The organism is Paraburkholderia largidicola, from assembly GCF_013426895.1.
In the GTDB taxonomy this organism is placed as follows: Bacteria; Pseudomonadota; Gammaproteobacteria; order Burkholderiales; family Burkholderiaceae; genus Paraburkholderia; species Paraburkholderia largidicola.
Window position 1 is genome coordinate 171603 of the sequence record NZ_AP023177.1, and the last position, 57671, is coordinate 229273.

Here is a 57671-nt window from a genome sequence, read left to right on the forward strand (position 1 = left end):
CAAACGCGAGCGACGTCACGGGAGCGGCCTCCAGTAATAAAGGCAAAACCGCCATGAAACGCAAGTCGTCGAAGTCAGGCACAAAAGGTTCGCAGGGCAAGGGCGCGCAGGATGCCGCCGCCTCGGCGGCTCAATAAGAAGGCTGGGGTGCCGTCGGTCGCGGCGGCGCCGCGCACGCGTCACTGAAGCGATCCGCGATGATGGCAAATATCCTGTGGGTCGACGACGATCTGGAAAATCTGTGGGCACTCCAACTCGCGCTGGAAGCCGACGGGCACCGGGTAGTGGCGGTTGAAGATGCTGGACGTGCTTTGGACCTTTTGCGACGCGAGCCTGTCCATTTCATGATCACGGATTACGAGATGCCAATCGTGGACGGTGCGCAGCTATGCCGCATGGTGCGCGCGTGGGGCGCGCATGCGTCGCTGCCCATCGTGATGCTGTCGGCGGCGCCTGAGCCCGTGTCCGCGCCGCGAGCATGGACATACTTTCTGCGCAAGCCAGCCGGTTTCGGGACTCTGTCGGCCCTGATCGATGCGCATGTCGCGCCGCGGCTCACGGGTGTAAAGCGTGTATCGGTCGAAGCGCTCCGTTGTGCGCAGCGGGCCGCCTCGCGCTGGCCTGCCATCATCGCCGACTGCTGGCCCTAGAATACCGGCTAGTTATCGCGCTGGCCGATACAGCAGGGGCGATGACGAGCGCGCGGTGTTGCGTTCACAGCCGGCGCGAGCGCATTCGCATCCTGGCTCACGAAACATCGGTGGTGTCTGGTTCCGAGTCGCTGCTGCCATTCTCGTCCCCGGTAACCCGATATTCCACAAGCCGGTTGTATAGGGTCTTGAGACTGATGCCCAATACGTCCGCCGCACGCACCTTTACACCACCACACTGCTCGAGCGTCGCAAGTATCAACTGACGATCAGCTTCTTCAAGCGACATGCCGAACGGGATGTTGACTGTCGAACTGGTGGCGGGTGTCGCCAGTGAAATCTGAACGGGCACCACAGCGGTGCTGCCTGACTCCCGTGTGGACATGATGTGGGCGCGTTGCACGTAGTTTCTGAGTTCGCGCACGTTACCGGGCCACTCATACGAACGCAGGAGATCTTGCACGGCAGGCGGAAAACGCTTTTGTGTGCCATGCCGCTCATTGAGTTCGTCAAGGAATGACTGCGCGAGTAGTTCGATATCATCGCCGCGGTCGGCCAGTGGCGGCAGATTAATCGGGAAGACATTTAGCCGATGATACAGGTCGAGGCGCAGCTTTCCTGCCTCCACAGCCTGCTCCGGATCGCGGTTGGTAGCGGCGATCAGGCGCACGTCGGTGGCGATTTCCTTCGTCGTTCCAACGCGCATGAAGAGGCCTGTTTCGAGCACCCGCAGCAGCTTGACCTGAAGCTCGATCGGCATCTCGGTAATCTCATCGAGAAAGAGCGTGCCGCCGTTGGCGCGTTCGAAATAACCTATGTGCTGCCGGTCGGCCCCCGTGAACGCGCCGCGCTCATGTCCGAACATTTCCGACTCGATCAGCTTCGGCGACATCGCACCGCAGTTGAGTGCTATGAATTCCCGTTTGTGACGCGCGCTCATCTGGTGGATAGTTTGCGCAGCGACTTCCTTGCCGGTGCCGGACTTGCCCACGAGCATCACCGACAGCGAGGTCGGCGCCACCCGGCTGATCTGGTCGTACACCACCTGCATCGCCTGCGAACTGCCAACCATCGACCCGAATCTGCCTATGCGACGTAGTTCGCCGCGCAGCGCGCCGATTTCGGCCATGAGGTCGCCAGTGCGTGGCAGCCGGCCCAGAATCGCGGTCACGCGCTGAAGGTCGACTGGCTTGACCAGATAGTCAGTGGCACCTGCTTTTAACGCATCAACAGCAGATTCGACCGTCGCATGCCCCGTGATCACGACAAACACTACGCCGGAACGTGGATCGAGATTGCCGAAAAGCTCAAATCCCGAACCGTCCGGAAGCTGGAGATCAACAAACACGATATCGGGCGTTTGCCGCACGATCTGGTCGCAGGCTTCGTACAGGTTACCCGCCACGGATACAGTCAGTCCTTCTTCCGCGACGATTGTCGCGAGCGCTTCGCGGGTAGCGGCGTCGTCGTCAACGATCAGTGCATGTGCCATGGGAGCGAGGCGAATCCAATTGTAAATCCGAGTGTAGTCGTGGCGAGATTACAGGCATTGACGGCATGGGAACTGACCAGTCGCGCACCGCAGGTCGCCTTGATCCATTGTGCCGCACGGCGCCCTAAAGGAAAAAGACCAGTGGTTTCATCATTCGCCAAGCATGGCAAGCGTATCGCCGAATCCGCCCCGGGCTTTCGACGCGCGCCGTGCACTTGTAACGACTCGTGGCGCGGCGCTCCAGGCGATTGTTGTCCCGGTCGCAATCAACATGTCCACAAGCGCGACATCCTCGCTACACGCGATCGGCGGAATTCCGCCCGCCCGCCGATATGCCCGGGCCGACACACCCAGATTCGCACCGTGCACGTGACGGTGCCCGTCGGCGTCCACATACGACCGGTAAAACGCCGCGCGCGTGGCGGCGTCTTGCTCTCGCCAGTTATCGACTACTATCACGCCGCAGACCGCTTCAGCCCTTAACGCCAGTTGCGCGACCAGCCAGTCCGGCGCCACGCGACTGTCAGCGTCGGTAAAGGCAAGCCAGCGTGCGCCGTTCTCGAGCATGGCCGATGCTCCGAGTGCGCGCGCCACACCAACATTGCGCGCGTCGACGGAAAGCGTTCCAACGCCGGATCGCGCCGCAATCCGCGCGGATCGATCGGTGCATGCGTCTAGCACGACCATGACTGCGACCTCCTCGCCGTTGAGTCCCGGGTGCCGGGCAGCCCGTCTGATCGCCCGAAGGCAGGCAGGGAGAAATCGTTCTTCGTTATGTGCGGGGATCACAATGCCGAGCATACCGTGCCTCTAAGCAAACAGAATGTATTCACATGGCCCGGTCAGCCAGATTCAATAAAACATACGACTCGGCGACCGGACCTTCCCTTCGATTCCGCCATTTACTTCGTCGCGATTTCCTGACCGGTGCCCAGATCGGCACCCGTCGTGGGATCAACTTCGGTGTTTGAAGCGGTTCGGGCGGCCATGGCCTTCAGTGTCGCGAGATCCGACTTCGGTACATTCACCTGCGCCGTGCCGTCACCGCCATCGACGGCAGGCTTCGGATCGCCGTCAAACTGCCATTCGGGTCCTTCGTTCCACGGGCCGCGTACATCGTCGCCCTTGGAAAGATCGAAATAGACGCTGGTAAATTTCGGATCACCGGGGAGCTTGCCCTGCGGAAAGTTGGGCTGGATCGAATGCAGTGCTTTTTCAAATGACTTCTGGTGTGCGATTTCGCGAGTCATCAGGAAACCGAGCGCGTCCTTGATGCCCGCGTCGTCGGTGACGTTGATCAGCCGTTCGTAGATAATCTTGGCGCGCGCCTCGGCGGCGATGTTCGACCGCAGATCGGCGGTCGGTTCGCCGATGGTATCGATGTAGGCCGCACTCCAGGGGACGCCCGCCGAGTTGGTAAGGGCAGGGCCTCCGCCATAGAGCAGGGCGGTGGTGTGCGAATCGTTGCCGCCGCCCGTAAGCGAGCGGTACAGGTCAGCTTCCTTCTCGACGGCTTCCGCTATTTGCCCCTTGGCACCCTTGTTCAGCATGGCGACGATCGAGCCGATCACCTCCAGATGACTGAGTTCCTCGGTGGCGATGTCGAACAGCATGTCCTTGCGACCGGGGTCGTCTTCAGCGACGGCCTGCGTGAAGTATCGGCAGGCGGCAGCGAGTTCGCCCTGTGGACCGCCAAACTGTTCGAGCAGCAGGTTGGCAAGACCTGGGTTGGGGGCAGCGACGCGGACGGTGTATTGCAGGCGTTTGTTGTGCGCAAACATGAGTCACTCCTTTTTCGAAGACAAAAAGATCCCCGCGGCGCGAAGAAAAGCGCCAGCAGGTAATCAACGGAGATTGCCCAAGCAGCAGATCGGTCAGCTGACCGACCGGCACCCGGAGTCGGGCGCTCGGGTCTCGGGACCAAAGTCCCGGCCAGGGATGCGGTGCGAGTGTTCCGCTTCACTGTGAAGGCTCGCTCCGCCCATACAGCATGAGGTGTGCCTCAATGCGTGATCGACACGGTCGCGGCGCACCTCTTGCCCGGGCGAAGCAGCTCTGCTGCACAGACTCTGGTCGATGATCGCCTTCGTTGAGCAGGGCATGCGGAGAATAGCCAGGGCGCTTGAGGTTTCTGATCGTCTCCTTTGCAATGACCGGACGTCACCGTGGGTCTGCTTCGTGCTCTGACGAAACTCAGACACTTTCTTTTCCGGGGGGTATCAAGATGGAAAGCCGAAATCCAACCCGACGGAAAATGGACAATGAAGTTCAAGGACAGGTGACGCTGCTCACCCTGCTTGTAGCTTTGCACCTGCTCGTGTTTTCCGAGGCGCGCATCTGGATGTCGAAGGCGCAGGCAGTGCATACCATGCGTCAATGGTATCCGGCCGACACGACTGTGCTTGACGTCCTGCGGCGTGTAACCATTTCGAGTCGTGCCTTACCCATCGCTGTGCGCCTCGCGGAATGCCATGGCTGCCTGCTCGACGCCGATGGCATGCGGGCCGTCTTCGACAGTCAGCAACCCATCGATTTCGATGCAGTCCAATACCGGATCATCCGGCGTGCATGTGAAGCGGCACTGCAAGGCGACAGAAAATAGAAGTCAGAAAATGTTAACCGGCAGCCGCGTGTACTTCCAGTACGCGAGCGGAGAAGCCGACGCACACGCGTTTATCCGAGGCCGGGTGATGATGGTCACGCATTGGAAACGGCGCCTGAGGTTGCACGATGCCGCTACCGGCATTTGCTCGCTCAACCAGTTATGGGCCAGCATGGTGGCCCGAAAGCGATGTCTGTCCGAACGGCCGTTGCTCGTCGTTGACCGACCGCGGTGGCGCATGCCAACGGGATGACGTCGGACAGCGGCGCGCGACCGGGCGCCGCGAACGTCGGGGCGGGAAGTCAGCAAACAGTCCCGACGTGCCGCACCCCAACCGGTGAAGAAAACCATGGAAGACGTTTCGAAGCAGCGCGATCCGATCGCCGGGAACTTGGAGATGTGGCGCAGATCGCTCGACATGGAGATTCCCGTGGTCGACGAATTCAGATCCATTTCATGGTGAACACGAAGCAATTGCTGGAGCAGCTCGTGGCGACGAGAAAGGCCTGGACGGTCATCATCATGACCTAACGGCGGTTGACGATCCTTCCGGACGGAAGATGTGCGATTGACGGTGCAGGCTTTTCTAAACTGGGCCGAACACGGTTTGCGGGCGTCGATTTATCTGGCCCCAAAACAGTAAATTGATTTAGTCAATCTTCAAGATTGTTGAGGGGGACCGGGCAAAGATCGAATCTGAAAATATAAATAGTTTATCTAACTAAATCGTAGAGGCTGCCACTGGATTTCATATCTAAGATAGTTCACGAAATGATGCTTAGTGAATGTCATGCATATACGCGACTTCAAGTTCACCAGCGAGCTGGCTTAGTCTCTTGTCTAATGTCCAGAGTAACGCCCCGGGAGTCATTAATGTCGACGCCAGCAGCGTCAAGTCGCTGCTACCGCAGCCTCGACCGTAAAGCTGTCTGGCATCGATCAACTCCATGACCTCGGCCCATGTCGGGTGCTTCGCATGTTGCAGCAGCCCGATGTCGTGAAGTGTCCGCGCCCGGGGAGCGGGCGGTGTGCCACAGGCGAGTTCAACAAGCACGACTGGATGAGTAACGGCCTCGTCGTTTGTGACCAATTGAACAAGTCTCGAATTGACCCGACGGAAATGATCAACCCACACCGATGTATCGATGAGGACGCTCATTGAGTAGAAGGCTCAGAGCGGCGCCGCGGGATGTCGGGCATATCGGGCACGGTGCCTCCGAGGGCTGCCAGACGCTTTCCCGCCTGAACCCGAACGAATGTCTGCATCGCGACCCGAAACAGATCGGCTTTATCCATCTCTGGATCAGCAAGCTCGAGCGCACGCTCGTAAAGGTTATCATCGATCGTAACCGTGGTCCGCATACTGATTCTCCAATTGATGCCAATTCGCATCAATCATAGCATCACACAGTCTGACTGTAAATGTCTAGCGCCATGCTTCCGGCTTGGAGGCTCGGGCCACAGGCGCTCCCGGTAGACGGAGACTGTCCGATAGAGTCAATATGATCAGACCCCAAAACGGTGATAAATAACCTTATGTAAAATCAAGGATTGCAACTGAATCTGTTGATGCCCCCGCTGCGCCGGTGGTATCAGTTAAGCGTCTCCGTCGAGGAGCAAAGCGTCGAGGCGAGGCTAGCCGACCACCACCATAATCTAGGAGGGTCCGACCGGCGGCATCACAAAGAGGCGCTCGTCCCACACCACGGGTTGCGGCTCGGTCACGGCAATCCGCGTCGCGTCGGGGTGTGCGGGATTGACGAGCACGTTGAACTCCGCACGGACGACGACGGAAGGTACGATCAGGAGCGCGCTGCGCGACTCGGTCAGCCAGGCGTCGCCGAACTCCCTTGCCGCCCGCAGTGCTGGCGCATCCCATCCCCCCGGCAACGATTCGGCCGAATGGCGTTCGACGCGAATATCGTCGGGAACAGCTGCTTCAACCCATCCGTGTGTCTTCGGTACCTTGCCGATGCGCGCATGAACAAGAACCTCGAGCATCGCACCGGCGAAGGTCGACGCGGCGTAGATGACCGGTCGCCCCGGGCTATTGAAGCGGCCGCCCACCAGCATCGCGCCGGTGCCACTCCACACCGTGTGTCGAGTATCAGCGATTCGAAACAACTTCACGCCGGCAACCCATAAAACAGTTTCCAGAGCAGCTCTTCGACCCGGCGCGCGCCGAGTTCGGTCAGCGCAACATCGAGCGGCGCCCGTCCCTCGAGCTCCGGGTGCGGCGTCGACAGGAATTCCCGCGCGTCCTCTTCGTCGTTCCAGACATAGGTCGTCGTCGCGACGATCCTGGCCAGCCGCTCAGTCTTTTCCGATTCGTCTGGCGTCAGCCGATCGCGACGCCGCTTATAGGTCGCTTCGGGGATGATACGAGCAAGTAACGTACGCCGGGCGTCGGCACCTTGCGTCGCATGTTCGACGCCCGCGCGCAGCGCAGACTTGGGCAGGCCGTCGCGGACAAGTGCCTCGAGTTCCGCGAGCGTGTGCGGAACCTGCCGCAGTTCCATGACCGCGGCCACTGCTTCAGGCGTAATCAGTGACATGCGACTCCCGAATAGAGTATCAGTTGATACCTAATCATAGCGCAAATGATACCGTCCGCAAAACCATCTTCAATCTAGCGGGCTCCAGCGGAGAGCCTCTGGAGGCGGCTACCTCGTCATCGTCCGTGCCTGGAGAATCGCCCACATAGCATGACAGCACGTCAAGGCCTACAAAAATTTTTCATACAGGAAACGCTCAAGCAATTAAGCATCCGCTGGCGACAGAAGTCGCAACGGGCATACGGATAAACCATTTATAGTGCACTGCACAAGCCCGTGCGATCGGTGGGAGCGATCTGACGGTCATGTTATAGCGCACTGCACAAGCCCCGTCCGATCAGCAAGTGCGATCCGACAACCGCGTCCGGCATTCCCGGGTTGCGGACAGACATGCCGCTGAAGGTGAGTCGCCACGCCTGTCAGCTTCGCCCAGTTTCTGTCTACATCGTCAAAATGAGGTTCCCGTGAAATACCTTACCCGCATCGCCGCGTCTGGAGCACTCATGGTCGTCGCTCTCGCTATCGTCACCTTCGCCCAGATCAAGTTCGCGCCGCAATCCGCAGACAACAACCCGCTCGCGCGGATCGTCCTGAACGTCGAGTCGCAACTGAACGGCTGAGTGACTCCACCGCTATATATAGCCCGCACCCGCAGGCAAAGAAAAACCCGCCAGGCTCCGAAGAGAACTGGCGGGTTTGAGCTCTGAATTCGGATTCACATACCAGCCGACGATAACAGAGTTGCCGCCTGCTCAGGCTCCTCCAGCGACCAGTCAGCCTCCATGTCCACGGCATCCAACCCCTTGGGCAGGTCGCCAATCGTCAATTCGAGACGCTTCATCGCGGCCTCGTGAGACAGGCAATCCTCCCCCTTCGACGTTTCGATCATCAGAAACTTGAAGAGCGTGTCGCCACACTGATCCAGCGCAAGCCCGCCCTTCCCGCCTTGCGCAAATTGTCACCGCGCACCCTAAAGGCATGGTCGAATCCAGAATTTTTGCAGCGGCCTCCTGCGCAAACTTAAATCTTTTCGGCTCGCAAAACATAGGATTACGAATTAAAAAGCGATCAATCAGCCTCGCGTAAAGGCCTTGGTAGTTTTAGAGAATTAATCAAAACTATCCCGGGCCGCGGCTACGTGCTCTTTCTCAAGCAACCGCATCGGGATGGTTCTGAAATATCAATTCCTTCAACGACGGGAGTACGTCCGCGTTTGCAAATAAAGCTGATTGGCCGCGAAGCAGAACTGCGCAAAATTTTCGAGCTTCTCGATCGATGTCGTATCGTAACGCTCGTGGGTATAGGCGGCGTGGGAAAGTCCAAACTAGCCGCGGCTGTTGCGAATGAAGCGCATCAAGGCTTACGTTCGCTGTTGTCCGCCTAACGTGAAGGCGCCGCCCAGCTTAGAAAAAAATTCTCGAGCGGTGAATGAATACCTCTTCGAGCTCGCTTCGGAATACTCGTCCTTCAGGTCAAGGACTCCTGATTTCCGTGTCGGCCGCGTCACGTCGTTGTGGCTTACAACAGCCGCAGCACGATTCTTTGGAGAAGGCCCAGCAGATCGCGTCGAGTTCGACGACGAGGTGCATGTAAATGGTATCGTCCCGCACCTGATAGATGATCCGGTTCTTGCCAGAAACGGCTTGTCGAAAACTGTCATCGACGAAGCCCTCGAGTTCAGCGGGGACGTAGCCGCTTTCGGAAAACTGACGGATGTGCGCGACAGTTTGCTGGAGCTGCGCCGACGTCTGTCTCCATGTCTCCCACCCGAACGTTCGAACTATGTAACTTCTCAGCTCATCGATGCCGATTCGGGCGGTCGGCAGGATGCGGTACTTCAACAGCGGGGCTGACATTAGCGAAGCTTCTCGTGGCGGTCGAGTTCGTTAAGCTCCGCAAAGAATTCGTCGCCGTCGATGTGATCTGCGCGGTCGATCTGTTTTTGGCCGATGGCCAGGATCTTCAAGAGTGCGATTGTCTGTTGCGTCGCTTCATACGTCCGCACATCCTGAACAACCAGCTTTGCTTCGCCGTTCTGCGTGATGATGAGCGGCTCTCCCGATTCGGTCAGGTCCTTGACGATTTGTGCCGCTTCGCTCTTGAGGTAGCTGATTGGCTTTACGTGATCGGCGATATGCATCCACTGCTCCATTGCTGGTCTGATAGGACCAAATATAGACCATTATCGGTCCGACAGCAGCGGCCATCCGTTGTAACTCACTCGTATGGACAGGCTCCCGCGATGCCCACCTGGGTGCATGGCAGGGAAAGCGGAACGACCCGCGATACAAAGTTAATAGATGCGTTCGTTAGCGCCCTTTATTTCGCACCGGTGGGCGCTATCGTACCTACGATCCGGTGGCACGCTCGCATGAAGCAACCACGAGTCCTTGCCATCTACCTGGAAACTGTATAAATTTACAGTACTGTGTTTATATACAGCACTTCGGGAGGCGTAATGGAGCACCTGGTCAGGGTCTATAACGAGAAAGATCGGCAAACCCTCGAATGGCTTCGCAAGCACGTTGGCGATGCCGCGATCGCCAGCGCTGTCGCACAGTGCGCCGGATCGGGCAAACCTTACCTCTCGACAGTTTGCAGGCGCCTTGGCGTGAGAATTCCGGCGTTTTCCGCGCCGCTTCGACAAACCTCGAGTCCGGTGGCCGACTACTCCCTTGCGACCATCCGGAGCATTCTCGCAGCCAGAACGGCGACAGCAAAACTGGGCGCTGCGAGGTAGGGATCCGTCCGAGCAGGGCCCAGATGGGCTCACGCGTCATCCGTGGCCATCTCGTGCCGATCGAGAATTCGATTCTCTCCGTCTCGCGGCTCTACCCGCGCGCAGCGTCCGGGCAGTTACCAGAGTGTAAGTGGGTTATCGCCGCGCACCTCGGCCACATCGAAGGCGTCAGGCACACCGGACAGCGCGCCCGTAGGCGCTCGCGTCCTACAACCGCGCACTCGAACGGCTAAAAACAGGAGCCGGAGCGCATTCGGCCTTTAACTCGATGGTCATCGGACACTCCTTGAGTGGCTGGACGCCGGGCGTTCGCAGAATAAAAAGTGACCAGAGAGAATTTCTGGGCGTGCGCAAGCGACGAGGATGAATTGCGAAGCGGCGCAATCGGAGCGCCCTGTCCTGCTTCAGAAACTTCAACCTGCGTTAAAACCGATGCACGAGACCCACACCCGCGCTGACCACACTGCGTGAAGTAGGACTAGAGTTGAAACCATCACCGGTCGTCGTCATCGCGTTGATTACATTGCACGCGTGATCGTTGGCAAGCGTCTGGCTGTTCCCCGCGTCGATACACCAACAACGCATACCGCCCCCGTGCGTCTGAACAACGAGCGGATTGAACTCCTGATCCTGCGCACTGCCTTACTCGTTTATCAATTAAGGAATCCTTATTCCAAGAGGCGATCCTGGCTCCCCATATCGGGGCACAGTCTTGATGCTGCCTTGCCTGGTGGCGGGCGCCACGGACCTCTAAATCCGCAGATTGCAACCAGCAAAAGGTGAGATAGAATAAGGTGCATTCTTCACCACGGGATCGCTCACCATGAAAATGGAAAGCTGGGTCGGTCAATCGAGCGCGAATGGCATCAGTTGCGTCGCGCCGACCCTGCGCTGGATGTCGAAAAATTCTCGCGCCACGTCATTGCGGCAAACAAGACTGGATTCCTGTCACCAGAGTCGCTCGCCGCAATCGCAAACGCCCTTCTCACCAGCACGTTAAACCATGCACCCTATCTGGGCCGCTGGCTACCTGAGCGCATTGGCGCGAACCGCCATCCGGCCTGGCGAACGGCAATGGCCATATCACTCGTCACACCAACAGGTGGGGACGCGGACTTTGAGCGAGGTAACGCGATTCTTGAAGATGTGATAAAGGATGAAACCGCGGACGGTCCTCTGCGCGGGCTGTCGGCCGCCGCGCTGGCCGACAGCGCACGACTGGGGCGGGGCATGCAGGCGGATGTGAGCCGTGCGCGCTCGCTCTATGAGCAGGCCATCGAACTGGGACACAAAGCCTCAGCACACAATCTCGGACTTTTCTGGGAGGGCGTGTGGGGTGCAGAAGACAGGAGCGGTCTCCCGAACCGCACAAAGGCCATGCAGAGCTATCGACGCGGTGGAGATGACAAACGTTGCCAACACCGTCTGGAAGCGTTGCGTTAAGGCCCTACCGCCAGCGAGTCGGGCGGGTGGAAGGTCCTGAGAGGCGCCCGACGGATTTCTCTCATCAATGGATAAAGGCAAGGTGACGGAGAAGAGACTCGCCGTCCTCCGTGATGCGAAGGCGTACTGCTCCGCCCGCAAGTCGCTCCAGTGCGACAAGCTGCTGTTCAAGCAACGTACCAAGTTCCTCCCGATCGGCGATGTGATCGGCGGAGTCCTTAACCAGCATCAATGTTGCAAATTGGTGGGCGCTCAACACGTGATGCTCCTGATGCAAAGAGAGATACGCGGGTCGTCAGGTTTCCAGTGACTGACGTTCGATGACGACCCACAAAGGTGGATTTAATACCGAGGGCAAAAAGCTTGACGTCGAAATGTGACAGCATGAGGACGGCCGTTTTGCCGCTGGACGCCCGGCAGAGACGCATACGTAGCGACTGATGCGCCAGTTGGCAACGTTGCCTCCCCTATAATCGAGATTCAGAATATCCACATCGCATGGAGCGGTACCTTATGAGTCAAGCCCGCGGGCGACATGCGGGATCCCGGGACAGCAGCCAACGCCAATCCCGGTACGTCAAACAATCTCCGCCCAACCGGCAGGCACAGCCGTATGTGAAGGCGCCTCCTCGAGACGCCTACCAGACTGCCTCCATCTTCAGCACACGATCGTTTCAGTTTCTGGTTGATGCGGTAGGCGCAGAGAACATTGCGATAGCCCTTGAATCGAACATGATGCGCGTGGCCGAACTGATGAAAGGCGAACGGTTTACGCCCGAGACCGCCTTTCACATGGAAACCACGCTTGGGTTACCGCACGGCTTTTTTGACCAGCCCAACCCTGCGCTCGCACCCGAAATCGTCGCCCGTCTGAAGTCACCGCTTGACCTCATTCAAATGGACGACGGACCTGACGGGGAGTCGGAAGCACTTAAGCTGGCTTCTGCTCTGAACGTCGATCAGCAACCATCACTTAAAGACAGTGTGTCCGAGGAAGCGCAAATGCCAAAGAAAGTAGCGGGCGGGTCGCCCACAGCCGTCAGGAACAGTCGGAGCGGAACGGCCGAACAGCCTGAACCTCGTGCGCCGCTCAAAGCTTCGCCTTCGAAAGACAAAGCGTCGCCTAAAACCCCTCAACAGCAACCGCTGGCACTGAGCGACAGCGTCGAGGTGGAGAACATCCGACGTGCTAACCTCCACATTCTCACGAGTCGCAACGGATCAAAAGTAAGACTTGGCGTGGTCATGGAGATGAGTGGATTCAACATAGCCGATCGGCTACATGGCAAGAAGCGCATGGACAGTATCGAAGCAAACCGGTTCACGGAGCGACTGGGTCTACCACCTGGCTGGCTGGACACGCCGCGCTCCGAAGCTGAGATTCCAGAGTCGGTGTCGCGTATGCTTACGCCTGCTTCGCGTGGTCGCGTATCCCCCCAACAAGACGAGGCGCGGGCGACCGCAACAGACGATGGCACGCCACGAACGAAGCTCGCCAAAGCGAAAGCGCACACGAAGCGCTCACGTGCGGGCGACCCGGGCGAGTCGGAAAGCCCCTCGCCTGTTCCGGCGGATGTCACAGGAGAGCAAGAGACGATCGTCGTCAGCCCGCTTGAAGAGAGTCATGACGAGGCACCGACTGCCAAACCGGCTACCCTTGAGTCGCTCTCCGCCTCCGCAATACTGCAGCGAAACCCGGTATCGCACCCCTTCTCTTCCGTGACCAGCCTGGACAATCTTCGTGGTATTGAACCGATAGCGGAGGCGTTGATCAAGACGCTAGCAGGTAAAGCGCGCACGGGTCGACTGGACGAATTGAAAGCGCTGGAACTTTTGCAGCAAGCGGTCCTGTTGTGAGTCGGTGGTAGCGTGCCAGGCCCCTTCGTGCGAAACGGTTGCCGCGGCGACTCACGAATCCGCAACAGCATCAGATAATGCAGCCGCCGTTGGCCAGAACGACCGGAGCCTGAACCGATTCGGGCCACCGGGAAGCGTAGGGTGTGCTGTCCGTGGACCTGCTGATGGCAGGTCTCATCCCGGCATGGTAAAAAGTCTTCCGTCGCGGGCGGCCGCTTCCGTGCCGTACCGCATTCGCGTCGCATTCGCAAATGCGATTTTCAACGTCTACAGGTTCAAAAATGGCAACTGGTACAGTGAAATGGTTTAACGATGCGAAGGGCTTTGGATTCATCACGCCGGACGAAGGCGGCGAAGACCTGTTCGCCCACTTCTCCGAAATCAAGACGGAAGGCTTCAAGTCATTGCAGGAAAACCAGAAAGTCAGTTTCGAAGTGAAGATGGGACCGAAGGGCAAGCAGGCCGCCAATATCAAGCCAGTCTAACTGGCGCGCGCATCGTCCTGACAAATGACCCGCCTTGTGCGGGTCAAATTTTTTGGTTTAACGCGTCAGAAGTCCATGCATTGGGTGGCATTACGGTACGCCGGGTCGAGCAGGACGGACAAGTCCTGCTCATGGCCAGTCACCCCACCGACAATCAGGCGGCGACTGGCGCCGAGGCGCTATCACTGGTCAGCGCAGCCGTTACCGGGTTCTGCGGCGCCCGCTTCGCAGGTGCCTTACTCGCCACCGCTTCTTTCGCCGTAGCTTTCGTGACTGCTGCCTTCTTCGCCGGCATCGGCTTCGTTACTGCCTTGACTTTCTTCGCGGCGACCGTTTTTCCTGTCACCTTTTTCGTCGCGGCTTTCTTTGCGGCTGCCTTCCTGGGCGAAACGGCCTTCGAGCCCGAGGCGCCCTCTGCCGCGGCGACAATCAGAAACTTCGAACGGTCTTTGGCGCCAGCCAACCATGCCGGTGCAGGGCCGCGGCCACTCCACGTCGCCCCACTCTTTGGGTCGCGGTATTTCGGCGCCTGGGGGCCCTTCACATAGTTGCCCGTCGTTACTGGTTTCGTTGCAGCAATGGCCGATTTTGCAGCACCGCCGTCGATCAGAAACTTCGTCCGGTCACGTGCGCTCGCGATCCACGCCGGCGCGCGGCCGTGCCCCGTCCAGGTAGCACCCGTCTTCGGATGACGGTACTTTGCCGATGCTGCTGGCCTGGCAACTGTCCTGGCGCCTGGCTTGCGGCCACGCTTCTTGCCGCCCGGATGTGCCTCGATGTCGGCAATGGTCAAGCCATGCTTTTCCATGATGTCACGAATCTTCGCGATGACGCCGGACGACTGCTTCGCGGCAAGCGCTTCGGCCTGGGCCTGCAACCTGGCGATTTTCGCCTGCACGTTTTCGAGCGTAGCCATTCTTTCCCCTTTCTGTATGTAGTAGTGGCCGAACTATGCCAGCAAGTAAGACGCGCGTCGATAGTGGCACGCTACAATTGAAAGAGTCTCAAGCTCAGAACGACTAATCCCGGTGCTTCGTCAGATCTGGTTAATGCAGGATCAAAGGATGAGCGACGACGATCGCTGTGCTACAAAAGCGGCTATAGGCGGACCGCCACCCCGGCGTCACTCAGTTCCGGCGCCGAAACCGCAACCTCAAATGCGCGAGCTGACGAGATAACTGCTGCTTTAATCTTCGGCTGGAAAGCGGCGACGGCCGCTCCCCGACCAACGCGATTGAGCAGATCAAATCCGCTTCAGACAGGTTGTCCACAGATCATGTGGAAGAAATAGTCGGACGGTACTCACGGATAAAAACGAATGGATGAACGTAAGCGGGACAGCATGATCGCTTATCTCCGCCACCGCATGGAAGAATACGGCATTGAGCCGGACGACCTGGCGTCAGCAATAGCGGGCGATCAGGTAACGCAGAAACCCGCCCGGTATCAAAATGCGACGGGCAATACCTGGACAGGCGACGGGGAAATGCCCCAGTGGCTGAAGCAGGCGATTAGCGCAGGACAAAGACTCGAACATTTTGAGGTGGCATCGGCATCACCCGTGCAGGATAGCCAGCGGAAGACGATCGACTGGCGCGACGACCCGTTCGCGGGGAGTCCACTTGCGCGGCAGTACACTGACTGACGAGTTCACCTTCTCGTGCTGTGAGAACACCGGTTGCAACAAACGGATTCGATAGCGCGCGGCCCTGTTGCCTTCAGGGCTGTGGAGATAAAAGCGATGATGGAAAGGATGTTCGATCCATCGCATCGCGAGCATCCCGGCTCGCCCGGATCTCGAGGTTAGAACTGGCGCGACTCCTGGAAATCCTCACCTTTTATCGACCTGAGCACACGGAAGAGTGCCTCCCCGCGCAGCGGCTCAGAAAAGCGCTGCCCGACATCGCTCCCGCTGAACAGCCTTCCCTCTTCTGACCATCGCCGCGGGCTTCGGCGAATTGCGTCCGACGGCCTTTAAAATTCTGTTCACATTCCCACACCCGAACCTGATTCGCGCGACTACATTTATATTGCACGAAGACGATCTTGCGCATGGAGTGTCCCCTGCCTCCGAATTGCAGGTCGCAGTTCCGAAGTGAGAATGACATGAAGAAATTGATCTGCGCACTGCTGCTCGCGGCCACGTCTCTATGCGCGCGTGCCGACGCCCCGTCGCTCTACTCCCCGAGCGCGATCGTGTACGACGTTACGCGTGGCGAAGTCTTGCTGGAAAAGAATGCCGACGATCTCCGCCCCATCGCGTCGCTGACCAAACTGATGACTGCGATGGTCGTGCTCGACAAGGCACAGAAGATGGGAGATAAGCTGACCATTGACGAGGCCGACATCGACCGGATCAAGCACTCGGGTTCCCGGATACCCGTCGGTACGTCGCTCGAACGCGAGGCGATGCTTCGCCTTGCACTGATGTCGTCCGAAAACCGTGCGGCGTCCGCCCTGTCACGCTCGTTCCCCGGCGGCCAATCGGCGTTCATCGCGCAGATGAATCTGAAGGCGCGCGGACTAATCACGCCCGACACGCATTTCGAGGATCCGACAGGACTTTCGCCGAACAATGTCTCGACGGCTCGCGATGTTGTCAAACTGGCAATCGAAGCGTCGCACTATCCGATGATCAGTTCATTTACCACGCTGACAGCATACGAACAGACAATTGGCAGCCGGACGCGTTTCTATCGCAACACGGATCCCGTCGTCCGCTGGACGGATTGGGACGTTCAACTCGCCAAAACCGGATACACGCGCGAGGCCGGTCGCTGCATCGTGGTCGACGTCGCGATGCAGAGAGGTCCGGTGATCATTGCGCTGCTTGGCGCACGTTCATCCAGTGCCCGCTCCGCTGATCTGGCCACGATCCGCAACTGGGTGAACGGCGATGAAAGGCCCGTAGCCGTACCCAGGCTGTACCACGCCTCTGCCCATTCTCATCACAGCCACTCGGTCGTCGCCAGCCAACCGCATCGCGTAAAGGTGCGATTCGCGTCGACCGGCCCGTCACATCGCCATGCAACGCGCCGCGTGATCGCCAGTCGAGCCGGTGCGTAAGCGCGCCTGATCTCGCAAGACACGCGGTGCCGTCGACACCAGAACGATCCTCATCCCGTTCCACCGCCGCATTTCCGCGGAAACGATTTCGGTTAATGGAGTCGTAAGCGAGTCGTGGAGCCATAGACCGAGTCCAGAGTCTGAAGCAATCCCAGGCATCCTGAAAACACTCACCCATGGTCAGTAACCGTCCGTCGTCTACATGAGTGACGTCCCGTCCCCCAACTTTTTTGTGGTCCATCGAGCGAATTGTGTTGCGGGAAGTTCATTTCAGCGCCTGTTTCAAGGCTTTTTATTGACACATAGCGCACCGGACGTCATAGAATGCCTGTGCTTGCGGCATGAACTGCGGCGAGCACTTCCCAATTCGAAAGTGAGTCATCCACGACTATGGCAAAGACTGCAACGAAGACGGCAACCAAGACCGCATCGAAGGCTGCTCCGAAAGCTGCCAAACCGGCTACCAAGGCTGCACCGGCAAAGGCTGCAAACGGGACGGCGAAAAAGCTGGTCGCCGGCGCACCTGTGAAAGAGACGTTCACAAAAGCTTCGCTCGCCAATCACGTTGCACAAGCGGCTAATGTTGAACCAAAAGCCGCGAAAGCGATTCTCGCCGCGCTGGAAGACACCATCCTCGGCTCGGTTCACAAGAAGGGTGCCGGCGAATTCACGCTATCGGGTCTTCTGAAGATCACGGTTCAGCAAGTGCCCGCGAAGAAGAAGCGCTTCGGCAAGGATCCGTTCACGGGCGAGGAACGTTGGTTCGACGCGAAACCGGCGACGGTTCGCATCAAGGCGCGCGCTTTGAAGAAGCTCAAGGACGCGGCTGCATAAATGCAACGGCTTTGATCCGCTGCCTCCAGGCAGCGACCTGTGCGGGCGCCGATGTCGGCGCCCGCGTTCATTTCAGCCCTCGTATCCCTCACCATGCAGGTCGGCAGCTCTTCACGTTCGCTACGTCTGGCTCCCGAAGCATCTCATCTATCCGTTCCGACTCAACTGACCATCGGCTAGCCGGCTGGTGTGACCAAAGCGCTTTCCGTTGGGCAGCGCATCCAGAAAAACGGGTTCTGTCAGTTACTTGCTGGCGGCCGCTCGCCGGGTTCTGCAGAACGGCGTTCCACCATCTCCGCAACAGGCTCGCCGCACTGGTTGCAGAAAGGGAAAAAGGCGAAGTTACGGCCGCCGCAGGCGCAGACTTTGAAGAGATTCAGCCCGCAATGGATGCAGTACGAGGCCTGCTCGCCGCCAAGATGCCACGGCTTGTCGCACGACGGGCACAGCTTCTTCTGGAACGTACTGAGCGCCTTTTCATAATCGACGCCACGTGCACGTTCGGTCCGACTCTGCTCCAGATCGGCGCGCTTTCGCTCGACATATTTCTGGAACGCACGGAGCATGTAGATTCCGGCGAACACCACGAGCGCGATACCCACCAGCACGCGTACATATCCCCCGAAACTGGGCAGATACGGGACCAGCTCGACGAAGAACGCCGTCAGTGCGAAGAGGCCAAAGCCGTACACGAACGGCCAGTATCGGCTTTTGCGAAAGCGGATGAACAGCCATACGCCAACGAGGAGAAGCGGGAGCGTCAACGCAAGGCGCCACCCGAACACGATGAGCTCGTAACGACGGCTTGCCGCCTCGTAGCGCTTGTCGGCGGCCTGCCTGGCGGCCGCGATCTCGATGCGCAACTGCTTCAGGTGCGCGTCGATCGGCCGGGCCTCATCGGCCAGCGCATTCTGTTGGCTTTGCCAGCCCACGACACTCGTCTGAAGTTCGTCGAGCTTCCGCGTCCGTGCAAGCAATTCCGGATCATTGCGGCTGTCCCCCGTGGCCTGCCTGGTAGCGATCCAGTTCCTGAAACTCTCACGCGCCTCCACGTACAGCTTGCCTGCGCGGTCGTGAGCGATGCGAGTGTTCTCCATCCTGTCATTCAGTGCATCCCGCTGAAGTTGCAAATCACGCATCTGCGCGGCGAGCGGCGAGGTCGCTGCATCGCTGAACTGTGCGACTTCCGGCCGCCCGCCACGCGGGGCGTACATCAGATCGCGGATCACGAGCGAGCCCAACATGTTCAGGAGGATCGCGAAGGCGATCGCGATGATCCAGGAAGCGATTCTCAGCAGACGTGCCGGCCGCGAATATGCCTGGCTGTTGCCCATGTTGATCTCTTTTCCCATCAATGGTGACCCCTACGTCTGCTGTGGAACTCCGGCTTCGGCCGCCCCGACGGCTAGCAGCGCGAGGATGGTGCCGTTCTATCGTGGCAGTGCCGCCGGGCTGGGCTCCCGCGAGAGTTTCCCGGTCGTGCAGTGTCGCGGGAAAACCTTCCTCGCCCGCAGTGCCGACCGAGAATATTCGGGATTGCCATCCCGGACATTCTCCCCTAACGTGCCGGTGTCGGCGTAAGGCAATATGCCCGAACAGCTACCTGCGATCTCGCGTTTTCATACCACAAGGTTTTCAGGATGCCTCGCTCCAAACACCGTGGACGTTCTGGCAAGCGCCGTGTTATCCCCTCGAAGAATGCCCTCCTCCCGCTCCCACAAGCCAGGATCACCGAAATTTCATTGGGATACCATCTCGCACTCGCAGCGTGTGGCGGGGTCCACGGCAGCTCTTATCTTTTTAACGAGTTGACCCGCGCGACCTACCTGAGCTTCTATCTTGGCGAAATGGGCTACATGCCCGTCGCGCCTGATCTGTACCGCATGGCGGAGGCGGGTCTCGAAGCAGGGATCCGGCGCGGCAACGAGAAAGGCTCGTGGCAACTCGATCCATCGGCGGTGGCGACGCTGGAAGTCGTTCTCCAGGTTCACGATTCGCAGCTTGCGAGCGCCCGTGCAGGAGATCTGATCAAGGCAGAGCAGCGGCTGACTCATTTCATCACGAGCGGCAAGACAGCTTCTCCGTTCGACTAGGGAGGCGACAGGCGCGTCAGGAGATAGCGTCCATCGATGCGATAACAGGCCACACCATTAGTTATGTCACACATCGGTGTTGTTCGGCTGCGTCCCGACTTTTGGGCCGATCACCGAATATCAAGCTCCGAGACCCCCCGCGTGGTATCTAACGACTCCGTGAGCACCTGGTTTCGTCCGGCGCGTTTTGCCGCGTACAGTAGATGATCGGCGCGCGCCAGCAACGGTGCGCCCCCCTCGCCGGGTCGATACGCGGCTATGCCAGCGCTCGTTGTGACTCGCAGCGTGGCGTCGATCTCATCGAAGCGCGAGGACTCAAGCGCGATGCGAGATCGCTCTGCGATCCGGTACGCGAATTTCCCGTCGGTGGCCGGCAACAGAAGCACGAACTCCTCGCCGCCGATCCGTCCCACTACGTCTTTCTCGCGCACCGCGGCGCGCAGGATCGCGCCGAACTGCCGAAGCACCGCATCGCCAGCCGCATGCCCGTAACGATCGTTGATGGATTTGAAGTTGTCGATATCGAAAGCGATGAGAGCGAGCGGATAGCTTTTCTTATCCGCAATGCTGCGGCTCGCAAGGCGTTCAAACGCGCGCCGGTTCAGGGTTTCCGTGAGCGAGTCCAGATCCCGTTCGAGAACGAGCCGGTCTACCACGTCTGACATCGCGGCGGCCAGCAGAACAAGCCCCAGCACAGAGCCCATCAACGCGAGCGATATCTGGAGTAACACCCAGAAAATGGTCTGTGCAAACGGGACAGTTTTATGAGGTAGTGGCTGGATGACCGTGAGCGGCGTCCTGACGAGAAAGCTGGCACCGAAGATTAGCAGCACCCAGAGCAGAACGTGATTAATGGTGCGGCCATTGCAGCGGTTCCGAAAACGGGCGGCAGTGAATAACATCAACAGACCGGCGCTGAGATTAAGAATGTAGATGCGCACGAGTAGATTCGACGCCACGAAGGAGAAGTAATACATGCCGCCCAGTACGAGCGTGAACGTCGTCGCATGCGTCGCGAGCCGGAAGTGAAGCCCTGCCCTGCGCAAGACGCCTTCCGCCAGCAATTGAATGCTGAGCACATAAAACGTTGCCGATACGAGCGCGTTTAGTTTCCATTCATCCGGCAGGTGACAGATCTGCACTGCTGAGCCGAGTGCAAAAGCACCAAATGAAGCGGCGAGAAAGCGTAGATAGCGCAGCCGTTTGTCATAGACCCACGCACAGGCAAAACCGAGTGAAAAGACGGTCGTAATACCTGGAATGATCAGCTGGACGAGTTGATTGGGCGTTATGTGAGCGGGCATGTCGCTCCCTTTCTTCACTGCGCTGCCTGGCGTTAAATGGTCGGCCCCGCGAGCAGTAGACTTGCAGAGTACGTTAGTCAGCCGCCGTTACCGCCCCGGCCAGAAACGGTACGGCACCCCGTGTACCGCCGAACGCGATTGTACGCCAGGAGCACCAGATGCCCTTCGAGCCAAGCCTGCTCGATGGCATGAGATCCGGGCCGTGTTCGGGCCCCTTGGGAAGCGGCGCGAGTCTTCGTCAACGTCAACCATTACCGGGACCGATCCGTAGCGAGCAGCGTTGGAAATGATTGACGACTGCCCGATACGACTACCATCCCATCTGCCGCGGAGGGCATTGTCACGTTGCTGCGGCGATGAAGAAGACAAAGCCGCTTTACCACGGGCACCGTTATCCGGCGGTCGTTATAGTTGCGCCATGCGCTGGTATTTCCGGTTCCTGCTGAGCCTGCGCGATAGCGAGGAGCCGTTGTTCGAGCGGGGTGTAGTCGTCAGCTACGAAACCGTCCGCCGCTGGTGCAACAAGTTTGGCGCGGGCTTTGCAAGTCAGGCTAGGGCGGCTCGTCGCGAACCGGGTACGACCTGGCATCTGGACGAGGTGTTCGTGAAGCTGCGCGGCGAGCCATATCTGTTGTGGCGAGCAGTTGATCAGCACGGTGCTGAACTCGACGTCCTGTTGCAGAAGCGTCGCGAAGGCTGCCGCGAAGCGGTTTTTCGAGCGTGTGCTCGCTTCCTATGGTGAAGTACCGCGCAAGATTGTCACGGATCATCTGCGCAGGGCCTTGTCAAGTTTGAGTGGAAGGATTCAATGGCGCACTAAAGTAAGGTTTCCTTATTGAAATGCGTGTGAGGATTGCAGGCCTGCCCAGTCGTGCCATGAGGACAATCTCGCCTTGAGTTGTTCCCGATGGTGGCCCGCTTCCATCCGGTGTCGGGGCAATGCGAAGTGCTGACGGATTGGACCGAAGCGCGACAGGAATTCCTGCGTGCGGCGTGGATCACGGAAACCCTGCATCTGGCGCTCACGCCGGCGCGTGGGCTGGTGACTGTTTTCAGCGCGGTTGTTCACCCGGGCCGACGCCTTCACGAAAACGTGCTTTACGCCGGAGAGCTCAGGCACTACTGCCTTCGCTGCCGAATAGCTGCGTAGTTGATCGGTGACGATCTTTCTGGGTATCGGGTGCGAGCGCAGTACCTTCATGAAGAAGCGTTTGGCGGCAGCCTTGTCGCGGCGCCTCTGCAATAGGATATCCAGTTCAGTACCGTGCTCATCGACTGCACGCCACAGCACGTACGGTGTACCGCGCAGCTTCAGCATAAGCTCATCGAGGTGCCATGTCGAGCCCGGAGCGCCGCGTTCGGCTTTCGCACGTTGTGCAAACTGCGCGCCAAAGCGGTCACACCAGTTGCGCACCGACTCGTAGGTGACGCTCACACCGCGTTCGAGCAGCAGTTCCTCGATGTCGCGCAGGCTCAGGTTGAAACGGTGATACCAGCGTACCGCGCAGCAAATGACTGCTGCCGGGAAACGGAAACCGTGATACGGCGACTTGATCTTCTTCATGCCCACATTTTACTGCGCACTCAACTTGACATTGCCGTCGCTCCATATGAGCAGGTCGGTCGCCGGGAAATACACTGGCCCTTCGGCCCACAGGCATTCATCTGTCAGGCGGCTCAGGAATGCATTGGGCTGAAGCAGCAGCCTGAAACGCGGATCATGCACTTCGTAGTCGCTGGATTTCATCTCCCCTCTCGTTCTTGACGTGAATCGGAAAAGCGATTGGCACCTCTTCACCGCACCGCCTTTCCGCCGGCCGCGACGGTCACCGCGATGATGAGCACGCCATAGACGATCGATCGCACGCCCGCATCCGCGCCAAGCGCGTTGAGCGGGGCGTTCGTGAGAAACAGGAACATCGACGCGCCCCACACGCCGACGATCGTCGCCTTGCCGCCGGCGACCAGCGTGCCGCCGATCACGACCACGGCAATCGAAATCAGCATGTACTCGACGCCCATGTCGAGCGACGCGCCGCCCGAGGTCGCCGCGAGCAGAAGCGCCGTGAGCGCCGCGATCATCGAGCACAGCACGTACGCGAGGCAGCGCGTACGATGCACGTCGACGCCCGCGAGCCACGCGGCCCGTGCGTTCTGTCCGATCGCCGACAGCTTGCGGCCGTACACCGCGCGATGCAGCAGCACCGCCAGCGCGCCCGACAGTGCAAGCGCAAGGAGCGCGATATACGGCACGTTCAGGAAACGGCCGGTCGCGAACGCACCGAGCGCGGGCACGAGTTGGCTACTCGATTTCGAGCGTGTGCCCTCCGCGATCAAAGTCTGCTCTTATGTCGTCCAATATGAGGTTTTTCTCAGAAGACAAAACTGGCGAAGTTTGGTCTGGCGGGTCCCAAAACTTGATGCTGTCCGAGAAAACGACAAAGCCAAGTTTGTCGTTTCCCGGGAAAAACATCTCTCCTTGCACTGTTACAACCCGGTTGCCGATCTTGACCCGGATGTGGCCTCGTGACACGTCTAAGATCACTGATTACCTCGCGTAAAAATGACTTTGCTAGCGCCCGTAGCAGGATCAATGGTAATGATCTGAGTAACGTTTGGATTCTTCATCAACGCTGGTAATTCTGCAGTTTCCCAAACGTTTCCGGGCCGAAGATTCGAACCAATGACAGCTCGAACCGTACCCGACGCACCGGATGCATACTGTGCGGAAATATTTTGCCATGCCTGCACTACCGCCGGGTTCGCCGCATCCCATGCCGGCATTTGTATACCGTTTTGTGCAATCAACGTCTCAAGTGTAGTGCCACCGTTCAATCGAGCGATTTGGGCTGCGATGTCTTGACCACCAACGCTGCCGGTGCGACCTGACCAAAAGAATGCTGTACTTGGTTGGGTCGCAACGGGATTCGTGTTTGTGGCCGAAAACGCCCCAGTGATTACTGAGGCACCCGTACCAGCCGGCATACCATTCACGCCGGCGTAAACCTCGCCCGCCAATATAGAGATTTCGTTGGCGCACAAGACAGCGTTGGCAACGCACGCTGCGGCGATCTCCGGACCGAATAACACACCCCCTGCTACAAGCGCACCTCCGCCAATCAGATAGGGAGCGTAAGCACCCAGCTGCTGACCTACACCTGCAGCCACCTGAGCTTCAGTGATGGCTTGTTGTGCCTGCTGATTTTGATAGCTTTGCCAAGCTGCCTGAAACGCATCCCCCAACTTCTCGAATAGCCCTTTTTGCCCGGGATGATCGCCCGAGTTATTTAGCGCCTCATTCTGAGCGGACAATGCAGCACCTTGAGCGTTGCCCCCCAGTAGGGCACCAGCGCTGCCTCCAAGCAGCGTTGCAAAACCCGCAAGTGCGGCCTGTTGCGCGGCGTTTAGAGGCGCTCCAGTCGGGTCTATCGCCTGGATGAAGTCTGGTGAAAATGCGGCACTTGATGCTGCGCCTATAGCGCCTCCAGCACAACCAGTTCCATCAAGCGCACTAGCCGCACACCCCAGTCCCGCGTGCGCTGCAAGGTACGCCAGTTCGCCTCCCACAGGCCCGAGCACATCATTCAGGCTGGCTTGGGCGTCCCCAATGGCGAATGCACCAGAGGCAGACAATTCTCCCGTCAACGCATTCTCAAGCGCGTTGGCAAAACTCCCCCCTCCGATTGCTGTGCCGACACCAGCCGTAATGCCCGCTTCTGCAAGCATCGCCAGGCCTCGCTCTGTCAACGAAGCAGTGGTCGTAGTCGCCTGGTTTACGCTCGTTCCGGCCACCGGATTAACACCCGCCAGGCCCGCGATAGAATTGGTAGCGCCGCCGACGGCCAAAGGCTGGGTAGTAAAACCAAGCCCCGAGTCGCTGTTGTACGTGATGCCATTCGTCAGCCCAGCAGTAATCCCCGCGACACCTGCCGCCTCGAAAGCGCTCGCCCAGTTCAACTGCCCGGTCATGGTCAGCTGTGACGCAATGCTTGATGTGAACCCTGCAGCCGCAGCCGATAGTGCAATATTGCCCAGCCCGGCTGACACCGCCGGCATGGCCACCCCTTCTGTGGTAGTCGTCGCAGCAGTCGCCGCAGCAAACGTGCTCCCTTCCGTCGCCACCGCACCGATTGCAGCGCTCGCTGCGCCAGCGGTCATGATGGCGATGACTACCGCAAAGGCGATACCAACGATTTGAGAGGCTCCAAAACCACCTTGCGCCACAAAATCCGTATGCAGGTTGTCGCTAACGGTCGTCTGCGTAAAGCTCGTGCCCAGTTGCTGCTGCAACTGCGCGAGCATCTGCTGCGTACCAGACTGATCAACCGTGCCATCGGCATTGAGTTGCTGCAGCGCGCCGCCAATCTGATTGAGCGTCTGGACGTTCAGGTCCATGTTCGCCGCGCTCATGAAGCCGCCGGGCTGAACAGCCGTGCCTGTCGTCTCGGAGTAGCCGACCTCGTTGATATAGCTCCAGATCTGACCTACGTTGACCTGATTGGCCTGGTTGGTCAGCGTCCCGGTATTGACCGTTAGCGTATTGGATGCGGTGATGTCGCCCGTATTGAGGATGCTTCCGTTGCCATCCTGATTAAAGTTGAGCGTGACGTCCTTGCCCGTGATGGTCCCGTCCGCTGACATCGCGCTCCAGTTCTGCGGCAGATACACCTGCGGCATCAGCGCCGTCACGGTCGGACACGTCACGGGACCTGTCGACACGCAACCCGGGTCGGGCACCGACTGCTCCACATACCAGAGCATCGGCGCGCTCAATGTATTGAGCTGAGCCTGAGTCAATGCATCGCCAAGCTGCAGATTGTTGGCCTTCGCATAGTCGATTGCGTTCTGGTACAGGATCTCCTTTTCCTGCGCAGTGACAGAGAGATTGTGCTTGCTGTCGTAGGTCAATCCATCGATGAAGCTGGCCTTGCCCGTCTGCTGCAATGCCGCCTGCTGAAGCATCAGATCTTCAGCCTGGGGGTTGTAATAGAACAACGTCGAACCCGGTTGCAGGTTTGCCGGCAGATTGTCGAGCAACGCCTGCGGACCGAGCGGGTCAAGCGCCGAACTACCCAGCGAACCCGACACATACGATGCCTGGCCGGCTACAGGCGTCGGCAGCGGCGCACCGACCGTGCGCGGTGTGGTCAGATTCAAGCCAGGCAGATTCACCCCGCTCAGCGAAATCACCTGCGACGGTCCATTTACGCGGGGCGTGTAGGTGTTCGCTGTCGTGATGCCGTTGATCAGTTTCTGGCCGGTGAGCGTCACTGACGTGCCGATCACGTTGCCGACGTTCTGAATCTCGCCACCCGATGTAATGGACAGATTCGGTGCCTGGATCGTCGCGGCGATATTGCCGACCGGCGTCGGCGGATCGATCGCGCCACCCACCTTCGTGTACGCATCGCCGTAAAGCGCCGTGCATTGTTCAGGTGAGCCGCATGCCCAGATGTCGTGCCGCTTGTCGGGACTGAAATCCCCCGTCTCCTGGACCCAATGTGAATGCCAGTACGCGTTCAGCGTCTGCGCTTCGTTGACGACCGGGCCTGCGACCGAAATCGTCGCGTTGTTCCCAGCCGCAATCAGGCTGCCGATGTTCGTCAGGCTGCCCGCGTTGAGTTGAAGGTTGTTACCGGCGCTGATAACCGATGAATTACCGGTCTGCTGGTCGACATAGCCTTCGCAATAGCTCTCCTTGTAACCACCTACGGTCATACAGCCCGAGTACTGCTCCTTCGACCCGTAGTCCTCATGGACCGGAACAGGCGGCGGCAGCGTGTTGGTAATCGCGCCCGACACATTGAGCGTGATGTTGTTGCCCGCGACGATATTGCCGGACGTATTGTTCAGGCTCTGCGCCGGCGTGGTCGACGTCGCCGTCGTTCCAACGCCACCGATCACGATGTCATGGCCCGCGAGCAGGTTGCCGTACGTGTTATTGATCTGCCCCGCAGCAATGACGAGGTCGTTTCCGGCAAAGACCGTGGCGTTCTGCTGCGCATAAGAGAACGTGGTCGAATTGGGATTCCCGCCACGCATGCCACCGGCGCCACCACATTGCGCGCCGCTCACACCGGATGCGCAACCCGGTTGCGTCGAGGTGGCCGAGTTGTATTGCCCCTGGTTGGAGAACGACTGCGCGGCACTCGCGTTGAAGTTATTGCCAGCATAGAGCAAACCGCCGTTCACCAGATTGCCGCCGGACAGATTCATGTTGCGTCCCGCGATGATCTGGCCTTGCGCCCCGAACGTCGTAGTCGTACTGGTGGAGCTCGGCGGTACGTTAGCGCCCGGATTGAACGAAACGGTCGACTGCGGCACGACCGTTCCGGAGATGCCCAGACCGCCACTCCCGTAAATTCCGACCGTGCCCAGCGCATTCATCTGCGCCATGAACGCATCAAGTTGCGCCTTATCGACGGTGTCGACAATAGTCGCGACGGCATTGCCCACCGATGCGTTGTTGAGCGACTGCAGGTTCAGGTTGACATCCAGTCCCGCTGAGATCGTGCTGCCTGCGTTCGACAACGTGCCTGCCGTGATATTGACGCTGCCTCCTGCTGCGATCACACCAGGCGAAACCGGACCGGGCGCTGTGATCGTCCGGTCGATCCCGGGCAACGCGATGTACTGATGGTCTCCCGCTTGCGAGTTACCGACCTGCAGTTCCGCACAGGCGCTGGAATCGCCATAGCACGTGCTGCCGCCGCTTCGGACATCGATATACCCGCCACCCATGTTCGGCAACAGGGTCGCGATCGTAGCCGTCTGCGAAAACTGATAAAGGTAACAGTCGCCCTGGCTGTTCTGGCAATACCAGCCGGACAACATCCCGATCACGATCTGACTCAACAGATCCGGGTTCGCTGAAGCACCGACGAGCTGTGTGGACGTTTGCGTTGCGCCCTGCAACGCATCATTGACCACCGCCCCGGCATTGATATTGATGTTGCCGCCGGCAAGAATCGTCCCGACTGTGTTGTACACGGTCGCGTCAGTGTTCAGACTGATGTTGCCGTTGGCTTGCGTCGTGCCGTACTGGTTATCGTAGTTGCCACCGCCGTTGAACGTCAGATTGTTGGCGCTTTCGATCGTGCCGCGATTCGTAACGCTACCGTTCAGCGTGATTGAACTGCCGCTGTGTACGACAGCATTCGCGGCATTGCTCAACGCGCCGTTGAACGTGACGTCATTCCCCGACAGCTGACCGAAGTTGTTGAAGGTGCCATAGGTCGTGAGAGTCAGGGGAGCGGACCCCGTGATCAGCCCGTAGTTGTTGATACCACTCAAGGCAACAACCGTCGCACCCTGTCCACCATAGTTCCACGTCCCCCCGACATTGATAAAACCCGCCGTCAGCGAAAGCTGCCCGCCATAACTGATCGTGCCCTGCGATGGATCGATCGTCGCATTGACGGCGCTCACACCCATATTCCGCTGCGCAAGCAGCTGTCCGCCAACGTTATAAAACGCGCCGCCGCCTCCATTAATCGTCAGAGACACATCGCCCGTCACCGGCCCGGTCGGCGTATTCGGATTACCCGCAAAAACCAGCCCGTTCTGGTTGTTCAGCGTCCCCGTATTGATGTTCAGGCTGTTGACGGCCATCAACGAGCCGCCGATGTTGTTCAGCGCACCCGCCACATTGATGTTCGTCGTCGCGCCATTCACCAGCCCGGCATTCGCGAAGTTCGTCGCGGTGATATTCGTCGTGCCCGTCGATGCGAGCGAACCCGTCGCAGCGTTCGTGAGGTTCGGAGCGGTCACGGTCAGCGTGCCACCCGACAGCACATTGCTCGCGTTATAAAAAGCATTCTGCGACACGAGCGTCGCCGCGCCGACCACGTCGAGCTGGCTTCCCACCAGTGAGAGCTGGTTCGAAGCACGCGCATCGAGTGTGCCGCCGACGATCGCATTGCCGAGCGTCACGTTCGCGCCTGCGACCTGCAGGTTCTTCGAAGAAACGATCGAAGACTGTCCCGCATCGACGGTCCCCGTCGCATTGATCGAGATATCCTTCGATCCGCTCGCCGTCCCGCTCATCGTGACGTTTGCGCCGGACAGCGCCAGTTCGCCCGCGACAACGCTGTTACCGGAGAGCGTCAAGGTCTGTCCTGCATGCAGGCTTGCATCGCCATTCGACAACACGCCGCCAACCGTGACATTGCCGTTCGTGCCCGTCACATTGACGGCGCCCATCGACGAGATACCGCCCGTTGCCGATGCATTATTGGCTGCATTGATCGTCGCGTTGCCGCCCGTCTGCACCTGTCCGTTGAACGCCACGCTGCCTGCACGCGACGTCGCAACGATGTCGCCCACGGCCGTCGCCGGGCCGAACGACATATCGCCGTTCGAGGTTGCCGTGAATTTGCCTGCGCCCTGAACTTCGCCGAGCGCGACACCGCCGCCCGCGTTGACCGTGATGTCCTTGCCGAAAGTCAGTGCGCCGCCACCGTTGATCGAGCCACCGGCATTGAGGTTCGCAACACCGAGTCCCAACAGGTTGCCGCCGAGCGTCATCGCGCCGCCCGACGTGACATTAGTATCGCCGTTGATGAGTCCGCCCGACAGCAGCGCCAGATTGCCGCCTGCGCTTGCAGCAAAGTTGCCCTGAGTGGTCACGCCACCGCCGACTCCAAGCGCGCCCGTGGTTGCCGTCAACGTGATGTTGCCGTTCGAGCCAGCCGCGCCACCGATCAGCAGGTTGCGGCCAGCGGAGACATTCAGCATATCCGCCGACGAAGCCGAACCACCAACCTGCACATCGCGTGCAGCCGTAACCGATGTGGTCGAGCCGGAGGCAATGTCACCCATCACCACGACATCGCCCGCCCCGTTATGCCCCTGCGCCTGCAACTGAACCGTGCCGCCCGCCTGGGCCGAGCCCAGCGACATATCGTTGCCCGCCGTCACGACGAGGTTGCCGTTCGTGCCGACCACACCCGTCACATTCACACTGCCGCCGGCATGCACGTTCGCCTGCTGGCCGAACACGACCGAACCTGCGTTGATGTTTCCACCTGCCGTGAGCGTGCCCGTGTTCTGCGCGCCGATGCCACCCGTCAGCGTCATGTCGCCGCCGGAAGTCAGATGCGCATCGCCGCCGACGGTCGCGGCGCGCGAGAAATTCAGTGCCTGCGCGGTGTTCGCACTGAGCTGCCCTTGCGTGGTGACATTGCCCGCCGAGCCATTACCGCCCGTCGCCGTGAGCGTGAGGTCTCCCGCCGAATTCACGTCGGCCAGCGAGAAGTTGCGCGCCGCGTTGACGGTGGTCGTGCCGCCCGTGTTGATCGCACCTGCCGCCGTGACGTCGCGCGACGCGGTGAGCAGCATCGTGCCCAAAGCCGTCGCGTTGCCACCGAACGTCACATCGCCGCCGCCCGCATTGCCGTTGGCCGTCACGGTCAGATCGCCCGATACCGCCTGGACGCTGCCGAGGCCCGCGTTGTTGCCACCTGCGACGGAGACAGTCGAACCCTGCAGCGCACCCGTCAGCGCAAGATCATGCGAAGCCGTCAGCGTCGCGGCCTGCGCGAACGCCGCCGAACCCGCACCGGTGATGTCGCGGCCAGCACTGAGCACACCATCCATCTGCCCCGCGACGGTGCCCGTCAAGGCAATATCGCGCCCCGCCTGCACATCGATCTGCTTCGCAGCCGCGATCTGTCCGCCAAGTTGTGTATCGAGCGCCGATGCAACATTGAAGGCGCCCGCTGTCGCCGCCGTGCCTGTAAACGATGCGCTGCCCGTTATCGCCGTCGCATTGAGGTCATTCGTCGATTCGACGCTGCCCGTCACCGTGACGTTGCGTTGGCCTGTCAGCGTCAACGCGTCGCCGCTTGCGAGCGCGCCGCTCACCAGCGCATCGCGCGCTCCCGTCAGATGGATTGCGCCGGGCGCCGTCGCCGTGCCCGTGATCGCTGCGTCACCTGCACCTGCGTTGCCGTTGGCCGTGACATCGAGCGTCGTCGCCGATATCACGTCATGCAGCGCGGCGTTGTTACCGCCCGTTGCGGTGACGACATTCGCCTGCACACCACCCGTCAGGGCGATATCGTGCTGTGCGGCGTAGTTCGCCGTCTCCGTGATCTTCTGCGTGCCGCCGCCTGTGATATCGCGCGCCGCCGTGACCGTCGCATTCGATCCGCCGACCATCGTGCCGTTCAGCACCGCATCGCGGCCCGCCGTCAGCGTGATGTCGTTGACGGCACTCGTGCTTGTGCCGAGCGACAGATCGAGCCCCGTCGTGATATCGAGCTTGCCGCCGCTGTTGATGCCGCCCGTCGCGAGCAGGCTGCCTGCCTGCGCATTGAGCGTCGCGTCACCGACCGATTCGATTGCACCATCGACATGGATGTCATGCTGCGCCGTGACAGACGCCGTCGTGCCGCTGGCGATCTTGCCGGTCGACGTCACCGAGACGTCGTTGTTCGCATTGACCGTCACCGCGCCCGCTGCAGCCGCAGCGCCTGTAACCGTAACGTTGCCCGCGCCATTCGCGCTGTTCGTGCCGTTCGCGTGTACTGCGATCGTGCTGGCAGATTCGATATTGTTGACGGTCGCATTGCCCGCCGCCGTGATATCGACCGACTGTCCCTGTACGAGCCCGCCCTGCACGATGTCGCGGCCCGCCGCGAGCGTCGCCGCTTGCGTGAAGGTCAACGTGCCGGCACCGCCGATATCGCGCCCCGCCGTGACGACGCCCTGTCCCAGACCCGCGAGCATGCCGCTGACATTCACATCGCGCGCGGCGCTCAGCGTCGCATCCGACGCAGCCGTCGTCGTGCCGCCCAGATCGATGTCCGTGCCTGCAAGCGCCGTGAATGCGCCGTTGCTGTTGATGACACCCGTCGATCCGATGCTCCCCGCCGTCGCGTTCAGCAGCATGTCGCTGGACGACTGCACCGAACCGCTGACGCCGATGTTCTGGCCGGCATTGAGCACGACCGTCGAACCACCGACTACGGCGCCCGTGATGTCCAGATCGTTCGTTGCATTGAGCGAGAGCGTCGATGCCGCCTGCACGTCATGCAGCGACGCGGAGCCGCCCGCGTTCGTCTGTATCGTGCCGGCGCGCACCGAACCCGTGACGTTCGTATCGCCGCCCGATGTGACGTTCGCGCTCAGGCCAAGCGCGAGGGCTGCGCTGCCGCCGATCGCATTGCCCGCGTTGAAGATCCCGTTGCCCTGCGCGACGACGGAGCCGTTCATCGTCAGGTTCTGCCCGGCCGTCACGTTGATATCGCCGAGCGACGACGTGCCCTGTGCGCCGAGATCGACCGATTGCGCGGCACTGATGTTGAGGTTGCCACCCGACTGGATGTTGCCCGTGCTCACCAGGTTGCCGGACGCGTTCGTTAGCGTGACGTCGCCATTCGACTGCACGGTGCCCGCGTTGGTCGTATCGCGGCCGCTCGTGACATTCAACGCGTTCGCGCTTTGCAGCGTGCCGCTCGCACTCACGCTGACATCGCGCGCGGCATTGAGCGTCGCCGTCGAGAGCGACGTGACGGTGCCGCCGATCGCGATATCGCCCGCATTCGTCGTGACCTGCAACGCCGCGTTCGACACGACGTTGTTCAGCGAGACCGAGTTCGCCGCCGTGAAGTTGACCGCGTTGCCCTGAAGCGCGCCTGTCACCGACAGGTTGCTGCCCGCCGTGGCCGTCACATCGCTCGCGAAGCCGCTGTTGCCGCCCGCGACAATGTCATGACCTGCCGTCAAGGCCGCTTTCGCCTGTCCGGCGAGCGACCCGCCGATCGCCAGATCGTGGCCGGTGCTGAGCGTGACGTCGTTGACCGCGCTCGTGTCGCCCGTCAGCGAGACGTCCTGCGCAGCTTTCACCGTCAGCGCGGACGCGCCGTTGACCGTTCCCGTCGACCTCACGCTTCCTGTCGTGGCCGTCATCAGCAGATCGCCAACGGACTGCACCGTCGCCGCGTTCGCGACATTCACATCACGCTGCGCAGTGAGCGTGGTTTGCGCGCCACCCGCCAGCGTGCCGTTCACCGCGATATCGCGCGCCGCCTGCACATTCGTCGCGCCGACGCTCGCTGCATTGCCGTTGAACGTGACGTCGCCGCCGCCCGCGTTGCCGTTCGCGGTCACGGCAAACGCGCCGCCCGCCTGCACCGCCGCGAGACTGACGTTGTTCGCGCCCGTGACCGTCAGATCGTTCGCGAGCAGTTTGCCCGTCAGCGAAACATCGTGTGCTGCGTTCAGCGTGCCGCTCTGGCCGAACGCAATCGATCCGCTGCCGGTGATATCGCCTTGTGCATCGAACGCACCGTTATGCTGGACGATCGATACACCCGACACATCGAGATTGCGTCCCGTCGCAACCTGCGCATCGGTGCCGACCAGCAATGAACCTGAAACCGACGTATCGCGGCCCGAAGTCGAATTGAACGTCGTACCGCTCGCGAGCGAGCCGCTGATCGAAAGATCGCGCCCTGCCGCTGCCGTTACCGCCTGCTGTGCCGTCGCCTGAGCCGCAACCACGGTATCCTGGCCCGACGCAAGTGCCAGATTGCCGCCACTCGCAATATTCGCAGTCGCGTTGATATTGCCTTGCTTGGCCGTCACTGTCGCGTCGCCGGCGGTTTGTACCGCCGCCGTCACATTAACGTTGCGTTGTGCGGTTGCCTGCAAGGTGCCGCTGTTGGTCTGCCCGGCGACGTTGATATCGCGCGCTGCCTGTAACGTCGTCGCGCCGCTGACGACAGACGTGCCGTTGAGATTGACGTCGCCCGCGCCGTCGTTGCCCGCCGCCGATACGCTCGCCGCGCCGCCGCCCTGCACATCGCCCAGCGTAACGTTCGAACCCGCCGACATGGCGATATCGCCATTCGCCTGCGTACTCGCAAGGTTGATATTGCTGCCCGATGTCACATCGAGTTTCGCGCCGGACTGCAACGTGCCCGTCGATGTGACGTCGCCGTTGGCACTGATCGAGTAACCGCCGACGCCGATATGTGCGCCCGTCATCGATACATTGCCGGCTGACTGAAGCGTCGCCTGCTTCTGCGCGGCAGTGCCCGCAACCGACACGTCGCCGTTCGCGGACAGCAGCAGATCACCCGCATTGGCGGCCAGTTGCGCATCGCTGCGCACGCCCATGCCCGCCGCCGTGCTGATCACCTGAATCTGCCCCGCTGTCATCGCGCCGAAAGCGGTCGCGTCGATGGCAAGACCATTGTTCGCGTTGCCGTTCGCGCCGTTGATCGCCGCCGCAGTGTTCGCGCTACCGTTGGACGACGTGCCATACGACGTGCCCGCATCGGACACGGCATTCGGCGCAACGAACTGACGTCCGGCAATCGCGTTGATACGGTTGCCCGCATACAGCGGCGCATTGACACCGATCGTCTCGGCAATCAGGTCGATGGTGCCGACGGTGCCTTCAATGCCCGCACCGGGCCCGTTCGCACCCGCATTGCCTTCGATCTGGATGTGCCCGCCCGTGACGTTGTAGCCGACGGCGGTCGCGTGACTGAAGTCGGTGGGCGTGCCGTTCAGGTCGCTGAGAAACTGCGGCGTGCCCGTCGACAGCGTGACGCCGATCGTGTTCGTGAAGCCCGTGCCGCGCGTCGTAATGCCGTTCGGGTTGGCAATGACGACGGTAGCCGGTGCGCCGAACACTTCCAGCGGACCGTTGAGCAAGCTCGCATACGCCGCGCCCGTCGACGTCACCTGGTTGACGATGACGCGCGCCGTGCGTCCCGCGAGATTCGGGTTCGCCCCGACATTGCCGCCCGTGAGCGACGTGCCCGACATCAGGCTGTTGTTCAGAATCAGCCCGACGGGATCGATATTGAAGGTCTGGTACTGGTTCAGCGAGATCCCGGCCGCGTTCGGCGCGGTGATGTTGACGACGGGCACGCCGCCATTCGCGCCCGTGCTCTGCGTGATCCTCGGCTGGAAGCTGATGGGCGCGTTCGGATCGACGATAGGCGTCGCGAACGCCTGCTGCATCATGAAGCGCGCACGCAACCCGGCCAGGTCGCGCATCTGCCGCCATGCATCGTCGTCCAGACGCCTGCTGCCCGCCGCGAGCACGCCCGCCGCCGACTGGCTCTGCTCGAACGTGACCGTCAACGGCCCGACGAACAGCGCAGCGGCCACCACGGCGGATACGCCGCGCTTCCACCAGCTGTACGTTTTTGCGTTCGAGGCAACCGTCCAGATATAGCCGGATGTGTCGCGCAGGCGCGCGCGCAGTTCGTCCCGAATGGTCCGGACGTGGTCGAGTTGCCGCAAGGCATTGCGCGTCGAAACTCTCATGATGTTCTCGTTCTTCGTCGTTTCTTGTTGGTCGCAAGGCGGGCTGGCCGGTCCGCCTTGCGCTTGCAGCAGAGTTTTCCCCGTCTGCTGCGGCCTCCTGTTGTCGAGGCCTTCGAGGCCTTCGATGCTTTCGCTTTACTGCTGCTGGATCGACGCGTTCTTCATCAGATCGACCACCACTTGCGCCGTCGCCTTTTGCAGCGCGACCTGTTCGAGCTGCTGGCGCAGCGCGGCCCTGGTCGTATCGAAGTCGGGAACCTGGGTCACACGCTCCTGGTCCATCTTGACGATCCAGAACGCGTCGCCCACCTGAACCGGCGCCGTGGTCAGGCCGCCTTGCGGCAGCTTCACCATCGCTTCGGCGACAGGCTGCGGCCAGCCTTGCGTCGCGCCCGGCTGGATCGGCGTCTTGAACGACACCCAGTTCATCGCGCCGCCTTGCGCAGCGGCCGGACCCTGGCTGTACTGTTTCGCCAGTTGCGCGAAATCGGTGCCCTTCTTCAGTTGCGCGAGCACGTCCTTCGCGGTCGCTTCGTCCTTCACCGCGATCACGCTCGGCTTGTATTCCTTGTCGCCGAGCGTCGCGACGATCGCGTCGTAGCGCGCTTTCACGTCGGCATCGGTGACGGGCGTGGGCCTCACCTGGTCGCGCAGATACGCCTGCGTCATCGCCAGCGACCTCGCCTGTTCGACCGCTTCGATCACCTGCGCGCGCGTATCGTAATGCTGCTTTTCGGCCGCCTGCCGGAACAGCTCGCGCGCGATCAACTGGTTCTTGATGGCCGTGCGCGTTTGCGGCGTATCCGGTGTATTGGTCGCTTTCAACATCGCATCGACCTGCTCCTGCGTGATGAACACGTTGTTCACGCGCGCGACAGCATTGGCTGGCAGCGGGCCCGACGCTGCGACGGGCGCAGCCGCCTTTGCATGCGACGACGACGGCTTGTTTGCCGCCATCGAAGGCGCCGCGATCGCCGAGAGCCCGACAGCCAGCGCGAGCGTTGCAGTCAGACGCGTGAACGTGATGTGATTGAGATGCCGCTTCATGTTGACCTCCTTCATTCCGACCAGTTGAGAGTGGCCAGCAGCACCGTGGCCTTGTGACCGAGCGCTGCGGGCTGAATCAATGCCTGTCCGAGCAGGACTTCGCCCGTGACGGTTTGCGCGTTGTGCCGCCATTCGGCACGCGCGCCGATACCGGTGCCGACCAGCGTCGGCCAGCCGCCTTGTGCGACGAGATGAGATTTGCCGCCGTCGAGAAACACATAGGGTTCGATGCGCGCGTCATGCCATGCGGGCACGTTCTGCCATGCTGCTTCGTTGCGCAGATATGCGCCGCTATCGCCCGCGATGCCGCCTTCCGTGAAGCCGCGCACCGAGTCCATGCCGCCGAGATAGATCTGCTGCGTGCCGAACAGCGCCACGCGGCTGAACTGTCCGCGCAGCGTGCCGCGATACGCCCATTGCGTGCCGAGCAATGAGCCGAGCGTCATCTGCAGGGTCGCTGTGCCGTCGAGCTTCGTGAACTGGCTGTGCGCATCGGCCTTGCCGATTTCGCTGTCGTCATGACTGGCCGCGAGCCACGGCAGACCCTGCGATACGCCGATGTCCCACGTCGCAGCCGCGCCCTGCTCGTTCGCGACGAAGCGGCGCAGCCCGTTCAACGCCACACGCGCCACGGTCAGGTCTTGTGGTGACAGGTCGATTCCGTTCACGCTGCGCTCGGTGCGCATCTTGTTCAGCGTGACGTCGACGCTCATGCGGCCGGATTTCGAACGCGTGAGCACATCGTTCCAGCCGAGAATCTGGCTGAACGTGCGTCCTTGCAACAACGCCGTATCGCCGATGGTCTGCTGATACTCGGAGTACGAGGTCGTGTAGCTGAACGTCTGATAGCCGAACGGCACGGCCGCGGAAAACACCAGTGCGTTGCTGTCTTCCGTGCCGACATAGTTCAGCGACAGCGATTCCTGCAAGCCGATCACGTTATCCGCCTCGACGCCGCCGCGATACCGCAGCGTGCCAGTTTGCGAGCTGCCGTAGTTGTCGATGCCGAGGTTGTAGAACGTGCGGTCGCCGTAGCGGTTCGACACTGCGACGATCGAATCGCCAGGCGCTTCGCCTGGCATGATCTGGATTTCGGCCTGATTTCGCCGCAGCCGGTTGATCTGGTCGACACCCTGCTCCAGATCCGGCAGGCGCAGCACGTCGCCGACGCTGTCGCCGAACGCCCACGCCGTGCCGGCATCGGTGAGCAGGCCGCCGCCATGCGTGTCGTACCACGGCTCGTTCGGATCGCGCGGGCGCAGCGGCTTGCCGTTGAGCGTGAAGCCCGCGACCTTGCCCGCGACCACGTTGACCTTCAGTGTGCCCGACGCCAAGTTCTGCGCACCCAGATAAGCGCGCGTCGTGATGTAGCCGCGTTCGATGAACGCTTCCGTCACGCGTCGCAGCAGCAGATTGATGCGGTTGCGCCCCAGTTGCTTGCCGACGAACGGCGCGGCGATGCCGTCCAGCTCTTTCTGGCTCAACACGCGATTGCCGATGAACTCGATGTGGCTGATCTCGAACATCGGTTCGACATCGGGCAGCGTATCGACGTCCGCGCCTTCGGGCAGGTTCGGCAGCGCGGGCACTTCGGGCGCGGCGATCTGCGCGGGCGCCTGCTGGATTTCATTGCGCCGCTGCCGGTCCTGCTGCTCCTGCAACAGCCGTTGGCCCGGGTCCTGTTCCACGCGTCCAGGCAGCGCATTTAACCCGCCCGGCGGCAATGGCGGAAGCGCCTGCGCGCTCGCGGCCGCGTGCGCGCCGACGGCGAGCACGGCAAGACAACTGCGCAAGATCACAGGACGCCGCTTCATAGACCGAACCACGAAACGAGGCCGAGTTCATTGTGAGTGCCGATCGTCACGGGCGCGCGGTACGGCACGCGAATCGTGTTCACGCCGCCCGCCGCATGAATGCCGCCCGGCGCGTTGAACGATCCGCCGTCGATGTCCGCTTCGCCCGTGAGTTCGACCTGGCCGTTTCCGCCGGTGAAGACGCCGCCCGTATCGGCTGCGTAGATGGCCGCCCACGTGTTGCCGAACCACGTCTTGAGATCGTTGCGCCGGTTGATGACCGTGTAGCCGAGCACGCCTTGCGCGAGTGTTTTCGGCGCATCGAGTCTCAGGTTGCCGATGGCGATCACCGTGCCGCCCGTGTTGGTGATCTGCGTGCCCGCCTTGAGCGTGATGTCCTTGCCCGCCTCCATCACGCCGCCGAACGCCTGGACCGTGCTCGACGCGCTGGCGCTGCAGAAGATGAAGCAGGACTGGTGATACGAAGCCTGCCCGACGAACACACCTTGCGTCAGCAGGTTCTGCGCGGCCGACACGAAGATGCTGCCGTCGTTCGACAGAATCGAGCCGCCGACATTGTTGACGTTGCGCGCGTTGATCGTCACATTGCCGCTGTCAGCTGTGATGTAGGCGAGCTTGTCGGGATCGTTGAGCGCGCCGTAGTCGACGGTGAAGCCGTTCTCGTGATGCTCCACGAATATCAGCCGCCAGCTTCGGTTCGAGTAGCCGACGGCGTTGCCCCCGTTCACGCCGCTCGAATGGTCGATGATGTTGTCGACGTCGCCGCCCGCCGTGAGCGTGACGTTGCTGTTCGACAGGATGCGCGCGTCTTCGTTGGTGATGGTGCCGCCGGCGTTGATCACGACGTCCCCTTTCACGCCGAACAGCACGCCGAGCTTCGAGGTCGTGGTCGACTGGTTCAGCACGTTGTCTGAGGCGTTCAACGTGACCGCGCCTTTGGAGTCGCTGTCGCCGGTGGTTTGCGTTTGTCCTTGCACCAGCGAACCGACGTTCACGATGTCCTGGCTGCTCTTGACAACAACGCCCGCATTCGACGACGCGATCACCGTCTGCGTGCCACTGTCGTTGTACAGCTTCACGCCGCCGCCACTGAGATGGATGCCGCCGCTTGCCAGGAGCGACGTGCTGTTCAATCCAAGCAGACCCGTCGATGCAATCGACGCAGCGCTGCCGGCCTGCATCTGCATTGAAGTCGCAGTCAGTGTGTCCTGCACCTGCATGTTCACGTTGCCGTTTGCAGTGAGCGTCGTGTTCGAGAACTCGACGGCGCCATTGGATGCAAGCGTGAAATCACCGAGTGTCGCGTTCATCGGGCCTGCACTGCGCACGCCCGGCCCCTTGTCGGTGACGATCAGCTGCACGCGGCCGCTCGTGAGCGAGCCCGCTGCCGTGATGTCGACGGCGAAAGAACTGGCCGAGTCGTGCGTCGCCGATGCGTTGACCGAGAGCCAGTCGTTGGCATTGTCATTGGGCGACACGCCCGTGTTCAGCGTTACGTTGCTGGTGCCGCCAAGCAGGCTGACGGTGGCTGTCGGCGATGTGAACGTGTTGGTCAGCGGCCCGTTGACAAGGATGTTCTTCGCGATGAGGTCCAATGCAACGAGCGCGCTCGACAAGCCTTGCGGTCCGACGATAATCGTTCCCGTCTTCGTGTCGAGCACGACGTTACGCTGCAGCACCGACCCGGTGAGCACATCGTTGAAGCTGACCTGTCCGGTCGAGAGCGCGACATGGCCCGTATTGACGAACGATCCACCGTTGATCGTGATGCCGTTCGGATTCGCCAGCACCACATTCGCGCGTGATCCGAGCACGGCGAGCTGGCCCGAGATCACGCTCGGGTCCGTGCTCGTTACCTGATTGACGATGGTTCGTGCGTTGATGCCGACGTTGTTGAGATCGACGCCCGCACTGCCCACGTTAAAGTGGCTATACGTGTTGTGCGATACACCACCGACGGATGGCGCGATGTTCACGGTCTGACGACCGTTCGCAGCCGTCGATACGGAAGTGGCCGTACCGCCGTCCGCAACGACGCCTGCTGCGTGCGCATGCACCGACATCAGCGTCAGGGAAAACAAACAGAACTGCATGATCCGGCGGACTGTGCCGCCGACGCCACCGTTGACAGATTGCCTCGACATACCGCTGCCTGGCCGCTCTCAGTCGGCCAGTTCCCCGTTTGGTCTTTAATTTATGCAGGTCGCATGACAACCTGCTCGTATTCATGGGACCGTTGTCGGCAGCGCTTACTAAAACTTTAGGAATATTTCTTTTAACGGTAATTTGGAAACGAATCGTCAATTGTTAAACGGTCGTAATTGCGCAAATTGTTAAATCTAACGCAATTTATTGGCGTCATATAGAAAGGTTACTGAAATAAATCCCGGAGGCCCTAAAACCGTGATTCACGGTCGACCATTACACGATGCAGTTGGCTGCACCGATCGGAAGCGTGTGAACGCGCGGCGCGCATGAAGCCTTCTCGAATGTCGCATCTTAGGTTCGCTTCGCAAAGCATGATGGTGACTCAGAGAGAACAAGGCGACATCTAAAACACCATTCCTTTGCGCCCTCCCGCAGCGCCGACCCGAGGGAGATGTTTTTCCTTTTTCCTATAGCGTAACGAATCATCCTGCTCCGAACCAAAAACGCATCAAATCGGACTGCCTCTAAATTTCTTACAGGATATTCGGTGATAGGTGTTGCGTGCGCCGAGGAACCTGCATATGAAGATGCGCAGCAAACCACAATATCGACGGAAGACTAAGAATGAACACGAAATACACGGGAATTTTCATCGCGGTTGCCGCCATCATGCTGGCGGGTTGTGGCGGCGGTGGCGGTTCAGCCGGCAACCGGCCTCGGAGAGCGTCCAACGCTTCCTGCGGGAAGCGCTCAGGGTGATCCGCGCCGCAACTTACATCTCCGGCGACGTCAATCAGGCATTGTTCTGGTAAAGGAACGAGCCACTGCCAGTGTTCGACTACAAAACGGCTGAGCAGCTTGTGTCGGATGATCGGACTGACGACCAGCTTCGCTATATTTCGTCTCTCGAGGCGGGCGCGACCGGATGATCCTCGCAGCGCTAACGAAGGTGACCGTGTACCGGATGCATGTCCTCAAGTGGGCGGTTGCGCCAAGGAGCGGCGCAGGTGCCGGCAAGCACGGCTGGCGAGCCAACCGGCCAGGACTCAACGCCCTTTGCCTTGCGCTTGATGTCAACACGTAGGTGCGGGAATATCAGCACCTCTCCGTTGATGCCGCCGGGCACGCTTTTTTTGAGTTATCAACTGACCATCGACCCAGTGGTCGACTTCACGAGCGGGTATCACGAAAAGTGGCTCCCCATCTGGGAAGACTTCTCTTGCGACTGGCGTGGTTGCTGGTTCAACCAACGCGTTGAGCCGCCAAGGCGGATTATCGGCGACGAGGTGGTTGCGGCTGGCGCGAAAGGCATTCTGTTCAGGTGTATTAGCCTGGACCGGACCTGACAGGTAGTCGGGGAAGCGAATGAAGGATGGCGATTCAGTGAGGAATCAGTTTCTCCCTGGCAAGTTCGAGTGAGTCGAGGAAGGTACGCATAGGCGTCTTGCCGTAGCACCATCGCCCTTGATGTTCGCGCTCATTGTTGTATTGGTCAAGCCATGCGTCGAGATCGGTCTGCAGGGCGGCGATCGAGTCGTAGATCTTCCTGCGGAACGCGATGCGATAGAACTCGTTGAGCATGGTCTTGTGAAGTCGCTCGACGATTCCGTTGGTCTGTGGAGAACGAGCTTTGGTACGGGTGTGATCAATGTTCTCCACGGCCAGATAGAGCTCATATTCGTGATGCTCGGGGTTTCCGCAGTACTCGGTACCCCGGTCAGTCAGAACGCGAGCGAGCGGTATACCGTAGCCGTCGAAGAACGGCACGACGCGATCATTGAGCAGGTCGGCTGCCGGCAGCGGGGTCTTGCGGTCGTAGAGCTTGGCAAACGCCATCGGGCGGCCGCATTGTTGAATTACAAACGACAGGATGTCGGAGCGGTCGTCTATCGGGCGCTTTCCGCGTTTTCAATACGCGATTGGGCTAAGCAGTGCAGGTGCGCCAAACTCCTGCAGCTTGGCATTCGACTGCTGGAAATACAACGTCCAGAACTGCTTCAATGCCGTGAGCGTCTGCGGATCACGATACGCATTTTTTGCTTTCGCATCACCCGCAAGCAAACCAGCCCCAAGCACGTACACCCTCGCCCCCCCAAAGTCGCCAATCAAACCAGCCGCATTCGCTTTCTTTATTTCCACGGCTGCATCGATGCGCCGGACCGTATTGCGCGCATAGAAGCTCGAAACCGAGCTGTTCTCGAGCATATCCGAGGCCAGAAACACAACGCGATCAGAAGCAGGCGACGCGCGCACCTTGTCGCTGATGTCCTTCAGCGCAGCGAGTATGTCGGATCTCGCCAGATCGTTGGTCGCCGCCGACTGGACTTGCGTAACAGCGGTCAACAGCGACTTCCGTGCAAACGCAGACTGGCCCGTCATGCATGCATCGAAAGTGCGCAGCGCACGTTCGCTGATGTCGTCGCGCAGCTTCTCCGGGATTGGCGATTCGATCACACCGCGTGTCACGACCTCGGTATAACGGCCTTGGGAAAACGCCGAAAAGTCGAGCAACGTATAAGCACTACCCGGTTTGATCGCTGCCGATGCCGTTGCCGCAATCTGTGCCTGCAGCTTTTCATCGAACACGGTCGTCTGGTCCACTGCAATGAAGAGTTCGCGATCAACGCCGCTCGCTAAGGGTTTGATGTGGTTCGCTGCGTAGCAGCTCGGCACGTCGTTACTGATGCCCGCGAGAACGCTTCCCGCGCCAAAGCTCAACACGGCAGCGGCGAATGAATACCTGAGATGTCGGACCATGATCAACTATCAAACCTTGAAGAGATCATCGAGTTGCGATTCAAGCGCGTTTTTCGCCTGCTCGGCCCGCTCCTTACGTGCCTTGATCTCATCGATCACCTGGGTCCGCACGGGCTCCGCGAGACCGTAAATCAGCGCTTTCTTGCGGGTGACATCCGACGTTCCCTCGATTTCCAGCACGATGCGGTCGATGCTGGCGTTCGCGACCTCTTCCGCCGCGGCAGGGGCTGCCACAAGGTTCGTCGCGATCGGTGCGGTTTCTGCCCGAACCTCCTTCGTCACAGCCGCTTCAGAGACCACGCCTGTCGATGCTTTGGCTGACGGCGTGCGAACCGGGTCCGCCTCCAGGTCGGACAGTGCACGTTGCTCGAGCACGTAATCACGGAAGGTCTTCGAAAACGTCTTACCCGAGATGTCGGCATTCTCAGCCATCCGCTTCTGCAGGTTTTCCAGTTGCGACTGCGCGATGGACCGCAACGGCGCATAGTAGTTGTTGTAGTCCTCGAATGTTGTGAAACCCTTCGTGGTCTTCCAGGCCGCGCGGCTTTCCCGGCCGCCAAAGCCCCAGGCGAACCCGCCAAAAATGCCGACGACCTGCGTCACGACGAAAATGATCGCAAGCGTGATAAACGCAGCGGCACCTTCACTGCGCGTGGACGACGATTCTTCGGCGCGCGCGCGGTCATCCGCCGCCTTCTGACTGGACACCAGTTCAGCGGGCACCGCGTTGCCGTTTGCGAACGGATTGCCGGCGTCCGCGCTCCGGCTCACGCCCATCGCTTCCCGGGTCTGTTCCGCATTCAGATTGCTCCACCGCATGCACGTCGACGTCACAGCGATCGCCAGAATCACGGCGACTGTCAGGCCAACCATGAAGTAGCTGTGGCTCGTACCCACGCGGTTCGCTACCTGCGTATAGTCAGGCTCGCCGTCATCTATCGACTGATCTTCATCGAGCTTGACCTTGCGGCTCGAGAAGCGCTCCTGTGTCTTGTCCTGCCGCCATTGCTTCCGGCAACGCGCGACGAGATTAGAGCGATACAGTTGATGCCCGGCGACGTGCGTGAGAAACACCATGATCACGCACAGCACCAGCACGATCGCTACCATGAGCAATGTGTGCGTATTCGCGCTGCCGTCGCGGTCCATCCAGCTACCGAGCAGGTACGAAAAGCCAAGACCTTCGGCAATGACGAGTACCGTCAGCAGCACCATCAGCCACAGCGGTGTCGGCGAACGCCCGCTGTCATCAGCCTTGGCCAGATACTCGTTGCGCTTCCTGAACTCAGCCTTCGAAAGATAGGAAATGAACTTGTTGTAGTCGCCGCAGAGCGTGCGTTCGGAGTCGGTCCATCCGCCCTGACCGTGAATGCCGTGACGGGATAGACGCGCAGTCTTGCCGAGCACGGGGAAGGTATATTTCCAGTGGTTCAGCCAGAATTCGAGCGTCGACCGATACGAAAAAGCACCAACCGCGAGGAGTGCGGCTACCACCCACCAGATGATCGTGCTGAGATTGGCCTGAATGAAGTCCATCATGATCGTCTTTCCTGTTCTTATGTTCGTGCGATGACGGGCACGTATTCAACGGTGAAATACTGATTGCTCTTGCGGCGTACGAGTTCGCCGGCGGTCGCCTTGCCGTTCGCAAAGATGATGTCGGCGCAGTCGAATACGCCGGCATTGTTGACGAACACCCGGTACAGCACACCGCCCTTCACGGCATAGGCATTGACGTCCGGTGACAGTCTCACCTGCGCGGGACCGCTCAGCCCGCCGTTGTGTTCGTAGTCTTTCCACACCAGCAGGGTTGGCTTCGTACCAGCCGTTGAGCCATTGCGAAGCACGGAGACATCCTTCAGCGCAAGATACTGTCCATTGAGCGGCGCGCCCCAGCTGCTTCCATACAGGTTCTGCACGTGATCACGTACAGGCACAGCGCGGTCGTCTGCCACCGACTTCATCGCGTGCGACACGCGTGGCCGATCATTCACGCAACTCTTCGAGACAGGCGCCTCGTCGGCGACCGCCGTTGACAGGAACGAGAATGACGACGACTGCGCGGGAGCGGCTGCGAACTGAAGTCCGATCCCCGCCGGCGCAGCCTCGCGCCAGCCGAAATCGATGCTGTCGGGCGTGCCACGGGTTGTAACCGTCGGCGGCGGTGATGCTTGCGCTGTAGCAGGCGCTTTCGTTGAGGCCGGGCCTGCAGACGCCGTTGTAGAAACATGGTTGTTCACGCGCTGCGAATCTACTCCACGTGCCTTTGCCTGTTTCTGCACTACCGTTGTGCTCGCCGTTCGCGTCGGCTGCTCATCCGGTTGCGGTGACGCGGCCCGGTAGTATTGGTATTTCGGAACGCGGCTGCCTACGTAGCTTTGGAGAATGTCCGGCCGCATACCCGTGAGGTCGACGATTTCGACCCGGCGATTCTTCGAGCGGCCATCTTCCGTCCGGTTGTCGGCGATTGGCAACGTCTCGCCGGCCCCCTGATAGAAGACGTTTTCCGCTGCAACGCCGTGGTCCGCAAACAGCCGTGCGACTGCGCGGGCACGTCGCTCCGACAGATCGGCATTGAGTTCGGAGTTGCCTGTATCGTCGGTATGGCCGATCAGCAGGATCTTCGTCAGTGCCGCGGCCGCCTTCTCTGCATCCGAGGAAGCCTCCGCGACACGGGTTGATGTCCGGTACTGTTCAGCGATCTCGCCGAAGTAGATCTTCGCTTCGGGCGTGAGCTCAGCCGAGCCCGTTGCAAACTGGGTATGGCGCGCCGTATCGACAATGGTGAACGAGCTTCCGACCTGCTCGGTCTTTCCCGTGTCTGCCGTCTTGACTTCGAGTGGCGCCGACGTGTATGTCAGATCGTGCTTTGCGGCGATCTTCGATAACGCGCAACGCCGGCTGTCGACGGCGTGACCAATCATCCCTCCCGCAAGCGCCCCTGCGGCGCCGCCGATTGCCGCTGCCGCCGCCTTGTTCTTGTTGGCGATCACCGCGCCCAGAATCGCCCCGACGCCGACACCCACGGCGATGCCAATGTTCCGGTTACTGTTTGCGCAGGGATCGGGGTTGGCGAACGTGCTTTCGAAGATATTGAGATCGCCCTGATCAGTCGAAGCGCTTCGGGTCCCGTCTGCTTGCTGGACACCGCCAGGATTTGCGCACCCGGTAACGGCAAAAATGGTAATCGCGGCAAGCCATATTGGCCTTGCCTTGCCCAATTCTCTCAATGGAAACCCCTCGGAGGTTCGGTTTTCGTCGCGCCTGCATGGGCGCTGATTTTTTGATCTGCCTGTCCAATTCAACGGGACAGGCTCACTTCTATCGATTACGGCATCCGGTCGGTTAACTTTAGAGTGGTCTCAACTTTCGCGATGAGTCGTCGATAAATGGGATTGGTACCTGAACTATCGGCAGAACCAGATGCAGAGAACAATAACCACCGCATACTTCGTTGTGGTCACCGCGCTCGCGGGATGCGCAACCAAGGTGACCCAGGTCGAAAAACCGGAGCCGCCCTATCAAGGACCCATCGTGCGGTTACGGTATGCACCCGGCCCCTCGAACATCATTCGGGTTGGTGAACCCACAGCGCTCGATTACGTGAATGCCCGTCGCGAAGAAGCCGGATTGCCGCTCATCGCAGTCGACGACAAGCTCGCCGAGGCCGCGACAGATCATGCCCGCTACCTCGACATTAACCGGGTCGGCACGCATGATGAAATCGAAGGTAGACCCGGTTTCACCGGCGTGGACGTGATCACACGGGTGAGGCTGCATACGCAAGCGTATGGCGCGAGCGAAGTCCTCGCGGTGTTTGGCGGCCCACGTCCCGTCGACACACCGATCGAGGATATTTTTGCGTCGCCCTATCATCGCGGCGCAATCCTGTTTGACTGGGCACGCGCCGGCGAAGCGTCGATAGTAGGATCCAGTTCCGTGACCGTCGTCGATTTTGCGGACATCGCGCCCACACTTTCTGAAACGGAACTCGTGGCGTGGCCATACGATGGCCAGCGCGGGGTGCCCACCGCATGGGTCAACAACGAGCAACCCGATCCGATGGGCACCGATGCGCGCTATCGCGGGCAGGTGCTCGGTTTTCCGATCACGCTGTCGGGCGGACCTAACGCCCACATCGAGTTACGCAGTGTCGAACTGCGTGACCAGCGGGGCAAAAAAGTGGCTTGCAAGATTGCCCCGCTGACGGCGGCAGACGCTGCGCGAAACACCGCAATCTGCACGCCTTATGAGCCGCTTCGCACCGGTACGCGCTATACCGTGCATGCCCTCGGACGGGTTACGCAACTGGGCAAAGTGGCACCCTTCGATCTCGCATGGGCATTCACGACGCTCGACGACAGCCGGAAAGCGCGGTCGTTGGTCGCGCAGTCCGACAAATGAGAAATCGTCCGATGTCATGGACGTGAACTCGCTGCAGTTGTCGACGGTTTTTATGTCAAATTTCGTTGCTCCGCCTTAGGTGGGCGAGCGCATGCGTTGCGTGCGTGTGCCGCATCCAGTGCGGACTTTCCCAACGCAGCTTGTCGGCGAGTGGCGGATGGTCGGCCTAAATCTGCTCCGCAGCCAGATGAAAGGAGCGCCGCCAAATCGCCCACAGCCGCACGCACCTGATCGCCCCATCAATGTCCGTCTCCCGGCTGCCGACCAGCGAGGTGTCCCACTGCCAGCGGGCCGGCGAAACGGGCAACCGCCGGACCAGCAGATAGCGCGTGAGCGCATTCCAGGCGAGCGGTGGTCACGCGTGTAGCGCCACGTGTTGCCATGCTATTGCATGGGTTGGTAGGGCTTTGGGTCCTTAAGCAGCCAAGTCTGCGACAGCGCGAGCGGCATGGACCCCACTTCGTACGGAGGCCGCAGGACAGGAAATCCCTCACGTATGGCGGCCCGGATCGCCAGGCACCGCATCAACTCGCGATCCCTGATACCCAAGCTCCATCCCAGTGGTGGCTGGCCACCCTTTAGCTTCGCCGCGCACTGCCACCGACGGGCAGCATCCAGCGCATGTTCCCGCCACGCCTCAAGGTTCTGGTAGTGACCTTCGGACGGCACAACGCCCTTTGCCGCGAAGCCCTGCAGCCAACCCTTCTGCTCCTGATAAAGCATGTCCACATTTGCCTTGTCTAGCACCCACGCCGTGTTCGAGTACTCGATGGGCACAGCCGCCGGTCCAAGGTACATGCCGGACAGTTCCCGTGCGAGTGAAAACTCGCGTAGTTGCTGTCTGCCGGCTACGATGGAAGCGTACTGACCCTTGTAGAATCTGTCGGTCAGCAACTGGAGCTGCGACACGGCGTGCTCCGACCGCACAGAAAAAATGGCTTCGAACGGTGTGGTCAGAAACTGGAAAGCGCGCGGGCGCAGCGCCGCTTCGAGCATGTCCAACTGGTTGCCGCAGATCAGCTTCGCTTTCGAGTTCTCGATGAATGCTCTTGCGCGCCCGCTCAGCCTGTCGCCCCAACCCAAGGACAGCGGCACACAGGCCGATGCAGGATCGTTACCAAAATGCACAACATAGACCGTTTTCTGCATCAGGCGTTGCTGGCTTGCCCTGCTCCGGTTCTTCAGCCATTCGTTGTAGTATTCAAGCGCACGGATACTGTGGGTCAACCCGCTGTTGTCGAAGTAGCCCCCATCGACAAGGTTCGCAATCCTGAGCGCATCGCGATCCGTGTCGGGCCATTCCGCCCTGCTGTCAATGTCGGCCTGTAGTGTCTTCTTACGGAGCTCGCGCGCTTCGTCTTCGGCGGGCGTACTGTCGAGCGTCTGCTGCATCGCGTCGACCTCGGCCTGTTGTCCGCTCAGCCCCAGTTGCGCGCTCGTGATCCCGACCTCTGCGCCAGGAGAAAGAAAGGGAAACCGGGCGCTGATGGACACGGCCTGGGCGACCGTTACCCAGCGCAGACTTGTGTGCTCCAGCGCATTGGCGAATCCGTAGAACACGTTCTGACGGGCGAAGTTCGCGTTCCCTAGTGGGACAAGGTGGCCAGTGATCGAATCGGTCGCGTTGAAATACACGTGAGGGCTTTTGCTGAATGCCCGCAGGCAAAGCCTGCGCAATGGTTGCGCAAAAAACGACGAGCCCGTGAGTTCTTTCCACCGGTCATACAGGGCCTTCTCAAAAACATGGTCGCGGCGCGCTTCTGGCCATACGCCGTCAAAAAAAAGTCGCGGCACATCCAGAAAGAGTAGCCCACCAATCAACGGAGAGAGGAAGTCCGTTGAGAGAAAGTCCTCAATCAGCCCGAGTCGCTGTTGCGGCGAAAGCCCCGGCACCTCGCGTGCTGCCAGCCACGTTGCGATGCCCAGACTGCCACCCGACACGCCAGAAAGCGAGATGACCCGGGATGCGAACCGCCCATCGCTTGCCACGTCCATGTTCCCCAGCCCGACGGCTGCCCAGTATGCGGCCCTGATCCCGCCCCCTTCCGCACTGACGAGGTAAAACGGTTCGTCACGGGGTGCGGGCAGGTCATCGTCAGCGGCATCATCCGCTGCCTGGAGGTCATCCTGGATACGCTCCTTAAGTGCGATGCCCGCTGTCCCCCGCGCCTCTTCCGCACAATGCTCGTCCCATTCGTCCTGCGAGGCGGTGACTTCCATCCTCGCCTTTCGCAACAGCGGATTGTCCCTATCGATCGATAGTGGTGCCAACCATGCATGCAGAAGCAGAGCCGCTCCGATGATAGGGCCCAACGCGTAAAACCTGAGGCATCGCGGAACGATGACAACGCTCGCCCCGAGAAGCGAGCACGCTGCGCTGAGTCCGACCAGCGAAAGCGCCAAGGGGCCTAGCAGGGACAGCTGCAGGGGCGCGCCCGTTGCAATCTGCGCGCCCACCAGCAAGGGCGCAATCGCCGCAGCAACGATCAACGTGGCAAACAGCACACGGTGTCGTCGCACGGCAGCAACCGTCGTCCACCAGAATCCCTCTGACGATCCTCCGCTCGACCGCGTCGCGGCCAGAGCTAGTGCGACGATGAGCAGCAGGCACAGGACGCCCAAGCTCGCGACCGCAAGCTCCCGCGTATGGATCGTGAAAACAGCGACCGGGTAGATGGTCAGAAAGCCTATCCAGACGGCAATACCCACTACACGCATGTGCAGCTCGCCTCCTCCGAACGACCATTGCTGCTGCCCGGGTCGACGAAACATCCAAAATGCCATGGCCGAAAGCCAGCAGCCCGATAATGTCAAAAGGATATAGACCAGCAGCCCGCCAACCAGAAATGCTGTGCCCACCGGCTCATCAACGAGATTGCCGGTGAGGGAGATACCCTGCGAGGATTGCAGAAATCCCGAAAAGATTAACGCCGGGACGCACCAGGGCCACAGATAGATCAAGGGCTGTAAAAATGAACCGAGCAGTTTCCTGGCAACGCCAAGGACAGCACGCACGTTTTCGGGCAGGGTTTTCACATTCATCGTATTCCCCCCTCCACTGCGCGCATATGCGCGTCCGGAGTGTGCATACCTCGCTTGCCATCGTGACGTCGCGTGTGTGCCAGCGGCCTAACAAATCTTTCACCTCAGCGCCGCGTCGTATGTACGGTATCGAACTGTGTGAAATCAGAAAACCTGCGGGATATGCATATCCCGCATCGCCAATGGCGCGGCGTTGGCCTTTGCCGCGTGAGCGGATGGAGCGGCGGATCCGCAAGCGGCTCAAACTTCAGGCTGCGTAGCGCCGCGACGAGAAATCCATCTCGTGCAGTGGCACAACGGCGAGCTGCCCATTATGCAAGGCCAGCAGTCGCTCTCGAAAGCGGGCGCAGCGTCTCTCACAGTACCCATCCGCTCGACTCGTGTGCTAGTTCAAGTCCCGCCCACACGGCATATTCGGCTGATACGAGCGCCGCCCGGCTTGTAAACCTAAGTGCGTTAAGGTGTAGCCGTCCTTTTCGTGCATGTATGGACCCGACGCCCCCTTCCGGGGGACACTGACCATCCGGAAATCTGACGCGTGGAGGCCCATCATCGAAATCGACATCCTCGGTATTGATCTCGCAAAGCACGTGTTCCAGCTCCATGGCGCCGATCGTCGCGGGCGAGCGTTATATCGCGCGAAGGTCTCGCGGGGCTCATTGCTCGAGACCGTGCGGACACTGAGGCCGAGGATGGTCGTCATGGAGGCTTGCAGCACCGCTCATCACTGGGCTCGGCGCTTTCAGGCGCTCGGGATTGAGGCACGGCTCATCAGTCCACAATACGTCACACCGTTCGTGAAGACGAACAAGAACGACCTCAACGACGCTGAAGCAATCGTTGAGACCGCAAGCCGTCCCACGATGCGCTTTGTGACGGTCAAATCAATCGAACAGCAGGATATTCAGGCCGCGCACCGCATGCGTGCCATCCTGCTGCGTCACCGTACCGCGCTGATTAACTAGATGCGCGGCCTGCTCGGCGAGCGAGGTCTCACGATTGCGCGCTCCCCAGAAGCCTTCAAGCGCGCGATGCCCGAGTTGTTGCTGAGTAGCGCAGACGAGTTGACGTCGTTCTGCCAGACGCTGCTAGCTGAGCTGCTGCAGCACCTCAAGACGATCGAAGACCGCATTCATCTGATCGAGGTTTCGATCCAGGCGTTCATGAAGCATTCGGCGCTGTGCAAGAAAATCGCCGAGGTCCCGGGTATCGGTCCGATCACGGCCACCGCTATCGTCGCCTCTGTTGGTGATGCCCGGCAGTTCCGCAACGGCCGGCATCTTGCTGCCTGGCTGGGGCTCGTACCGCGACAGTATTCTTCTGGCGGCAAGCTGCGTCTGCAGGGCATCAGCCGGCGCGGCGACACCTACTTGCGCACGCTGCTTATCCATGGCGCACGGGCCGTGCTCCGTTATGTGAAAGCCAAGACTGACCCGCACAGCGTCTGGCTACAGCAGCTCATCGCGCGACGCGGATATAACTGCGCCGCCGTCGCGCTGGCCAACAAGAACGCGCGCATCGTACAGGCGCTGCTCAGTAGCGACGAACACTTCATTCCTAAAGCGTAGCCTGGGCCAGGTATAAGTGGGCAACGTGAACAGCAACATCAAACGACCAGTTTTGCATGGCTGTGAGCTCGCCCGTGCCGTGCTCACAGCCATGCCATAGTATGACAAACCGACGACGCGTCAAGCGTTCGCCTTGCCGGGCTCGCGCCCGCGCTTGACGCGTCACACCTTCATGGAGAATCACACCCGCACAGGTTTTGCGAAGCTTCTCAAAGCGATGACGAAATAGGTTGAACCAGCACTCTGAAGCCTGTTTTTCGTGCCGGCTGCGATTTTTGGCAAGCCGCGATTTTGCTAAGGACGGGGTGCGCGGATCTCATCGAGGCTGCGGGCGTGCTTCGGCAATCGCCCAACGGGCAAGCCGGATACATGCGTGCAGACCGTTTCGACATCACGAACAAGAAGCTTGCAAAAGGCGTCGGGTCCATACATGCACGAAAAGGACGACTACCCCTACGAGCGAGTGGTCCGCGTCGAGACCGCGGTTTTTATGTCTATTGACGGCTTTAGCAACGCGCTCGAAATCAGAACCATCGCCTCGGCCACTGCTGCGCGTTTATTGGGTCCTTGCACTGCTGAGAGCCTCTTTTGCGAAAAGGCTCATCGTTCTTCAGTATTTTTTACATGACTGTCGCCGCCGCGGAAAGGCGGCGGGATCGAGCGAATCAGTAGGAGTTCGGGTGAACCGGATTGTTGTCGGCGGTCCACGCCAAAGCGTACTTGATGATCGGGCTGCTGTATTCGCGCGAGTCTGTCGTCATGCTGGCATTTGAAAACAACGTCCAACCGGCCTTCAGGTAGCGATTTACCTCTTCCGCCGATCTCACTTCGACAATTGCTTTAGCCTTACTGATATCGAATTCCATTTTGCATCCTTTTTTGGGGTCCGGCTACCGGCCGTTCGGGGCGCTTCTCGCACCAGTTGGTTCTCTACTAATGATCAACCGACGTTCTCAAGCCGAACTTTCCGTGGTGGCCCTAGGTGAATCTTGGATGACCACGTCTATTTCGTTATTTCTGGGCTGTACTGCTCCGCATACTCGAGCAGTTGATCGTTTAAAGCAGCTGCGGCTGGCGAGTAGTGGGCGTTGCGATGGCAATTGGGACACAAGGCAACGAAGTTCCAAACCCGGTCGCTCTTCTCGACACCAAGAATGCGATGCTCGTCGAGGAAGCCGTGATAACGATGAGTCTCGCCGCAGCCGCTACCTTACATGCGCCTGCGCATGCAAGTACGGCGCGGCGCGCATTGGAATCGCGCATCACTTGAGAGCGCACGACACATCGCCGCTCTGCACCGTCGCTGCCAATGAGCCGTGGGTCGCTGACGGGGCAATCGTCGTACGTGTCGTCGACAATCTCACCGTCGCCAGCGGACATCGCGACCGCGGCCAGATCAGCGACACAGGGCCACGCCCGCAGCACGTCCGCGATCTCATGGGCGTGTTCCGTGCGGTCATCCTGCAGCCAGATCAAGGGACTTGATCCGTTCATGGCGTGGTTCTTTCTTTGCCTGCCCAACGGCCCCTTCGCGATTAAGTTCGCACTCACGTGCGCGCTGTCGACGCCAAATCGCGGGAAGTTCCTCCCGCTGAATGGGGACGGCGTACACGATGTCTGCTCCATCGCGCTGCACAATGAGGTTATACGTATTCCCTTCCCGAAGGTCGCGCTCGACTAGGAATTCGAGTGTTTCATTCCAACTGCCGTTGACCAATGACTCGCGCAATTGAGCGGCAGCATACTTCTTCTCTTTCGAATTTCCCTCCGCGCGACGCCAGCATAAGCAAACGCGCATCTTCAGCGTTTGTCCGTCGGGTGTGCGCACGTGCAAAAAATGTGTTCTTTTTCGCTCATCCTTTAGAGTCACGTACCCCCGCACTGCCAGGAACGGCGCGATCGCTTCGCGCGTGATTTCTTCTTGCTCAAGGCTTTCCGCGCCGCGAAAGGGTCGCCGTAATTCGCTCATTATTCTATCGGCTTTCGGGCCCGCCATTCTCTTGACGTTCTGCTCCCGGTCAGTGCCGCGTCGCATAATTTACCTGTATTGATTTTGGTCTTCAACCGGCCATCGACGGCGGATCTGTCGTATGAATTCTGCCATTGATACAGTCGCTGATCCAGAGCATCCTCGAAATTGCCTCTCGTTTTAACCACCAGGCGTTACAATTCGAAAATTTACTCGATCTACCGCGCTTATTTGTAAAGCCGAAATGCTTGGAACACGAAGGGATCGTTGTCACCGAGTGGCTTGTCACGGCAATCAATGCGAGCTTTCGCATCGCTAAACAAGCTGTGATCTTTAGCCCAGCCTAGAAAACCTGCAAATGCCTGATGGGGTAGATGGTCGGCAAACAGCGTCAAGAGCGCGCTCGGAAAATTAATGTGAACTGTTGGAATGCGTACTCGCACTAAATCCTTCCAAGGCAAAATTCTCCTGTCAAATTTCACTTTGGCCAACTCTTCCAAAGTAAAATTGGTGGAACCAAGCTGTGCGTGAAATATCGGATGCGCAGCGCCCATTTTGTGTTCGTAGTCGTAATGGATACCGAGTGTCGGATTTGCTTCCTCCGTGTTCGCCTCGAAATACATGACTTGTATCGTAGACTTAACAAGAACCAGTGAATCGGGTTCGTAAACTTCACTGGACCGTAGCAAAATATCCAGCTTCTTATTTGCCTTGCTTGAGGTTGAACTGCTTGGCCATTCTTTGAGATAGAAAATACCGCCCACTAGAACCTGTGGGTACCCGCCAGCCACATCCTTCACCGGCGCCACGTCCGAGGCTTCGACAATAGCCCCCACTACTCTCGCCTGCCGTACGAATTCGTCGACGAGCGTAGTATATTGCCCTCGCAATTTATTTATTTTCATCGGTCTCTCGTTGTCACGCACTCAACCAAGGAGCCAATTCCTCATATTTCGGCACTGATATCCTGGCCAAGTCGGCTCCCGGTGGAAACCAACTAACGTTTCCGACTGAATTTTCATAACTGACGGGCTTCTCCGTGACCATACAAAAATAGCCAGCCTCGACAGTTGGATCCACGCTGCAATAGCAGGGCTCTGCAAAAATTTCTTTGCCTATTACATATTCGCGTCCATCGTCCGCCCCCGCTGACGACAGCATTCTATCCAATTTATCACGCCAAAACAGAGGACTTTCTTGGTCTGCGAAAGGCCCGCTATAAAGCGCATCTGTCCAAAGCGAAAAGATTTCGTGACTGGAAAATTGCTCTGGATTTATATTTAGATAGCTCGCGGCAGCGGTCCGGTTTACAAAGACGCCGGGATAGCGCATGAGAGAATCGAATATCCAAGTGCCGAAGATCATTGCCTGGCGGGATGCACCTCGATCTTTCGGGCTGGATAAAATTTCCGCACCAATTCGCTGATCGCCCGATACATACAAACCGACCCGCTGAAAAGTTTCCTTTCTGCCGATTAATTCAGCGACAAATTCCGCCGCACTCTGCGGGCGCTGAGCAGGAGGCATTTTAAGGATCTCAACGATTTTTTGCTTTATCTCAGCAAACCCTTCGGCAAGCACGCTGATTCTATGTGCTATCAATGGGTATTCAGCAGCACCGAGCAATATCCTCCCATCTCCGGCTTGGTCTTGTCGGTGACCTTCTTGTGCCGCCAACGCGGTACTGTAGTAGGCTGTCGGAATTCCTAAGTCATGCGCCACCCGTGTAATAATCGCATCGGTAAGCCCTTTATACCCTTGCGTTTTTGATAAATCCATATCGGAAACGATCAGTGAGATATCGCCGTATCTTCCCAACTCATCCTTTAGACGCTGGACAAATGAAGCCTCTGTGACGGGTTTGTCGGTAGCAAAAATCGCCAACTTAAACTTATTAGAAAGCTTAGGATCTAGAAATTGTTCTATTTGACGGGCATTTGCCTCAGTGTCTTCAAAGAGAAGTATGATGGACTGTGCTGTGGTCATTTTTTCTCGCTCAAAGGGAAAGAAACTCTAAAACAGGTTGAATAGGGTGCTGGTGCCTCAACAAGTGCAATTTTTCCGCGAACCTGTTCGACCAGTTGTTTCACGAGTGAAAGTCCTAGCCCCATCCCCGAACCCAGTGGATTGTTGAGTCGAGATGTCGTTGTGAAGAGCGGATCCCAAATTCGCGACGCAAGATTCTCCGGTATTCCCACTCCAGTGTCCAAAACTTCGATCACATGCTGATTTGCCGCTGTCCATGCTCTAAAGCAGATCTCGGCAACGTAAGAAGGTGTCTCAGCTGCTATAACGGCCTTGAGCGCGTTTGTATACAAATTCAGAATGATTCCACTATAAATCGTTATGGGCATTGCCGGAACCTGGACGTCCGGTGAAATTTCGATCTTTATTTCAACACCGTGATCATGAGCGAACTTCCCGAACTTCTCCGCGATTCGTTTGACTTGTGGCGCGCATTTGAAAGAAACGGCCTTAAAGCTATGTGCCGCGTCAACAAACAGCTTCGTATACTCCAAATGCGCCTTCAGTGCGTCATAGCTCTCCGTTAAAATTTCAACATGCGGCTGCAACTCCTGGTGCGTGTCTGATAGTGCCGTCAAAAGGCTCACAGCGTCATGTACCGTTGTGACAATTCGCGACGCTTCATGTGTCAAGAAGCCTGCAACCACACCTAGCGACCCCATCACTTCTAGCTTGCGTCTCGCCTCACGGTCATACTCTTCAACCTCTTCGATCCTTCGCGAAAGCGTGCTGTAGTCTTTTACTAACCTTGATCGTTCAGCAACCGATAACGTCGGCACGTTTTGCACGAACTCAATAGCAGCCTTAAAGTCAGCCTTGATCTGCTTGGCTGCTTGCTTTGCGGCTCGTTCTTGCTCCTCCAACTGACGCTGCTTATCAATGTGCGCCAGAAACTCGATTCCACCTCGGATAATCTCGGTCAGTTGTTCAAAGCCCTGCGTGCGAAGGAATCCCTCACGGTCCGTGGAGGGGATAATGTCCTCGATGCTTGAAACCGCCTGCACTGACGCGGAGCGCACGAACACCGCTCCGATCAATTGATGGTTTGCTGGCAGATTTAGCATTGGATTTAAGGCAGGCTCTGCCTTCTGCCGAGTAGACATCGGGAATGCCACTTCTGCGATTGAAGTTCGCCAGTCACGAACGTGCCTAGCTGAATCGCGGTCTAGAGACAGCCAGTCGTCGTCAACGTCACCATACGGCTTCACTCGAAAGCCCCGGTCGACAACAACCACTCCACTGTTTTCTTTGACCCAAGTGTACGCGGTTCTTCCATCTACTCCCTTATCTGCAAAAAGACCTGCCCGCCGAGGAAAGAACCTTATGTCAGCGTGGAGTCCGGCCGCAATAGCAGATGGATAATCCAATTGAAGTTGATATTCAAAATCTTCTTGCGAAAACGAAACCTTGTATTCGAGCGCATTATTCTTTAAATCTATGGCCAACCGAGCCCACGCGTTCTCGAGCACATACTCAGCTACATTTAT

The 57671-nt window shown here is 59.6% G+C and carries 42 protein-coding genes and 6 pseudogenes (2 of these 48 cut by a window edge); 17 read left to right on the forward strand and 31 right to left on the reverse strand.

The features are described 5' to 3' along the window. Both PPGU16_RS40025 and PPGU16_RS40030 read left to right on the forward strand, forming a co-directional pair. A protein-coding gene (locus tag PPGU16_RS40025) for a hypothetical protein (RefSeq protein WP_180727612.1) crosses the window boundary here: on the forward strand, positions 1 to 137 show its 3' portion. Its footprint begins 148 nt before the window's first position; the window shows 137 of its 285 coding nt (coding positions 149-285); its start codon lies off the left edge, out of view; it ends in the stop codon at positions 135 to 137. A 60-nt stretch (positions 138 to 197) separates the two neighbouring features. Next, positions 198 to 650, forward strand: a complete 453-nt coding sequence (locus tag PPGU16_RS40030) for a response regulator (protein WP_243460815.1) — start codon at positions 198 to 200, stop codon at positions 648 to 650. Between the two features lie 97 nt (positions 651 to 747). Here the strand turns inward: PPGU16_RS40030 and PPGU16_RS40035 are convergent, their stop codons facing one another. The 3 genes from PPGU16_RS40035 to PPGU16_RS40045 form a co-directional block, all read right to left on the reverse strand. Further along, a complete protein-coding gene (locus PPGU16_RS40035) occupies positions 748 to 2142 on the reverse strand; it encodes a sigma-54-dependent transcriptional regulator (protein WP_180727613.1) in 1395 nt (464 codons plus the stop codon). 150 nt (positions 2143 to 2292) lie between these two features. Then, positions 2293 to 2943: a glycosyltransferase family 2 protein gene (locus PPGU16_RS40040; RefSeq protein WP_180727614.1), complete on the reverse strand. Its 651-nt coding sequence runs from the start codon at positions 2941 to 2943 to the stop codon at positions 2293 to 2295. A gap of 101 nt (positions 2944 to 3044) precedes the next feature. Next, the gene (locus PPGU16_RS40045) at positions 3045 to 3923 is read right to left on the reverse strand and encodes a manganese catalase family protein (RefSeq protein WP_180727615.1); all 879 of its coding nucleotides are present in this window, start codon (positions 3921 to 3923) and stop codon (positions 3045 to 3047) included. 473 nt (positions 3924 to 4396) lie between these two features. On the opposite strand from PPGU16_RS40045, the gene PPGU16_RS40050 reads away from it, so the two are divergent. Then, positions 4397 to 4744 carry a hypothetical protein gene (locus tag PPGU16_RS40050; RefSeq protein WP_243460816.1) on the forward strand — a complete coding sequence of 116 codons (348 nt, stop codon included), beginning with the start codon at positions 4397 to 4399 and terminating at the stop codon, positions 4742 to 4744. A gap of 778 nt (positions 4745 to 5522) precedes the next feature. Here PPGU16_RS40050 and PPGU16_RS40055 read toward each other — a convergent pair. The 5 genes from PPGU16_RS40055 to PPGU16_RS43160 all read right to left on the reverse strand — a co-directional run bounded on the left by PPGU16_RS40055 (position 5523) and on the right by PPGU16_RS43160 (position 8140). Beyond that, positions 5523 to 5903 carry a type II toxin-antitoxin system VapC family toxin gene (locus PPGU16_RS40055; RefSeq protein ID WP_180727617.1) on the reverse strand — a complete coding sequence of 127 codons (381 nt, stop codon included), beginning with the start codon at positions 5901 to 5903 and terminating at the stop codon, positions 5523 to 5525. After that, positions 5900 to 6106 (reverse strand): type II toxin-antitoxin system VapB family antitoxin, encoded by a 207-nt coding sequence (locus PPGU16_RS40060; RefSeq protein WP_180727618.1) that lies wholly within the window; start codon positions 6104 to 6106, stop codon positions 5900 to 5902. The genes PPGU16_RS40055 and PPGU16_RS40060 overlap by 4 nt, the downstream gene beginning before the upstream one ends. A 294-nt stretch (positions 6107 to 6400) precedes the next feature. Further along, positions 6401 to 6874 carry an RES family NAD+ phosphorylase gene (locus PPGU16_RS40065; protein WP_180727619.1) on the reverse strand — a complete coding sequence of 158 codons (474 nt, stop codon included), beginning with the start codon at positions 6872 to 6874 and terminating at the stop codon, positions 6401 to 6403. Continuing rightward, entirely contained in the window at positions 6871 to 7299 is a 429-nt protein-coding gene (locus PPGU16_RS40070) for an Xre family toxin-antitoxin system antitoxin (RefSeq protein ID WP_180727620.1), read from the reverse strand. The genes PPGU16_RS40065 and PPGU16_RS40070 overlap by 4 nt, the downstream gene beginning before the upstream one ends. Before the next feature lie 715 nt (positions 7300 to 8014). Then, positions 8015 to 8140 (reverse strand): hypothetical protein, encoded by a 126-nt coding sequence (locus tag PPGU16_RS43160; protein ID WP_274600005.1) that lies wholly within the window; start codon positions 8138 to 8140, stop codon positions 8015 to 8017. A 502-nt stretch (positions 8141 to 8642) separates the two neighbouring features. Here PPGU16_RS43160 and PPGU16_RS40075 point away from each other — a divergent pair. Continuing rightward, entirely contained in the window at positions 8643 to 9152 is a 510-nt protein-coding gene (locus tag PPGU16_RS40075) for a hypothetical protein (protein ID WP_180727621.1), read from the forward strand. A 2-nt stretch (positions 9153 to 9154) separates the two neighbouring features. On the opposite strand, the gene PPGU16_RS40080 is transcribed toward PPGU16_RS40075, so the two are convergent. Beyond that, the gene (locus PPGU16_RS40080; protein ID WP_180727622.1) at positions 9155 to 9439 is read right to left on the reverse strand and encodes a type II toxin-antitoxin system Phd/YefM family antitoxin; all 285 of its coding nucleotides are present in this window, start codon (positions 9437 to 9439) and stop codon (positions 9155 to 9157) included. Positions 9440 to 9757: 318 nt separating this feature from the next. On the opposite strand from PPGU16_RS40080, the gene PPGU16_RS42955 reads away from it, so the two are divergent. Both PPGU16_RS42955 and PPGU16_RS40085 read left to right on the forward strand, forming a co-directional pair. After that, positions 9758 to 10039 carry a CppA family protein gene (locus PPGU16_RS42955; protein WP_243460817.1) on the forward strand — a complete coding sequence of 94 codons (282 nt, stop codon included), beginning with the start codon at positions 9758 to 9760 and terminating at the stop codon, positions 10037 to 10039. Between the two features lie 870 nt (positions 10040 to 10909). Then, positions 10910 to 11482, forward strand: a complete 573-nt coding sequence (locus PPGU16_RS40085) for an SEL1-like repeat protein (protein ID WP_243460818.1) — start codon at positions 10910 to 10912, stop codon at positions 11480 to 11482. A 64-nt stretch (positions 11483 to 11546) separates the two neighbouring features. Here the strand turns inward: PPGU16_RS40085 and PPGU16_RS42965 are convergent, their stop codons facing one another. Next, positions 11547 to 11741 (reverse strand): hypothetical protein, encoded by a 195-nt coding sequence (locus PPGU16_RS42965; RefSeq protein WP_180727623.1) that lies wholly within the window; start codon positions 11739 to 11741, stop codon positions 11547 to 11549. A 254-nt stretch (positions 11742 to 11995) separates the two neighbouring features. Between PPGU16_RS42965 and PPGU16_RS40095 the strand changes: the two genes are divergently transcribed. Then, positions 11996 to 13339 carry a hypothetical protein gene (locus PPGU16_RS40095; protein WP_180727624.1) on the forward strand — a complete coding sequence of 448 codons (1344 nt, stop codon included), beginning with the start codon at positions 11996 to 11998 and terminating at the stop codon, positions 13337 to 13339. 281 nt (positions 13340 to 13620) lie between these two features. After that, positions 13621 to 13824 carry a cold-shock protein gene (locus tag PPGU16_RS40100; RefSeq protein WP_007577962.1) on the forward strand — a complete coding sequence of 68 codons (204 nt, stop codon included), beginning with the start codon at positions 13621 to 13623 and terminating at the stop codon, positions 13822 to 13824. A gap of 154 nt (positions 13825 to 13978) precedes the next feature. Here PPGU16_RS40100 and PPGU16_RS40105 read toward each other — a convergent pair whose 3' ends face one another. Continuing rightward, on the reverse strand, positions 13979 to 14740 hold the full coding sequence (locus PPGU16_RS40105) for an H-NS family nucleoid-associated regulatory protein (RefSeq protein ID WP_180727625.1): 762 nt from the start codon (positions 14738 to 14740) through the stop codon (positions 13979 to 13981). 402 nt (positions 14741 to 15142) lie between these two features. Between PPGU16_RS40105 and PPGU16_RS40110 the strand changes: the two genes are divergently transcribed. The 3 genes from PPGU16_RS40110 to PPGU16_RS40120 all read left to right on the forward strand — a co-directional run bounded on the left by PPGU16_RS40110 (position 15143) and on the right by PPGU16_RS40120 (position 17724). Next, a complete protein-coding gene (locus PPGU16_RS40110; protein WP_180727626.1) occupies positions 15143 to 15469 on the forward strand; it encodes an H-NS histone family protein in 327 nt (108 codons plus the stop codon). 461 nt (positions 15470 to 15930) lie between these two features. Next, positions 15931 to 16890: a D-alanyl-D-alanine carboxypeptidase family protein gene (locus PPGU16_RS40115; RefSeq protein WP_180727627.1), complete on the forward strand. Its 960-nt coding sequence runs from the start codon at positions 15931 to 15933 to the stop codon at positions 16888 to 16890. A gap of 390 nt (positions 16891 to 17280) precedes the next feature. Continuing rightward, positions 17281 to 17724: an HU family DNA-binding protein gene (locus PPGU16_RS40120; protein ID WP_035988144.1), complete on the forward strand. Its 444-nt coding sequence runs from the start codon at positions 17281 to 17283 to the stop codon at positions 17722 to 17724. 239 nt (positions 17725 to 17963) lie between these two features. Here the strand turns inward: PPGU16_RS40120 and PPGU16_RS40125 are convergent, their stop codons facing one another. Continuing rightward, positions 17964 to 19058: a zinc ribbon domain-containing protein gene (locus PPGU16_RS40125; protein ID WP_243460819.1), complete on the reverse strand. Its 1095-nt coding sequence runs from the start codon at positions 19056 to 19058 to the stop codon at positions 17964 to 17966. Between the two features lie 474 nt (positions 19059 to 19532). On the opposite strand from PPGU16_RS40125, the gene PPGU16_RS40130 reads away from it, so the two are divergent. Then, on the forward strand, positions 19533 to 19817 hold the full coding sequence (locus PPGU16_RS40130) for a hypothetical protein (RefSeq protein ID WP_207795236.1): 285 nt from the start codon (positions 19533 to 19535) through the stop codon (positions 19815 to 19817). Between the two features lie 110 nt (positions 19818 to 19927). On the opposite strand, the gene PPGU16_RS40135 is transcribed toward PPGU16_RS40130, so the two are convergent. Next, a complete protein-coding gene (locus tag PPGU16_RS40135; protein WP_243460820.1) occupies positions 19928 to 21139 on the reverse strand; it encodes a GGDEF domain-containing protein in 1212 nt (403 codons plus the stop codon). A 338-nt stretch (positions 21140 to 21477) separates the two neighbouring features. On the opposite strand from PPGU16_RS40135, the pseudogene PPGU16_RS40140 reads away from it, so the two are divergent. Continuing rightward, positions 21478 to 21897: pseudogene (locus PPGU16_RS40140) on the forward strand (IS6 family transposase); the annotation flags it as partial. Positions 21898 to 21953: 56 nt separating this feature from the next. Here the strand turns inward: PPGU16_RS40140 and PPGU16_RS40145 are convergent. The 8 genes and pseudogenes from PPGU16_RS40145 to PPGU16_RS40180 form a co-directional block, all read right to left on the reverse strand. Beyond that, complete coding sequence (locus tag PPGU16_RS40145) at positions 21954 to 22685, reverse strand: IS6 family transposase (protein WP_180727631.1); 732 nt, start codon at positions 22683 to 22685, stop codon at positions 21954 to 21956. Positions 22686 to 22721: 36 nt separating this feature from the next. Beyond that, positions 22722 to 22868 (reverse strand): annotated as a pseudogene (locus PPGU16_RS40150) (SMP-30/gluconolactonase/LRE family protein); the annotation flags it as partial. 47 nt (positions 22869 to 22915) lie between these two features. Continuing rightward, a pseudogene (locus PPGU16_RS40155) lies at positions 22916 to 23413 on the reverse strand (ABC transporter permease); the annotation flags it as partial. A gap of 10 nt (positions 23414 to 23423) precedes the next feature. Beyond that, positions 23424 to 23666 (reverse strand): Imm74 family immunity protein, encoded by a 243-nt coding sequence (locus PPGU16_RS43310; protein ID WP_180727632.1) that lies wholly within the window; start codon positions 23664 to 23666, stop codon positions 23424 to 23426. Next, entirely contained in the window at positions 23663 to 35410 is an 11748-nt protein-coding gene (locus PPGU16_RS40165) for a two-partner secretion domain-containing protein (protein ID WP_180727633.1), read from the reverse strand. The genes PPGU16_RS43310 and PPGU16_RS40165 overlap by 4 nt, the downstream gene beginning before the upstream one ends. A 135-nt stretch (positions 35411 to 35545) precedes the next feature. Then, complete coding sequence (locus PPGU16_RS40170; RefSeq protein WP_180727634.1) at positions 35546 to 36457, reverse strand: peptidylprolyl isomerase; 912 nt, start codon at positions 36455 to 36457, stop codon at positions 35546 to 35548. Between the two features lie 11 nt (positions 36458 to 36468). Next, positions 36469 to 38271 carry a ShlB/FhaC/HecB family hemolysin secretion/activation protein gene (locus PPGU16_RS40175; RefSeq protein ID WP_180727635.1) on the reverse strand — a complete coding sequence of 601 codons (1803 nt, stop codon included), beginning with the start codon at positions 38269 to 38271 and terminating at the stop codon, positions 36469 to 36471. Beyond that, on the reverse strand, positions 38268 to 40415 hold the full coding sequence (locus PPGU16_RS40180) for a two-partner secretion domain-containing protein (RefSeq protein ID WP_434064465.1): 2148 nt from the start codon (positions 40413 to 40415) through the stop codon (positions 38268 to 38270). The genes PPGU16_RS40175 and PPGU16_RS40180 overlap by 4 nt, the downstream gene beginning before the upstream one ends. A 705-nt stretch (positions 40416 to 41120) precedes the next feature. Here PPGU16_RS40180 and PPGU16_RS40185 point away from each other — a divergent pair. Together PPGU16_RS40185 and PPGU16_RS40190 are read left to right on the forward strand one after the other, a co-directional pair. After that, positions 41121 to 41348 (forward strand): annotated as a pseudogene (locus PPGU16_RS40185) (DUF2384 domain-containing protein); the annotation flags it as partial. A 78-nt stretch (positions 41349 to 41426) separates the two neighbouring features. Beyond that, on the forward strand, positions 41427 to 41765 hold the full coding sequence (locus PPGU16_RS40190) for a hypothetical protein (protein ID WP_180727636.1): 339 nt from the start codon (positions 41427 to 41429) through the stop codon (positions 41763 to 41765). 34 nt (positions 41766 to 41799) lie between these two features. On the opposite strand, the pseudogene PPGU16_RS40195 reads toward PPGU16_RS40190, so the two are convergent. The 4 genes and pseudogenes from PPGU16_RS40195 to PPGU16_RS40210 all read right to left on the reverse strand — a co-directional run. Next, positions 41800 to 42255 (reverse strand): annotated as a pseudogene (locus PPGU16_RS40195) (integrase core domain-containing protein); the annotation flags it as partial. 72 nt (positions 42256 to 42327) lie between these two features. After that, on the reverse strand, positions 42328 to 43176 hold the full coding sequence (locus PPGU16_RS40200; protein ID WP_243460822.1) for a hypothetical protein: 849 nt from the start codon (positions 43174 to 43176) through the stop codon (positions 42328 to 42330). A 9-nt stretch (positions 43177 to 43185) separates the two neighbouring features. Further along, the gene (locus tag PPGU16_RS40205; protein WP_180727637.1) at positions 43186 to 44715 is read right to left on the reverse strand and encodes a hypothetical protein; all 1530 of its coding nucleotides are present in this window, start codon (positions 44713 to 44715) and stop codon (positions 43186 to 43188) included. Between the two features lie 17 nt (positions 44716 to 44732). Further along, positions 44733 to 46202, reverse strand: a complete 1470-nt coding sequence (locus tag PPGU16_RS40210; protein WP_180727638.1) for an OmpA family protein — start codon at positions 46200 to 46202, stop codon at positions 44733 to 44735. A 397-nt stretch (positions 46203 to 46599) separates the two neighbouring features. On the opposite strand from PPGU16_RS40210, the gene PPGU16_RS40215 reads away from it, so the two are divergent. After that, on the forward strand, positions 46600 to 47580 hold the full coding sequence (locus tag PPGU16_RS40215; protein WP_180727639.1) for a CAP domain-containing protein: 981 nt from the start codon (positions 46600 to 46602) through the stop codon (positions 47578 to 47580). A gap of 384 nt (positions 47581 to 47964) precedes the next feature. Here PPGU16_RS40215 and PPGU16_RS40220 read toward each other — a convergent pair whose 3' ends face one another. After that, entirely contained in the window at positions 47965 to 50622 is a 2658-nt protein-coding gene (locus PPGU16_RS40220; RefSeq protein WP_180727640.1) for a patatin-like phospholipase domain-containing protein, read from the reverse strand. Between the two features lie 551 nt (positions 50623 to 51173). On the opposite strand from PPGU16_RS40220, the pseudogene PPGU16_RS40225 reads away from it, so the two are divergent. Further along, a pseudogene (locus PPGU16_RS40225) lies at positions 51174 to 52190 on the forward strand (IS110 family RNA-guided transposase). A 665-nt stretch (positions 52191 to 52855) separates the two neighbouring features. Here the strand turns inward: PPGU16_RS40225 and PPGU16_RS40230 are convergent. The 5 genes from PPGU16_RS40230 to PPGU16_RS40250 form a co-directional block, all read right to left on the reverse strand. Continuing rightward, positions 52856 to 53056 (reverse strand): hypothetical protein, encoded by a 201-nt coding sequence (locus tag PPGU16_RS40230; protein ID WP_180727641.1) that lies wholly within the window; start codon positions 53054 to 53056, stop codon positions 52856 to 52858. A gap of 590 nt (positions 53057 to 53646) precedes the next feature. Next, positions 53647 to 54159, reverse strand: coding sequence for a hypothetical protein (locus tag PPGU16_RS40235; protein ID WP_180727642.1), 513 nt, complete (start codon positions 54157 to 54159; stop codon positions 53647 to 53649). 227 nt (positions 54160 to 54386) lie between these two features. Next, entirely contained in the window at positions 54387 to 55064 is a 678-nt protein-coding gene (locus PPGU16_RS40240; RefSeq protein ID WP_180727643.1) for a hypothetical protein, read from the reverse strand. A 13-nt stretch (positions 55065 to 55077) separates the two neighbouring features. Continuing rightward, a complete protein-coding gene (locus PPGU16_RS40245) occupies positions 55078 to 56145 on the reverse strand; it encodes a hypothetical protein (RefSeq protein WP_180727644.1) in 1068 nt (355 codons plus the stop codon). Continuing rightward, positions 56142 to 57671, reverse strand: partial view of a sensor histidine kinase gene (locus tag PPGU16_RS40250; protein WP_180727645.1) — the 3' portion only. Its footprint extends 708 nt past the window's final position; only the last 1530 of its 2238 coding nucleotides appear in the window; the start codon falls outside the window, past its right edge; the stop codon is at positions 56142 to 56144. The genes PPGU16_RS40245 and PPGU16_RS40250 overlap by 4 nt, the downstream gene beginning before the upstream one ends.

Coding starts and splice junctions, on each gene's coding strand:
- PPGU16_RS40030 (WP_243460815.1), top strand. CDS start 198: ATGATGGCAAATATCCTGTGGGTCGACGACGATCTGGAAAATCTGTGG.
- PPGU16_RS40035 (WP_180727613.1), bottom strand. CDS start 2,142: ATGGCACATGCACTGATCGTTGACGACGACGCCGCTACCCGCGAAGCG.
- PPGU16_RS40040 (WP_180727614.1), bottom strand. CDS start 2,943: ATGCTCGGCATTGTGATCCCCGCACATAACGAAGAACGATTTCTCCCT.
- PPGU16_RS40045 (WP_180727615.1), bottom strand. CDS start 3,923: ATGTTTGCGCACAACAAACGCCTGCAATACACCGTCCGCGTCGCTGCC.
- PPGU16_RS40050 (WP_243460816.1), top strand. CDS start 4,397: ATGGACAATGAAGTTCAAGGACAGGTGACGCTGCTCACCCTGCTTGTA.
- PPGU16_RS40055 (WP_180727617.1), bottom strand. CDS start 5,903: ATGAGCGTCCTCATCGATACATCGGTGTGGGTTGATCATTTCCGTCGG.
- PPGU16_RS40060 (WP_180727618.1), bottom strand. CDS start 6,106: ATGCGGACCACGGTTACGATCGATGATAACCTTTACGAGCGTGCGCTC.
- PPGU16_RS40070 (WP_180727620.1), bottom strand. CDS start 7,299: ATGTCACTGATTACGCCTGAAGCAGTGGCCGCGGTCATGGAACTGCGG.
- PPGU16_RS43160 (WP_274600005.1), bottom strand. CDS start 8,140: ATGAAGCGTCTCGAATTGACGATTGGCGACCTGCCCAAGGGGTTGGAT.
- PPGU16_RS40075 (WP_180727621.1), top strand. CDS start 8,643: ATGAAGCGCATCAAGGCTTACGTTCGCTGTTGTCCGCCTAACGTGAAG.
- PPGU16_RS40080 (WP_180727622.1), bottom strand. CDS start 9,439: ATGCATATCGCCGATCACGTAAAGCCAATCAGCTACCTCAAGAGCGAA.
- PPGU16_RS42955 (WP_243460817.1), top strand. CDS start 9,758: ATGGAGCACCTGGTCAGGGTCTATAACGAGAAAGATCGGCAAACCCTC.
- PPGU16_RS40095 (WP_180727624.1), top strand. CDS start 11,996: ATGAGTCAAGCCCGCGGGCGACATGCGGGATCCCGGGACAGCAGCCAA.
- PPGU16_RS40100 (WP_007577962.1), top strand. CDS start 13,621: ATGGCAACTGGTACAGTGAAATGGTTTAACGATGCGAAGGGCTTTGGA.
- PPGU16_RS40105 (WP_180727625.1), bottom strand. CDS start 14,740: ATGGCTACGCTCGAAAACGTGCAGGCGAAAATCGCCAGGTTGCAGGCC.
- PPGU16_RS40110 (WP_180727626.1), top strand. CDS start 15,143: ATGGATGAACGTAAGCGGGACAGCATGATCGCTTATCTCCGCCACCGC.
- PPGU16_RS40115 (WP_180727627.1), top strand. CDS start 15,931: ATGAAGAAATTGATCTGCGCACTGCTGCTCGCGGCCACGTCTCTATGC.
- PPGU16_RS40120 (WP_035988144.1), top strand. CDS start 17,281: ATGGCAAAGACTGCAACGAAGACGGCAACCAAGACCGCATCGAAGGCT.
- PPGU16_RS40125 (WP_243460819.1), bottom strand. CDS start 19,058: ATGGGCAACAGCCAGGCATATTCGCGGCCGGCACGTCTGCTGAGAATC.
- PPGU16_RS40145 (WP_180727631.1), bottom strand. CDS start 22,685: ATGAAGAAGATCAAGTCGCCGTATCACGGTTTCCGTTTCCCGGCAGCA.
- PPGU16_RS40165 (WP_180727633.1), bottom strand. CDS start 35,410: ATGAGAGTTTCGACGCGCAATGCCTTGCGGCAACTCGACCACGTCCGG.
- PPGU16_RS40170 (WP_180727634.1), bottom strand. CDS start 36,457: ATGAAGCGGCATCTCAATCACATCACGTTCACGCGTCTGACTGCAACG.
- PPGU16_RS40175 (WP_180727635.1), bottom strand. CDS start 38,271: ATGAAGCGGCGTCCTGTGATCTTGCGCAGTTGTCTTGCCGTGCTCGCC.
- PPGU16_RS40180 (WP_434064465.1), bottom strand. CDS start 40,415: ATGTCGAGGCAATCTGTCAACGGTGGCGTCGGCGGCACAGTCCGCCGG.
- PPGU16_RS40200 (WP_243460822.1), bottom strand. CDS start 43,176: ATGGTCCGACATCTCAGGTATTCATTCGCCGCTGCCGTGTTGAGCTTT.
- PPGU16_RS40205 (WP_180727637.1), bottom strand. CDS start 44,715: ATGATGGACTTCATTCAGGCCAATCTCAGCACGATCATCTGGTGGGTG.
- PPGU16_RS40215 (WP_180727639.1), top strand. CDS start 46,600: ATGCAGAGAACAATAACCACCGCATACTTCGTTGTGGTCACCGCGCTC.
- PPGU16_RS40220 (WP_180727640.1), bottom strand. CDS start 50,622: ATGAATGTGAAAACCCTGCCCGAAAACGTGCGTGCTGTCCTTGGCGTT.
- PPGU16_RS40230 (WP_180727641.1), bottom strand. CDS start 53,056: ATGGAATTCGATATCAGTAAGGCTAAAGCAATTGTCGAAGTGAGATCG.
- PPGU16_RS40235 (WP_180727642.1), bottom strand. CDS start 54,159: ATGAGCGAATTACGGCGACCCTTTCGCGGCGCGGAAAGCCTTGAGCAA.
- PPGU16_RS40240 (WP_180727643.1), bottom strand. CDS start 55,064: ATGAAAATAAATAAATTGCGAGGGCAATATACTACGCTCGTCGACGAA.
- PPGU16_RS40245 (WP_180727644.1), bottom strand. CDS start 56,145: ATGACCACAGCACAGTCCATCATACTTCTCTTTGAAGACACTGAGGCA.